At 61.9% G+C, this 56,208-nt stretch carries 55 protein-coding genes and 2 pseudogenes (1 of these 57 cut by a window edge); 32 read left to right on the forward strand and 25 right to left on the reverse strand.

Translation table 11 applies throughout. The annotated features are described in order from the left end of the window. The 3 genes and pseudogenes from QIW53_RS02975 to QIW53_RS02985 form a co-directional block, all read left to right on the forward strand. Positions 1 to 282 (forward strand): annotated as a pseudogene (locus tag QIW53_RS02975) (hypothetical protein); the annotation flags it as partial. A gap of 176 nt (positions 283 to 458) precedes the next feature. Further along, positions 459 to 2,027, forward strand: a complete 1,569-nt coding sequence (locus tag QIW53_RS02980; protein ID WP_371048204.1) for a sensor histidine kinase — start codon at positions 459 to 461, stop codon at positions 2,025 to 2,027. A gap of 75 nt (positions 2,028 to 2,102) precedes the next feature. Next, the gene (locus QIW53_RS02985) at positions 2,103 to 3,119 is read left to right on the forward strand and encodes a GlxA family transcriptional regulator (RefSeq protein ID WP_371048205.1); all 1,017 of its coding nucleotides are present in this window, start codon (positions 2,103 to 2,105) and stop codon (positions 3,117 to 3,119) included. Here the strand turns inward: QIW53_RS02985 and QIW53_RS02990 are convergent. Together QIW53_RS02990 and QIW53_RS02995 are read right to left on the reverse strand one after the other, a co-directional pair. Continuing rightward, a complete protein-coding gene (locus tag QIW53_RS02990) occupies positions 3,111 to 4,556 on the reverse strand; it encodes a mechanosensitive ion channel domain-containing protein (RefSeq protein ID WP_371048206.1) in 1,446 nt (481 codons plus the stop codon). The genes QIW53_RS02985 and QIW53_RS02990 overlap by 9 nt on opposite strands. A gap of 27 nt (positions 4,557 to 4,583) precedes the next feature. Further along, positions 4,584 to 5,546 (reverse strand): LysR family transcriptional regulator, encoded by a 963-nt coding sequence (locus QIW53_RS02995; protein WP_371048207.1) that lies wholly within the window; start codon positions 5,544 to 5,546, stop codon positions 4,584 to 4,586. 328 nt (positions 5,547 to 5,874) lie between these two features. Between QIW53_RS02995 and QIW53_RS03000 the strand changes: the two genes are divergently transcribed. The 7 genes from QIW53_RS03000 to QIW53_RS03030 all read left to right on the forward strand — a co-directional run bounded on the left by QIW53_RS03000 (position 5,875) and on the right by QIW53_RS03030 (position 11,889). Continuing rightward, complete coding sequence (locus tag QIW53_RS03000) at positions 5,875 to 7,422, forward strand: sensor histidine kinase (protein ID WP_371048208.1); 1,548 nt, start codon at positions 5,875 to 5,877, stop codon at positions 7,420 to 7,422. A 35-nt stretch (positions 7,423 to 7,457) separates the two neighbouring features. Beyond that, entirely contained in the window at positions 7,458 to 8,108 is a 651-nt protein-coding gene (locus tag QIW53_RS03005; protein WP_371048209.1) for a response regulator transcription factor, read from the forward strand. A 104-nt stretch (positions 8,109 to 8,212) separates the two neighbouring features. Further along, positions 8,213 to 8,587, forward strand: a complete 375-nt coding sequence (locus tag QIW53_RS03010) for a response regulator transcription factor (protein ID WP_371048210.1) — start codon at positions 8,213 to 8,215, stop codon at positions 8,585 to 8,587. A 239-nt stretch (positions 8,588 to 8,826) separates the two neighbouring features. Continuing rightward, on the forward strand, positions 8,827 to 10,032 hold the full coding sequence (locus tag QIW53_RS03015) for an NAD(P)/FAD-dependent oxidoreductase (protein ID WP_371048211.1): 1,206 nt from the start codon (positions 8,827 to 8,829) through the stop codon (positions 10,030 to 10,032). A gap of 90 nt (positions 10,033 to 10,122) precedes the next feature. Next, a complete protein-coding gene (locus QIW53_RS03020) occupies positions 10,123 to 10,383 on the forward strand; it encodes a transmembrane sensor/regulator PpyR (protein WP_371048212.1) in 261 nt (86 codons plus the stop codon). Between the two features lie 273 nt (positions 10,384 to 10,656). After that, entirely contained in the window at positions 10,657 to 11,328 is a 672-nt protein-coding gene (locus QIW53_RS03025) for a class I SAM-dependent methyltransferase (RefSeq protein WP_371048213.1), read from the forward strand. 150 nt (positions 11,329 to 11,478) lie between these two features. Then, on the forward strand, positions 11,479 to 11,889 hold the full coding sequence (locus tag QIW53_RS03030) for a helix-turn-helix transcriptional regulator (protein WP_371048214.1): 411 nt from the start codon (positions 11,479 to 11,481) through the stop codon (positions 11,887 to 11,889). A 10-nt stretch (positions 11,890 to 11,899) separates the two neighbouring features. Here QIW53_RS03030 and QIW53_RS03035 read toward each other — a convergent pair whose 3' ends face one another. The 5 genes from QIW53_RS03035 to QIW53_RS03055 all read right to left on the reverse strand — a co-directional run bounded on the left by QIW53_RS03035 (position 11,900) and on the right by QIW53_RS03055 (position 17,750). After that, positions 11,900 to 12,847, reverse strand: a complete 948-nt coding sequence (locus QIW53_RS03035; RefSeq protein ID WP_371048215.1) for a helix-turn-helix transcriptional regulator — start codon at positions 12,845 to 12,847, stop codon at positions 11,900 to 11,902. Positions 12,848 to 12,979: 132 nt separating this feature from the next. Beyond that, positions 12,980 to 13,528, reverse strand: a complete 549-nt coding sequence (locus QIW53_RS03040) for a cysteine hydrolase family protein (protein WP_371048437.1) — start codon at positions 13,526 to 13,528, stop codon at positions 12,980 to 12,982. Between the two features lie 87 nt (positions 13,529 to 13,615). Next, on the reverse strand, positions 13,616 to 15,079 hold the full coding sequence (locus QIW53_RS03045; protein WP_371048216.1) for a catalase: 1,464 nt from the start codon (positions 15,077 to 15,079) through the stop codon (positions 13,616 to 13,618). A 157-nt stretch (positions 15,080 to 15,236) separates the two neighbouring features. Beyond that, positions 15,237 to 16,592: a dicarboxylate/amino acid:cation symporter gene (locus tag QIW53_RS03050; protein WP_371048217.1), complete on the reverse strand. Its 1,356-nt coding sequence runs from the start codon at positions 16,590 to 16,592 to the stop codon at positions 15,237 to 15,239. Positions 16,593 to 16,694: 102 nt separating this feature from the next. Next, the gene (locus tag QIW53_RS03055) at positions 16,695 to 17,750 is read right to left on the reverse strand and encodes a tartrate dehydrogenase (protein ID WP_371048218.1); all 1,056 of its coding nucleotides are present in this window, start codon (positions 17,748 to 17,750) and stop codon (positions 16,695 to 16,697) included. Between the two features lie 136 nt (positions 17,751 to 17,886). Here QIW53_RS03055 and QIW53_RS03060 point away from each other — a divergent pair, with 136 nt between their 5' ends. Together QIW53_RS03060 and QIW53_RS03065 are read left to right on the forward strand one after the other, a co-directional pair. Then, the gene (locus QIW53_RS03060) at positions 17,887 to 18,810 is read left to right on the forward strand and encodes a LysR family transcriptional regulator (protein WP_371048219.1); all 924 of its coding nucleotides are present in this window, start codon (positions 17,887 to 17,889) and stop codon (positions 18,808 to 18,810) included. Positions 18,811 to 19,001: 191 nt separating this feature from the next. Next, positions 19,002 to 21,128 carry a TonB-dependent receptor family protein gene (locus QIW53_RS03065; protein ID WP_371048220.1) on the forward strand — a complete coding sequence of 709 codons (2,127 nt, stop codon included), beginning with the start codon at positions 19,002 to 19,004 and terminating at the stop codon, positions 21,126 to 21,128. A gap of 31 nt (positions 21,129 to 21,159) precedes the next feature. On the opposite strand, the gene QIW53_RS03070 is transcribed toward QIW53_RS03065, so the two are convergent. Continuing rightward, entirely contained in the window at positions 21,160 to 21,321 is a 162-nt protein-coding gene (locus QIW53_RS03070) for a DUF2986 domain-containing protein (protein WP_371048221.1), read from the reverse strand. Between the two features lie 216 nt (positions 21,322 to 21,537). Here QIW53_RS03070 and QIW53_RS03075 point away from each other — a divergent pair, with 216 nt between their 5' ends. Then, a complete protein-coding gene (locus QIW53_RS03075; protein ID WP_371048222.1) occupies positions 21,538 to 21,777 on the forward strand; it encodes a hypothetical protein in 240 nt (79 codons plus the stop codon). Positions 21,778 to 21,835: 58 nt separating this feature from the next. Here QIW53_RS03075 and QIW53_RS03080 read toward each other — a convergent pair whose 3' ends face one another. Next, the gene (locus tag QIW53_RS03080; RefSeq protein ID WP_371048223.1) at positions 21,836 to 22,762 is read right to left on the reverse strand and encodes a Gfo/Idh/MocA family protein; all 927 of its coding nucleotides are present in this window, start codon (positions 22,760 to 22,762) and stop codon (positions 21,836 to 21,838) included. A 215-nt stretch (positions 22,763 to 22,977) separates the two neighbouring features. Here QIW53_RS03080 and QIW53_RS03085 point away from each other — a divergent pair, with 215 nt between their 5' ends. Next, positions 22,978 to 24,081: an acyltransferase family protein gene (locus tag QIW53_RS03085; protein WP_371048224.1), complete on the forward strand. Its 1,104-nt coding sequence runs from the start codon at positions 22,978 to 22,980 to the stop codon at positions 24,079 to 24,081. A 34-nt stretch (positions 24,082 to 24,115) separates the two neighbouring features. Here QIW53_RS03085 and QIW53_RS03090 read toward each other — a convergent pair whose 3' ends face one another. Continuing rightward, on the reverse strand, positions 24,116 to 24,325 hold the full coding sequence (locus tag QIW53_RS03090; protein WP_371048225.1) for a DUF2945 domain-containing protein: 210 nt from the start codon (positions 24,323 to 24,325) through the stop codon (positions 24,116 to 24,118). Positions 24,326 to 24,544: 219 nt separating this feature from the next. Here QIW53_RS03090 and QIW53_RS03095 point away from each other — a divergent pair, with 219 nt between their 5' ends. After that, on the forward strand, positions 24,545 to 24,973 hold the full coding sequence (locus tag QIW53_RS03095; RefSeq protein ID WP_371048226.1) for a DUF2231 domain-containing protein: 429 nt from the start codon (positions 24,545 to 24,547) through the stop codon (positions 24,971 to 24,973). Further along, positions 24,970 to 26,262, forward strand: a complete 1,293-nt coding sequence (locus QIW53_RS03100) for a PQQ-dependent sugar dehydrogenase (protein ID WP_371048227.1) — start codon at positions 24,970 to 24,972, stop codon at positions 26,260 to 26,262. Before QIW53_RS03095 ends, QIW53_RS03100 begins: the two co-directional genes overlap by 4 nt. 43 nt (positions 26,263 to 26,305) lie before the next feature. Here the strand turns inward: QIW53_RS03100 and QIW53_RS03105 are convergent, their stop codons facing one another. The 10 genes from QIW53_RS03105 to QIW53_RS03150 form a co-directional block, all read right to left on the reverse strand. Further along, complete coding sequence (locus QIW53_RS03105) at positions 26,306 to 27,646, reverse strand: MFS transporter (protein ID WP_371048228.1); 1,341 nt, start codon at positions 27,644 to 27,646, stop codon at positions 26,306 to 26,308. A gap of 70 nt (positions 27,647 to 27,716) precedes the next feature. After that, entirely contained in the window at positions 27,717 to 29,039 is a 1,323-nt protein-coding gene (locus tag QIW53_RS03110; RefSeq protein ID WP_371048229.1) for an MFS transporter, read from the reverse strand. A gap of 84 nt (positions 29,040 to 29,123) precedes the next feature. Next, positions 29,124 to 30,002 (reverse strand): SMP-30/gluconolactonase/LRE family protein, encoded by an 879-nt coding sequence (locus tag QIW53_RS03115; RefSeq protein ID WP_371048230.1) that lies wholly within the window; start codon positions 30,000 to 30,002, stop codon positions 29,124 to 29,126. 93 nt (positions 30,003 to 30,095) lie between these two features. Further along, entirely contained in the window at positions 30,096 to 31,028 is a 933-nt protein-coding gene (locus tag QIW53_RS03120) for a 3-keto-5-aminohexanoate cleavage protein (protein ID WP_371048231.1), read from the reverse strand. 94 nt (positions 31,029 to 31,122) lie between these two features. Further along, entirely contained in the window at positions 31,123 to 31,911 is a 789-nt protein-coding gene (locus tag QIW53_RS03125) for an SDR family oxidoreductase (RefSeq protein ID WP_371048232.1), read from the reverse strand. After that, positions 31,908 to 32,630 (reverse strand): GntR family transcriptional regulator, encoded by a 723-nt coding sequence (locus tag QIW53_RS03130; protein WP_371048233.1) that lies wholly within the window; start codon positions 32,628 to 32,630, stop codon positions 31,908 to 31,910. Before QIW53_RS03130 ends, QIW53_RS03125 begins: the two co-directional genes overlap by 4 nt. A gap of 92 nt (positions 32,631 to 32,722) precedes the next feature. Next, entirely contained in the window at positions 32,723 to 33,358 is a 636-nt protein-coding gene (locus QIW53_RS03135) for a helix-turn-helix domain-containing protein (protein WP_371048234.1), read from the reverse strand. After that, positions 33,355 to 33,687, reverse strand: coding sequence for a type II toxin-antitoxin system HigB family toxin (locus tag QIW53_RS03140; protein ID WP_371048235.1), 333 nt, complete (start codon positions 33,685 to 33,687; stop codon positions 33,355 to 33,357). The genes QIW53_RS03135 and QIW53_RS03140 overlap by 4 nt, the downstream gene beginning before the upstream one ends. Before the next feature lie 187 nt (positions 33,688 to 33,874). After that, complete coding sequence (locus QIW53_RS03145; protein WP_371048236.1) at positions 33,875 to 35,077, reverse strand: GGDEF domain-containing protein; 1,203 nt, start codon at positions 35,075 to 35,077, stop codon at positions 33,875 to 33,877. A 137-nt stretch (positions 35,078 to 35,214) separates the two neighbouring features. Continuing rightward, on the reverse strand, positions 35,215 to 36,585 hold the full coding sequence (locus QIW53_RS03150) for an aminotransferase-like domain-containing protein (RefSeq protein WP_371048237.1): 1,371 nt from the start codon (positions 36,583 to 36,585) through the stop codon (positions 35,215 to 35,217). A gap of 133 nt (positions 36,586 to 36,718) precedes the next feature. Here QIW53_RS03150 and QIW53_RS03155 point away from each other — a divergent pair, with 133 nt between their 5' ends. From QIW53_RS03155 to QIW53_RS03185, 7 genes are all read left to right on the forward strand, one after another. Then, positions 36,719 to 38,005, forward strand: a complete 1,287-nt coding sequence (locus QIW53_RS03155; RefSeq protein ID WP_371048238.1) for a hydroxymethylglutaryl-CoA reductase, degradative — start codon at positions 36,719 to 36,721, stop codon at positions 38,003 to 38,005. Then, the gene (locus tag QIW53_RS03160; protein WP_371048239.1) at positions 38,005 to 38,922 is read left to right on the forward strand and encodes a hydroxymethylglutaryl-CoA lyase; all 918 of its coding nucleotides are present in this window, start codon (positions 38,005 to 38,007) and stop codon (positions 38,920 to 38,922) included. The genes QIW53_RS03155 and QIW53_RS03160 overlap by 1 nt, the downstream gene beginning before the upstream one ends. A 64-nt stretch (positions 38,923 to 38,986) precedes the next feature. Continuing rightward, entirely contained in the window at positions 38,987 to 39,463 is a 477-nt protein-coding gene (locus tag QIW53_RS03165) for a hypothetical protein (RefSeq protein ID WP_371048240.1), read from the forward strand. Beyond that, positions 39,460 to 40,848, forward strand: a complete 1,389-nt coding sequence (locus QIW53_RS03170) for a tripartite tricarboxylate transporter permease (RefSeq protein ID WP_371048241.1) — start codon at positions 39,460 to 39,462, stop codon at positions 40,846 to 40,848. The genes QIW53_RS03165 and QIW53_RS03170 overlap by 4 nt, the downstream gene beginning before the upstream one ends. A 44-nt stretch (positions 40,849 to 40,892) precedes the next feature. Further along, positions 40,893 to 41,915 carry an SMP-30/gluconolactonase/LRE family protein gene (locus QIW53_RS03175; protein ID WP_371048242.1) on the forward strand — a complete coding sequence of 341 codons (1,023 nt, stop codon included), beginning with the start codon at positions 40,893 to 40,895 and terminating at the stop codon, positions 41,913 to 41,915. A 372-nt stretch (positions 41,916 to 42,287) separates the two neighbouring features. Next, positions 42,288 to 43,121 (forward strand): oxidoreductase, encoded by an 834-nt coding sequence (locus QIW53_RS03180; RefSeq protein WP_371048243.1) that lies wholly within the window; start codon positions 42,288 to 42,290, stop codon positions 43,119 to 43,121. 8 nt (positions 43,122 to 43,129) lie between these two features. Beyond that, positions 43,130 to 44,068, forward strand: a complete 939-nt coding sequence (locus QIW53_RS03185; RefSeq protein WP_371048244.1) for an AraC family transcriptional regulator — start codon at positions 43,130 to 43,132, stop codon at positions 44,066 to 44,068. A gap of 73 nt (positions 44,069 to 44,141) precedes the next feature. Here QIW53_RS03185 and QIW53_RS03190 read toward each other — a convergent pair whose 3' ends face one another. Beyond that, positions 44,142 to 44,576: a GFA family protein gene (locus QIW53_RS03190; protein WP_371048245.1), complete on the reverse strand. Its 435-nt coding sequence runs from the start codon at positions 44,574 to 44,576 to the stop codon at positions 44,142 to 44,144. 105 nt (positions 44,577 to 44,681) lie between these two features. Here QIW53_RS03190 and QIW53_RS03195 point away from each other — a divergent pair, with 105 nt between their 5' ends. The 4 genes from QIW53_RS03195 (at position 44,682) to QIW53_RS03210 (ending at position 47,487) form a co-directional block, all read left to right on the forward strand. Continuing rightward, positions 44,682 to 45,560: a LysR family transcriptional regulator gene (locus QIW53_RS03195; protein WP_371048246.1), complete on the forward strand. Its 879-nt coding sequence runs from the start codon at positions 44,682 to 44,684 to the stop codon at positions 45,558 to 45,560. A gap of 232 nt (positions 45,561 to 45,792) precedes the next feature. Continuing rightward, positions 45,793 to 46,269 carry a hemerythrin domain-containing protein gene (locus QIW53_RS03200; RefSeq protein WP_371048247.1) on the forward strand — a complete coding sequence of 159 codons (477 nt, stop codon included), beginning with the start codon at positions 45,793 to 45,795 and terminating at the stop codon, positions 46,267 to 46,269. 291 nt (positions 46,270 to 46,560) lie between these two features. Further along, on the forward strand, positions 46,561 to 47,034 hold the full coding sequence (gene alaE, locus QIW53_RS03205) for an L-alanine exporter AlaE (protein WP_371048248.1): 474 nt from the start codon (positions 46,561 to 46,563) through the stop codon (positions 47,032 to 47,034). A gap of 117 nt (positions 47,035 to 47,151) precedes the next feature. Then, on the forward strand, positions 47,152 to 47,487 hold the full coding sequence (locus tag QIW53_RS03210; RefSeq protein WP_201190176.1) for a hypothetical protein: 336 nt from the start codon (positions 47,152 to 47,154) through the stop codon (positions 47,485 to 47,487). 199 nt (positions 47,488 to 47,686) lie between these two features. Here the strand turns inward: QIW53_RS03210 and QIW53_RS03215 are convergent, their stop codons facing one another. Next, positions 47,687 to 49,687, reverse strand: coding sequence for a peptidase U32 family protein (locus tag QIW53_RS03215; protein ID WP_371048249.1), 2,001 nt, complete (start codon positions 49,685 to 49,687; stop codon positions 47,687 to 47,689). A gap of 181 nt (positions 49,688 to 49,868) precedes the next feature. Here QIW53_RS03215 and QIW53_RS03220 point away from each other — a divergent pair, with 181 nt between their 5' ends. From QIW53_RS03220 to QIW53_RS03230, 3 genes are read left to right on the forward strand one after another with little or no spacing between them, the layout of a single operon-like run. Continuing rightward, complete coding sequence (locus tag QIW53_RS03220; RefSeq protein ID WP_371048250.1) at positions 49,869 to 50,609, forward strand: AzlC family ABC transporter permease; 741 nt, start codon at positions 49,869 to 49,871, stop codon at positions 50,607 to 50,609. Next, positions 50,606 to 50,932 (forward strand): AzlD domain-containing protein, encoded by a 327-nt coding sequence (locus tag QIW53_RS03225; protein WP_201190182.1) that lies wholly within the window; start codon positions 50,606 to 50,608, stop codon positions 50,930 to 50,932. The genes QIW53_RS03220 and QIW53_RS03225 overlap by 4 nt, the downstream gene beginning before the upstream one ends. Next, the gene (locus QIW53_RS03230; protein ID WP_371048251.1) at positions 50,929 to 51,132 is read left to right on the forward strand and encodes a hypothetical protein; all 204 of its coding nucleotides are present in this window, start codon (positions 50,929 to 50,931) and stop codon (positions 51,130 to 51,132) included. The genes QIW53_RS03225 and QIW53_RS03230 overlap by 4 nt, the downstream gene beginning before the upstream one ends. On the opposite strand, the gene QIW53_RS03235 is transcribed toward QIW53_RS03230, so the two are convergent. Further along, positions 51,129 to 51,902, reverse strand: a complete 774-nt coding sequence (locus QIW53_RS03235; RefSeq protein WP_371048252.1) for an SDR family oxidoreductase — start codon at positions 51,900 to 51,902, stop codon at positions 51,129 to 51,131. The genes QIW53_RS03230 and QIW53_RS03235 overlap by 4 nt on opposite strands. A gap of 211 nt (positions 51,903 to 52,113) precedes the next feature. Here QIW53_RS03235 and QIW53_RS03240 point away from each other — a divergent pair, with 211 nt between their 5' ends. Together QIW53_RS03240 and QIW53_RS03245 are read left to right on the forward strand one after the other, a co-directional pair. Further along, positions 52,114 to 53,040, forward strand: a complete 927-nt coding sequence (locus QIW53_RS03240; protein WP_371048253.1) for a LysR family transcriptional regulator — start codon at positions 52,114 to 52,116, stop codon at positions 53,038 to 53,040. 113 nt (positions 53,041 to 53,153) lie between these two features. Further along, entirely contained in the window at positions 53,154 to 54,719 is a 1,566-nt protein-coding gene (locus QIW53_RS03245) for a GMC family oxidoreductase (RefSeq protein ID WP_371048254.1), read from the forward strand. A gap of 16 nt (positions 54,720 to 54,735) precedes the next feature. On the opposite strand, the pseudogene QIW53_RS03250 reads toward QIW53_RS03245, so the two are convergent. Together QIW53_RS03250 and QIW53_RS03255 are read right to left on the reverse strand one after the other, a co-directional pair. After that, positions 54,736 to 55,035, reverse strand: a pseudogene (locus QIW53_RS03250) (XdhC family protein); the annotation flags it as partial. 72 nt (positions 55,036 to 55,107) lie between these two features. Next, on the reverse strand, positions 55,108 to 56,208 hold the 3' portion of the coding sequence (locus QIW53_RS03255) for a c-type cytochrome (protein ID WP_371048255.1). It continues 252 nt past the right edge of the window; 1,101 of the gene's 1,353 nt are visible here — the last part of the coding sequence; the start codon falls outside the window, past its right edge; it ends in the stop codon at positions 55,108 to 55,110.

Raw genomic sequence — 56,208 nt, forward strand, 5'->3', positions numbered from 1 at the left:
GATCGCCTGATCGAACGCCGTGTGGCCGAAGGCGGCTCCGATCGCCTGATCGAACGCCGTGTGGCCGAAGGCGGCTCTGATCGCCTGATCGAGCGCCGTGTGGCCGAAGGCGGCTCGGATCGCCTGATTGAACGTCGCGTGGCCGAAGGCGGCTCGGATCGCCTGATCGAGCGACGCGTGGCCGAAGGCGGCTCGGATCGCCTGATCGAACGCCGTGTGGCGGCGATCGATAACCCCTACGGCTCAGGCATGAGCATCCCTACCCACTTTTCCATGGACTGATACCGGTCATCAGGAACCGACCTGAATGTCAGGCACTTGCGCGGACAAACCACCCGTTTTGGCAACTCCTTCCAAAGTGGGTCTTGGCGCTCTTCGATTGAAGAGCGCATTTTTTATCAAGCTCCCGGCATCTTTTTTAACGTGACAACCCACTCCCACTCAGAGAGCCAAACCTGATGCTGACCCGACTGTGCAAACGTTTTCTGGCGTCAGACCGGCTGGCGTTCATCGCCTCTCTTTCAGCGGCTATGACCATCTCCGGCATCAACATCATGCTAGATTCGGATGTTGCGCACGCGGTGCTCTACATCACGCTCCTGTTCATGTCGGCGCATGTTTTTTCCATCCGGATCGTTCTCATCGTGGCGCTCTTTTGTTTTGCGCTGATCACCGGTGGTTTTATCGTTGAGTACTTCTACGAGTCGACGGGGAGCATTGCCGGCTACATCAGATGCGTCGTCTCCCTGGTCACCATCACCTTGTTGACGCTGCGCAGCAAATGGTCAACCGATGAACTGCGGCGCAACGAAGCCTTCATGAGCGGCGCCCAGCGCCTGAGCCGCACCGGCAGCATCGGCTTGCGCTTCGATCGCGGCCGCTGCAAGGAGATCCACTGGTCCGAGGAAGCCTTTCGCATTTTTGGTTATCCGCGAGACGTGGAACCGTCCCTGGCGCTGATGACGGCCCGGACTCACCCCGATGACCGCCGGCATTCAGAAAGACTGTTGGCCCGTCTGGCCGAAGGCGAACTGGAAATAGAGCTTGAGCGGCGTTTGCTGATGCCAGATGGGGCGGTGCGCCATTTGCAGGTGGTGATCAATGCCATCGACCCCGCCAGCAAACCTGACAGCCGGGAGTATGTCGTGGCGCTGATGGACATCACCGCCACACGCAAGGCCGAGGAAGCACTGCTGGATTCCCAGGCGCAACTGGCGCACGTCACGCGAATGACGTCGCTGGGAGAACTCGCCGCCTCCATCGCCCATGAGGTGAATCAACCCTTGGCGGCGATCGTGGCCAGTGGAGAGTCCTGCCTGCGCTGGATCGAGCGCAACGAGCCCAATCTGGAAGAAGCGAAGCTTTCCGTGCGGCGCATCATTCACAGCTCCCAGCGGGCCAATGAAATCATCACCGGAGTGCGGGCGCTCTCGAAAAAATGCGTACCGCAGCGTCAGGAACAAGTGTTCGACACCCTCGTGCGCGACACCCTGTTGCTGATTCAGTATGAGCTCAGCCATCAGCATGTACAGTTGCAACTGACACTCGAGGCGGGAAGCGCGCGCTTCATCGGCGACCGGGTACAACTGCAACAAGTCATCATCAACCTGATCATGAATGCATGCCAGGCGATGGGCGAGTCGGCAACCAGCGCGCGGTCGCTGGTGATCCGCACGTGGGTCGCAGGCAGCGACGTATCGATAGCGTTCGAGGACAACGGGCCAGGCATCGATGATTGCCAGCTGGCGTCCTTGTTCAATCCGTTCTACACCACCAAGGCCGAGGGCCTGGGCATGGGCTTGTCGATTTGCCGTTCGATCATTGAGTGTCATGAAGGAAAAATCTGGGCAACCAGTCAAAAAGGCCAAGGCGCGACTTTCATCTTCGTTTTGCCATTGGCAACACCCACGGCTTCCGTATCCAGTTCGCTCGCCGTGCAGCCAGCACCCTCCTCCCTTCCAGCCACCGACAAGACCGAGGCGGCTTGCAGCACTCGATTTGACACTCCGCTTGTCACTCATGGTTGACAAGTATTGCGCGCACGGTAGTTTCACCTGCGCCCACCCATCGCCAAGGCTGGCGTAATAGAGTCTGACGCCAACATGAATTCAATCGCTCACCGTGCTGACGTTCCCACTGGCCTGCAACAACCGCGTACGGTGGTTTTTCTGGCCTATCCACAGATGGGTCTGCTGGACCTGACCGGCGCGCAGACCGTGTTCTGGGCGGCCACCAAAGCCATGGCCGAACGCGGCTTGCCCGGGTACGAAGTGCACACGGCCAGCCTCGAAGGCGGATTGATCACCACGGCCGAAGGGTTGACCGTACACACCACGACCCTGGGCGCTTTCACTGATCGCCCACTGGATACACTGATCGTGCCGGGTGCGCCGAACATTGCCCAGGCGATGATCGACGAGGTCGCGCTGGTCGACTGGCTACGCGAAGCCTCGGCCAACGCCAGACGCACGGCGTCGGTCTGCAGCGGTACGTTCCTGATGGCCCAGGCGGGCTTGCTGAACGGCTTGCGTGCAGCCACCCATTGGGCGATGTGCGACATGCTCAAGAACGGATTCCCGACCGTCGATGTCGACATCGACGCCATTTTCATCCAGCAAGGCGCCGTCTGGACCTCGGCGGGGGTGAGCACCGGTATCGACATGTCGCTGGCGCTGGTCGAGGCCGATTGCGGTCGCGAGGTGGCCCTGACGGTGGCCCGGGAGCTGGTGGTTTACCTCAAGCGCCCTGGCGGCCAGGCGCAATTCAGTCAATTGCTGCAGTCGCAAATGGATGACGGCGGAACCTTCGACGATCTGCATCTGTGGATCAGCGCGAACCTGAGCGATGCCAACCTGACCGTCGAAGCGCTGGCCCGGCAGGCGCAGATGAGCCCGCGTAACTTCTCCCGGGTCTACAAACGCAAGATCGGACGCACGCCGGCCAAGGCCCTGGAACTGTTTCGCATGGAGGCGGCGCGGCGGATGCTCGAGGACTCCGAGCGAAACATCGACCAGGTCGCACAGTTATGCGGGTTTGGCGATGAGGAGCGCATGCGCTACACCTTCCACCGCCACCTGTCGGTCTCGCCGCGCGAATACCGCAGCCGGTTTTCACGCTGAGGGTTCACGCTTCTTTTGCAGCCAGGCGAGGAAACCACCACGCTTGGCGCTGACCGGTTTTTTCGCCACGACCGCTTCGCGAATCTCTTCGCGCTGGTGCACCAGGTTGTCCAGCGCGAGGTGCAGATCGCTCGACGGCTCCAGTTGCGCACCCAGCAGACCGCGCTCGATGCGAAACAGCCGGCCGCTGGTCAAACTGCGGAACTCGCCTCGCGAGTGCGCCTCGGCCAGAATGCCCTCTTCGCCCAGCACCTCCCCCGGCCCCATGCGCCCCGCTTCCACCAGGCGTTCCCCATCGTGGATCGACACCGACACCACGCCCGTACTGAGAATCATCAGGCAATCGGCGACTTCGCCGAAGGCCAGCAGCACTTCATTGGCCTGGTAGTCCACAGGGGTCATGTGCCCGGCCAGTCGGTCACGCTCTTCAATACCGAGCGAGCGGAACACCCGCACGTCTTCTAGCAGACGTCGCGGCCGACTCCAGGCCTGGATACCCGGCGCAAGGCCCCAACTGATACCCGAGGCTTCGAGGTGACGATGGGCCAGGTCGAACATCAGGTTGCGCACTTCGGTCTTGTGCGACAGCGACGCGATGTAGCCTTTGAGTTCGTACTCGTTGTATTCCAGGTGCGAGCTCTTCACCGACACCTTGGGCGTGAAGCCCGGGAGCAAGGCGCGGGTCCCTTGCAGGGCTTTCTCCAGCGCATCAATGGCCCGTCGGGGCCGCACGTTGCTGGGAATCGCCATCAGCACACTCACGCCGTGGGCATTGCCCGGTCGGCTCAGATTGAGGATCTTGGCTTTGGCCGCCAACGAGTTGGGGACCACCGCCATGCTGCCCAGGCTGGTCAGCAGATGCGTCGAACGCCAATCGATTTCCACCACCCGGCCCTCGACGCCATCGATGGCAATCCAGTCATCCACTTCATAAGGCTTGGTGGTGTTGAGCACGATGCCGGAGAACACATCGCTCAAGGTGCTCTGCAACGCCAGGCCGACGACGATCGCCATCGCCCCCGAGGTCGCCAGCAATCCCTTGACCGGCAGTTGCAAGACGTAAGCGGCAGCCCCGACGACGGCCATCAGGAAAATCGCCGCGCCCATCACGTCATGCAATAGCCGTGCGGTGTGCCCGCCGCGAGAGGTCAGGCCATGGCCCAGCACCACCGTCAGCGTTCTCGCCGCGAACAGCCACCAGGCGATCCCGACAATCGTCGCCATCAGGTTGAGAATCGCGTCCTCGGGCCACAACGGTGGCTGCAAGGGGCTGATGCCCGCAGCGGTCAACACCCAGCAGAACGCAGCGAAGACGGCGACCCGTGAACACATGCGCAGCACCGGCCGGTCAACGCCCAGCCAGCGCCAGAGAGACAGGTCCACCATCACCAGGACGGCCGCGATGATCAAGGGGTGAACGAGGAAAAACGTCAGCATGTTTGATTCCCGGCAGTCTGCTTCGGATCAGGCATAGGATGGAATACGTGTCTGGACAGGTATCTGGCGCACAGCCGGCATCTGCTGCTCGGCCAGCAGCGCGCTGCAGCGTGAACGCAGCCAGCGCTCGGCCGGGTCGTCATGGGTCGCCCCGCGCCAGACCATCGACAGTTCCTGGTGCGGCAGTTCCAACGGCGCCGGTTCGGCTCGCACCCCTTCGATCATCGCCATGGAGCGAGCGATGTAGTCCGGAACGATGGCAATCATGTCGCTGTCGGCCAGCAGCATCGGCAAGGCGCTGAACTGCGGCACCGTCAGCACCACCTTGCGCTGGCGGCCGATTTGACTGAGCGCGTGATCCGCCTCCTCACTGACATTGCCCATCGAGGACACGACGGCGTGCGGGCGACGGCAAAAGTCGTCCAGCCCCATTTCGCCGGGTTGCCCATCGGCGCGCAGCAGCATCGGGCGAATGGGCCGCAGTGCCTTGCGCCGCGCGTTGGCCGGCAAGTCCAGGGTGTGGCTGATGCCCAGGGTGATTTCCCCGGAGGTCAGCAGTTGTGGCATCTGCCAGTGGTCCGCACGCCGCACCACCAGCGTCAGGTTCGGCGCCTCCACCCGCAGGTGGCGCAACAACGAGGGCAGCAGTGCGTACTCGACATCGTCCGAGAGGCCGACATGAAAAGTAGCCTCGCTGGTGGCGGGATCGAACGCCTGGCAGCGACTCAAGGCCGCCGCGATACCGTCCAGCGCCGGCGCCAGGTTGGAGAAAATTTCCTCGGCACGTGAAGTAGGCTCCATGACCCGCCCGGAGCGAATGAACAGTGGATCATCGAACATCAGCCGCAGACGCCCGAGGGCACTGCTGATGGTCGGTTGACCGAGAAACAGCTTCTCGCCGACACGACTGACATTACGCTCGTGCATCATCGACTCGAAGACCACCAGCAGGTTGATGTCAGCTCGACGCAGATCATTTCTGTTCATCATGGAAACCGCCCGGCGATTAGGCCATTGAAGTAGGAAAGCAGGCGTGCCACCTCGCCCCTTCAGCAATCCGGAGCAACGATGCGCGGTGTATGAACAGGTTAAGCAGTTGGCCGGCAAACGTATGTCGTACCTGAGGTCAGCGGACTCATCCATGGGGTCTGCCGTTACATACCTGAGTATGGGAGGTTTACCGAATCGACCGGGGTAGAGGCCTTGCGAAAGCGCCTTGGCCGTTTTTCAGGGTTTTATGTCCTATCAGATGAGAACCATTGCTTTTAGGATAGGTCTCGATGCTCCGTCCCCCCGCTATCAGATGTGCAGGGCCACAATGAAAAACAACCGGTCTGCCGATGCGCGCAAAATACCTGCCTTTTTCTTCAACCTCTTCGCGGGAGCACCACGCGCCTCCAGGCCCAATGGCATTGACCCTTTCATCAACATCAGGCCAACGCCGTGGGTGAACGCGCTGGGCTGGATGGTCGGCCTGGTGGTGGCCACTGGTATCCTGGTGATCAACTCCCAGACCTCCACCGACATTGCGCCAACGATCCTCTACATCACCCTGCTGTTGATGGCCGCGAACCTGTTTTCGATCAACGTGGTGATCTCCATTGCGTTGATGTGCATGCTGCTGCTGACGGTGACCTACCTGTTCAACGGCGGCTACACCCATTGGGATTCGACCACCAGTTTTTTCCGCTGCCTGACGGCGCTGTCGGCCATCACGTTCCTGGCGCTGCGCAGCAAATATGCAGCGCAGCAACTGCACCACAATGAACTGTACCTGCTCGGTGCCCAGCGCTTGAGCCAAACCGGGAGCATTGGCTTCTGCGGTGCAGGAAACGCCATGTCCTGGTCGGAGCAATCATCGCGGATCTTCGAGTTCCCACCGGGCGTGTTGCCGACCGCCGACATGGTTCGGGCACGTACTCATCCTGACGATCTGGAGCTGGTCGATGAAGTGTTCGTCAAAGCGGCACGCCATGAGCCACTGATCGAAATCAAGCATCGACTGCTGTTCGCCGATGGCCGCATCAAGCACGTGCACATGATCGCCAGCCCATTGTTCGCGCGCCACGACCGCTGCGAATACATTGGCGCGCTGATGGACGTCACCGCCAGCAAGGAAGCCGAGACAGCCCTGGTCAGCGCACACGCGCAACTGGCGCATGTTTCGCGCGTCACATCACTGGGCGAGCTCGCGGCGTCTATTGCCCACGAAGTGAACCAGCCCCTGACCGCGATCACCAGCAGCGGCGAAGCCTGCCGCCGCTGGCTCGACCGACCGCAGCCAGACTTGCCCGAAGCCCTGCAATCGCTCGACCGGATCGTCGCCAGCGCGTGTCGAGCCAGCGATGTCATCGGCAGGATCAAGGCCCTGTCGCGCAAGTGCGACCCGCTGCTTCAGCACGAATCGGTCAACGACATCGTCAGCGAGACACTCGGCCTGGTGCAGCAGGAGCTTTCCCATCACCGGATCACATTGAAGGTGGAACTGCTGGCACGTTCAGACCAGGTCAATGTGGACCGCGTGCAACTGCAGCAAGTCATCATCAACCTGATCATCAATGCCTGCCATGCCATGGAAGGTGTCAGCGCGTGTGACCGGGTGCTGCATGTGCGCACCTGGATCGTCAACGGCACCGCCGTGGTGGAAGTCGCCGATCAGGGCTCGGGCATCGCCTCCGACGTCTTGCCCGCCTTGTTCACCCCGTTCTTCACCACCAAGGAGAGCGGACTGGGCATGGGGCTGTCGATCTGCCGCTCGATCATCACCTTCCATGACGGGCGGATATGGGCCACCAGCAGTCTCGGCCGGGGTGCGTCATTCAAGTTCGCGCTACCGGTGGTACGCACTGACGTCGCCGATGCATGACCCTCTTTAAGGAACCCGCACTGTATGGAACTGCGATGAACGAACAGCACCCGATGAACAAAGTCGTCAACAATGAGCCACTGGTCTTCATCGTCGATGACGACGCCCCATTGCGCGAGGCGCTCGGCAGCCTGCTGCGCTCGATCGGTTTGCAGGTGGAGCTGTTTGGCTCGGTCGCCGAATTCATGAGCTTCACCCGCCCCGACATCCCGAGCTGCCTGGTGCTCGACGTGCGGCTCCAAGGCACCAGCGGGCTGGATTTTCAACATGAACTGGTGGCCGCCAACATCAACCTGCCGATCGTGTTCATGACCGGTCATGGCGATATCGCCATGACGGTGCGGGCCATGAAGGCCGGCGCGGTGGACTTCCTGGCCAAGCCGTTTCGCGAACAGGATCTGATCGATGCAGTGTCCGCCGCTCACGTGCGCGACAAATTGCGCCGAGAATCCGAACGGGGCAATGATGAACTGCGCAGCCGCTATGCGACGCTGACGCCCCGTGAGCAAACCGTGATGTCGCTGGCCGCCTCAGGCTTGATGAACAAGCAGATTGCCGGGGAAATCGGCCTGAGTGAAATCACGGTCAAGATTCATCGCGGCCAGGCGATGCGCAAGATGTTCGCGCGCTCGTTCGCCGACCTGGTGCGCATGGCCCAGGCACTTGGGCTCGATCAGCCACAGTAAGGCCTGTATACGCACGTATAGTATGACCCGCGACTGGACAGCGTATCTTGCGGTAATGGCGGGCGCCCTCGATGGGCCACCCTGCATTTGCTCAGGTATGGAAAATGTCCCTCACCGCTGTTGTTTCCGTCGTCGACGATGACGAGTCCGTGCGCATTGCGCTCGACAGTCTGTTGCGTTCCAGCGGCTATACGGTGCGTGTCTATCCTGACGCTGAAGCCTTTCTCGATTCCAGCGGGCCGCTGGACACCCATTGCCTGATCTCCGATATCCAGATGCCCGGCCTGTCGGGCATTCAGCTGTATGACGAGTTGTCCGCCAGGGGCCTGCGGATCCCGGTGATCTTCATCACCGGGTACCAGGGCTCCCCACCCCAGGTCTGCGCCGCGTCTCCCAAACCGGTTGCCTACTTTCCAAAACCCTTCTCCTGCGCCGAGCTGATCGCCTGCATCGAAGGCGTGCTCGTTGGCCAGGCCTGAGCGGATCACCCGCTCCTTTTAATACCTTGGTATATCCGCCTCACACTTAGACATGTCGGCACTGACCCTTTGTAGAAGTGTTCTGCCGGCACCTGCCCGATAGCATTCCCTACAGCGAATCGAACCGGAACAGTCCTGCACTTGCCCAGGCAAGCCATGCACTTGCAACCCGCCAGGACACGGTCGCGCTTGAACAGACAACCCGTTAAACGATCGTTTTTTTCTTCAGGAGTCTTCCGATGAAACAGCAAATTCTAGTTATTGGTGCAGGGTTTGGTGGTGTCTGGAGCGCGTTGAGCGCCGCCCGTCTGTTGGACAAGCATGACCGTAACGACGTACAGATCACCCTGCTCGCGCCACAAGCCGAACTGCGCATCCGCCCGCGCTTCTACGAGCCGGAAGTGCACACCATGATGGCCCCGCTGGGCGATCTGTTCGACGCCGTGGGCGTGAAATTCGTCAAGGGCACCGCCGACAACATCGATACCGCCAACAAGCAGGTCAGCTACAGCGACGTGTTCGGCACCCAGGGCACGCTGAGCTATGACCGCCTGGTCCTGGCCGCCGGCAGCCGCCTGGTTCGCCCGGCGGCCCTGCAAGGCATCAACGAACACGCATTCGACGTCGATGAAATCGAATCGGCCGCCCGTCTCGAAGCCCACATCAAGGCCTTGAAGAACCAGCCAAGCAGCCCGGCTCGCAACACCGTCGTCGTCTGCGGCGGTGGTTTCACCGGGATCGAAACCGCGACCGAAATGCCGGCGCGCCTGCGTGCCGCGCTGGGCGACGACGCAGCGATCCGTGTGATTGTGGTCGATCGTGCGCCGACCCCGGGGGCGTCGCTGGGCGAAGGTATCGGCCCATCGCTGATCGAAGCCTCGGAACACCTGGGTGTCGAGTGGGTGCTCAATGCTTCGGTCGCGGCCGTAGACGCTGGCGGCGTGACACTGGCTGACGGCCAACGCATCGAATCCAACACCGTGATCTGGACCGTGGGTTTCCGCGCCAGCCCGCTCACCGAACAAGTGACCGGCACCCGTGATCCGCAGGGTCGTCTGCACGTTGATGGCAACCTCAAGGTGCTCGGCCATGCCGATGTCTACGCCGCTGGCGACACCGCGTACGCCGCCACCGATGACCTGGGCAACTACGCTGCCATGTCCTGCCAGCACGCCATTGCGCTGGGCCGTTATGCCGGCAACAACGTTGCGGCGGACCTGCTGGGCGTCGAACCGACCCCTTACAGCCAGCCCAAATACGTGACCTGCCTGGACCTGGGTGCCTGGGGCGCGGTCTTCACCGAAGGCTGGGACCGCCAGGTCAAGCTGGTCAGGAAAGAAGCCAAGGACCTCAAGACCCAGATCAACACCGTTTGGATCTACCCACCGGCGGCCGATCGCGCCACGGCCCTGGCGGCGGCCGATCCATCAATTCCGGTGGCCTGAGTCGTAAAGCGCGCCCACGGCAATGGGAGCTGTCAGGCCCCTTGCCGTGAGCACTCGATCTGCCGAGCGTCCAGCGCCAGGGGCTTCGACATGTTTGATTTTTTCGACAATCCGCAGCACGTGTTGAAGTTGTCCCATCTGCTGCTGGTTGGCGGGCTGTTCATGTTGATCGCCGGGATCATTCTGGCGTACGGACTGGACGCCTACCTGAACCTGCCGCAACTGGTCTGCGCCCACGCCTTGACCATCCTCGGCCCGACCGCGATCAAGCTGGGCTACGTGATGCGCCTGCTGTCCTTCAATCGGTTGCGCCTGCAAGGGCTCGGGCCCGTCAACGGCGCTGCTGCCTGATGTAAAGCGGTTCGGCGGTCACCTGGCCGAACCGGCACTTCCCAAAAGCCCGCCACGCATTTTTTGTGGCGGGCTTTTTTTATGTGCGCACGGCCTCCGCGCTCCCCTGCAGGAGCGAGCAAGCTCGCGATGGTCGTCAACGATGACGTGGGCTGCCTGAATGCCCGCGGTGCCCGGGCGTTTTTCGCGAGCAGGCTCGCTCCCACAGATGTTTGCGTTCCGCCATGGATTTCTGGCCTATCCTGTGCCCAATACCCGCCACCGGACATCATCATGAGCGATCCCGAATCCGCCCTGCTTGAAAGCTGGCAGCGCAACGCCCAAGCCTGGATCGAGGCGGTGCGCGGTGGCGCCATCGACAGCCGCGTACAGGTCACCGATCAGGCGATCCTGCTGGCGATAATGGGTCGACAGCCGACGCGTGCCCTCGACCTCGGCTGCGGTGAAGGCTGGTTGTTGCGGGCGCTGGCCGATCGCGGCATCGCGGCGCACGGGGTGGATGGCGACCCGACGCTGGTCGAGGCGGCTCGGGCGGCGGGCTCCTCGCCAGTGTATCTGGCCACCTACGAGCAGCTCGCGGAGGCGGCCGTCGATGTGGGCAGCGACTACGACCTGATCTGCGCCAACTTCGCCCTCCTGCACCAGGACATCATCCCGCTGCTGACGGCGATGAACGCCCTGCTCGTCCCGGGCGGGACACTGCTGATCCAGACGCTGCACCCCTGGGCCGTCGCCGGCGGCGATTACCAGGATGGCTGGCGCGAGGAGACCTTCAACGCTTTCCAGGGCCAATGGCAACCCATGCCGTGGTACATGCGCACCCTTTCAAGCTGGATCAATGCGCTGGACATGGCCGGCTTCCGGCTGGCCGGCCTGCAGGAGCCGCAGCACCCGCAAAGCGCCCTGCCGCAGTCGTTGCTGTTGGTTGCCGAACAGCACCGGTAAGCCGACAGGCCCCGCTCATCCATCCGGCAAACTCGAAGCGGCAATGACCGAACGGTGGCTGAAGTGGATGAATTTGCCTGTTTTACGTAGTGCGAGTACCGGGTTGGGGCGAATCTGAGTGACCTGAGCGCGTCCTGAAAGCAGATTGAAATGATCAAGCCCCCGGCCCCGCCATCGAGTCCGACCCTTGTACCCACCACGGAGGCGGGCCAGTGGCAGCGGGCGCAGCGCCGGGCCAATGTCACCCGCGTGCTGGAACTGCTGCAACGCGACGACGAACAACCGATCCGGCTATCCGAACTGTGCCGCCAGGCCGGCGTCAGCGAACGCACCTTGCGCTCGATCTTCAAGCAAGTGTTCGGTGTCGGGCCCCAGCGCTATCTGCACGTTCGCCGCCTGCACCGGGTACGGGCGGCGCTGTCGATTGCCAACCCGCACACCGAGACAGTCAACCGTATTGCCCAGCGCTTCGGCTTTTCCGACCCCGGCCGCATGGCGGCCGATTACCAGCGGCTGTTTGGCGAGTACCCCAGCGCTACCCTGATGCGCTCAATGGCCTGAACCGAGTCGCTCAGACGTGCCTCAACGCCTTGGCCGCTTTCAGCGATTGCGCCGGCAACACGCCGAAGTACTGACGATACAGGCTGGCGAACCGGCCAAAGTCCCATACGCCGTAGCGCGCACAAATACTGGTGATCGTGTCCTGCGCAGCGGCGTGGCGGATGGCGTTTCGCATGCCGTGCAGGCGGCGGATCATCAGGTAGCGGTGCGGGCTCATGCCCAGGTATTCGTTGAAGACGTTGCGCACCGTGCGTTCCGAGGTACAGGTCGCGCGGCAGATGTCTTCGATATAGACGGGCCGATTCTCCAACGTGTCCAGCAACTCGAGTGCACGCCTGAGGATTTCCTTGTGATCGCGATGGTGTCGCGGTGCAGCCTGCAACGGGTCGACCGGCAACAGCACACGAAACACCACGTCCATCACTTCCCGGCGCGCGGCCTCCTCCCCACTCTCGGTGTGCAGTTCAGCAGGTGCATTGGCTTCGATCTGAAACAGACGACGGGCCAGCCACAACAACGGGCCTGGGTTGCGTCGGACATTGCTGACCATGTTGCGATGCAACACGGAAAAGTCGAACTCATCTTCACGCACTGCGGCCCAGCGCAACACCCGCTCGCACGACATGGCCACCGTCAGCCAACTGGCCGGGCTCTTCGCGTTGATATGGAACATGGCATTGGGCACCATCCAGCCGATGCTTCGGCGATTGAAGGCATGGCCGTCCACTGCGGTGAACTCATGCCCGGTCAGGGGCAGGAAGATGTTGAAATAGCCCTGCAGGCCGACGCCGGTATACACCGTTCCGGCGCCTTCACGGCCGCTCATCAGCGCCACGCCGTTGAGGTCGACCACATTGAGTTGCCAGTCCCGTTGTTGCCGTGTGCGCAGCACGTAGCGGCCCTGCACCCCGTACAGCGCTTCCTCGAATTCATCGAACTCCGGGCAGACCAGTTGCATGGGCGCACCTCACTGACCTCGAACAGTTGCGGCAGCCTCCATGCCGGACGAGTCCAGCCAGACAGCATAGACCACGCCTTCGGCAGGTCGATGAACGCCCATGACCGTCCATCGCCCGCCCTGTCGCGAGGCTCAGCGTTCCAGGTACTCCGAGGTGGAGATGACGGGCGCGTAACCGAAACTCAGCGCCGCCATGAACGCGGCGTGCACCTGCGCGGCCGGCACCTTGACCCCGTTGAATTCCAGATCCAGGGTCGCGCAGGCATCGTGGAGCACAGTGGTGGTATAGCCAAAATCCACCGAAGCGCGTGTCATGCCGTCCACGCACATGTGGCTCATGTTGCCGACCACCACGACTTCGTTGATTTCATGCCGGTCGAGAATCGCCTTGAGTTCGGTTTCGCGAAACGAGTTGATGTAATGCTTGAGCACCACCGGCTCGTCGCTGCGGTTCTTCGCACTGTCGTGGATTTGCGCGCCTTCGCTGCCCGGACGGAAGAATGGCGCGTTATCGTCCTTGAACTCATGACGGATGTGCACCACCAGGTCGCCCTGCTCGCGAAACCGGTCGATGACCCGAGCGGCTTGCGCGGCAGCGGCCTCGACGTTGGAGAGCGTCCACCTGCCACCTGGAAAATAGTCATTTTGGATATCAACGACCACCAAAGCCTTCTTGTTCAAACCATTGCCCATGATCTTGCTCCCGCTGAGGTTGACGAATGAGGCGCCCGGCGGCCGGGTCCTTCCGGCCAGCCGCACGCCCCGGATTCAGTTGCTCGCCAGAGCCGACGTCTCCAGCGCCATGCCCAGCGCTCTGGCCACCCCGGCGCCGTAGGCCGGGTCCGCCTTGGCGCAGTTGGCGATGTGCCGCTGCTTGATCATCGTCGGTGCATCGCCCATCGCCCGCGCGGTGTTGTCGAACAGCACCTGCTGTTGCGCTGGCGTCATGAGGCGGAACAGGTTGCCGGGTTGTTCGTAGTGATCCTCGACGATGCTTTGATCCCAATGGCCGGCATCGCCTTCCAGGGGTAATAACGGCTCGTGCAGCTGTCGATGGTCCTGCCACTCGCCAAAGCTGTTGGGGTAATAGGACAGCGTCGACCCCAGGTTACCGTCGGTGCGCATGGCGCCGTCCCGGTGATAGCTGTGGAAACGACAACGCGGGGCGTTGACCGGGATGTGATTGAAATTCACCCCGAGGCGATAACGCTGGGCATCGCCATAGGAAAACAGGCGAGCCTGGAGCATCTTGTCCGGCGAAAAACCCACGCCCGGGACGACATTGGCAGGCGAAAACGCCGCCTGTTCGACTTCGGCAAAATGGTTAACGGGATTGCGGTTCAGTTGCAGGATGCCCACTTCCTGCAACGGGAAGTCGGCATGGGGCCAGACCTTCGTCAGGTCGAACGGATTATGCCGATGCGTGCGAGCCTGATCTTCAGTCATGGTCTGGATGCACAGCTTCCAGCTCGGAAACTCCTGGCGTTCGATGCATTCATACAGATCCCGCAAATGGCTTTCCCGATCACCGCCGACAACGTCTGCCGCTTCACCGTCGCTCAGGTTGGTGATTGCCTGCTGGCACACGAAATGAAACTTGGTCCAGACCCGTTCGTTGCGCTCGTTGATCAGGCTGAAGGTATGGCTGCCGAAACCGTGCATGTGCCGGTAACTGGCGGGAATGCCCCGGTCACTCATGACGATCGTCACCTGGTGCAACGCTTCGGGCAGCAGCGTCCAGAAATCCCAGTTGTTGGTCGCCGAACGCAGCCCGGTGCGCGGGTCGCGCTTGACCACATGGTTGAGGTCGGGAAACCGCAGAGGATCGCGGAAGAAAAACACCGGCGTGTTGTTGCCGACGATGTCCCAGTTGCCCTCATCGGTGTACAGCTTCACGGCGAAGCCACGGATATCACGCTCGGCATCGGCGGCACCGCGCTCTCCCGCCACGGTGGAAAAACGCACGAAGGCCGGGGTCTGTTTCCCGACCTCGGCAAACAGGCTGGCCTTGCAGTGGCGGCGGATGTTTGCGGTGACGGTAAAGGTGCCGTAAGCGCCGGCACCCTTGGCATGCATGCGCCGCTCGGGAATCACTTCCCGGTCGAAATGCGCCAGTTTTTCCAGCAACCAGATATCCTGCAGCAACGCCGGGCCACGGGGTCCGGCGGTCTGGCTGTTGAGATTGTCGACCACCGGGGCGCCGGTGGCATGGGTGAGATTCTTGTCGTTCATCAGGGCGACCTCTCGGGGCACTTGCGCAACCATTCATCCCGATCACCCCGCAGCGAAGGCTGGGTGACCGAGCGCATGATCGGTAAATGCCCCGTCGAGAACTACGTAAAAACGGCAAACTGTCCGGTCGCCCCGCTGAACAGTGCCGTCGGTGCCTCTAGGCCCGGGATGCCTTTTTCAGGCTGGGCAGCGCAGGCCCCTCTTCCATCGCCGAATGAACGAACATGGGCTCGACCTGAACCGCCGCGCTGTTCGGCTCTTCGATTTCACCTTTCAGCGCGCGGTTCAGTTTGACCTCGTCCAGCGCCCCGACCCATTTGGCAATGGCCAGGGTGCCGACGCCATTGCCGATGGTGTTGGTGATTGCCCGAGCTTCCGACATGAACCGGTCGACCCCCAGCAGCAAGACCATGCCCGCGACCGGAATGGTGCCCAGTGACGACAGGGTTGCCGCCAGGATAATGAACCCTGAGCCGGTGACACCTGCCGAGCCTTTGGAGGTAAACATCAGCACCGCCAGCACGATCAGTTGATCGGTCAGGGTCAAGGGCGTGTTGGTGGCCTGGGCAATGAAGATGGCGGCGATGGTGTAGTAGATCGCCTGCCCGTCCGGATTGAAGGTCAGGCCCGAAGGAATGATCATGCCGGCCACGGGTTTGGACACCCCGGCCTTTTCCATCTTGGAAATCATCTGCGGCAACACCGACTCCGAAGAGCTGGTGCCCAGCACGGTGAACAGCTCCTCCTTGATGAACTTCAGGAATTTCCACAGGCTGAATCCGCTGTAGCGGCAGATCGGCCCGAGCACGAAAATCACGAACACCGCGCAGGTCAGGTACACGCAGGCCATCAGTTTGCCGAGCGAGAACAGTGAACCGAAACCGTATTTGCCGATGGTGAAGGCGATGGCGCCGAATGCACCGATCGGAGCCAGGCGCATGACCATATTGACGATGCGAAACATGCCCTGCATCAGGCTATCGAGCGTATCGACCAACGCTTTGCCGCGCGGGCCGACATGCGCCAGGGCGATGCCGAGCAAGATGGAAAACAGCAGGATCTGCAGGACGTTGCCCTTGGCGAACGCATCGACGATGGTGTCCGGGATGATGTTCATGACGAAATCCATGAACGATGCGTGTTTCACCGCCGAGGTGTAGGTGGCCAGGCTGGAGGTGTCGAGGGTGGCGACGTCGATGTTCATGCCAGCGCCGGGCTTGAACACATCGACCACCAGCAGGCCGACCACCAGCGCCAGGGTCGACACCACTTCGAAATAGAGCAACGCGCGAAAGCCCACGCGGCCCAGTTCCTTCATGTTTTCCATGCGGGCAATGCCTGTGACCACGGTCAGGAAGATGACCGGTGCGAGGAGCATCTTGATCAGCTTGATGAAGGCATCGCCCAGGGGTTTGAGGGCCGCGCCGGTTTCGGGAACGAATACGCCGACGACAGCGCCAAGGATGACGGCGATCAGTACTTGTACGTAAAGCTTGCCAAATATTCTTTTCATGACAGGGCCCTGATTTTTTATTGTTGTCAGGAAATGCCCAGGGGCCAGGTCAGGCGACCTGCCCCGGGGCGTTGTGCCGCAGCTTGAATCGTTGGTAGCGGATCAGCGGTTGATCAACGCGATGACTGCCTCCGTGATCTGGCGCGTCGTGGCGTTACCGCCGAGATCAGGGGTATGCAAACCGCTTTCGGTCACCGCCTCGATCGCCGACATCAACTGCTTGGCGGCTGCTTTTTCGCCCAGGTGTTCCAGCATCATGGCCGCCGTCCAGAACGTTGCGATCGGGTTGGCGACGCCTTTGCCGGTGATGTCGAAGGCCGAACCGTGAATCGGCTCGAACATCGACGGGAACTGGCGTGACGGGTTGAGGTTGGCGGTCGGCGCGATCCCCAGGCTGCCGGACAGGGCCGCCGCCAGGTCGGAGAGGATGTCGGCGTGCAGGTTGGTGGCAACGATCACGTCGAGGGTGGAGGGCTTGAGCACCATGCGCGTCGTCACCGCGTCGACCAGTTCCTTGTCGATCCTGACGTCCGGAAAATCCTTGGCCACTTCGTAGAAAATCTCGTCCCACAGCACCATGCCGTGCCGCTGGGCGTTGGACTTGGTCACCATGGTCAGATGCTTGCGTGGACGGCTTTGCGCCAGTTCGAAGGCGAAGCGGTGGATGCGTTCAACCCCGGCACGGGTGAACACCGAGACTTCAGTGGCAACTTCTTCCGGCAGGCCACGGTGCACCCGACCGCCGTTGCCGGAGTACTCACCTTCGGAGTTCTCCCGCACGACCACCCAATCGATCTGATCGCCGTTGTGCAGCGGGCTTTTCACCCCCGGCAGCACCCGTGCCGGACGCACGTTGGCGTATTGATCGAAACCCTGGCAGATCGGCAAGCGCAGGCCCCAGAGGGAAATGTGATCCGGTACGTTGAGCGCGCCCACCGCCCCGAAGAAGATAGCGTCGAAGGTCTTCAGTTCCTCCAGGCCGCCCTCTGGGATGTAAAAGCCGTTCTTGAGGTAGTTGTCCGAATTCCAGTCAAAATGTTTGAAATCCATCTGGAAGCCGGATTTTTTCGACAAGGCCTGCAGCACCTCGACACCGGCGGCAATTACTTCGACACCGATGCCGTCACCTGGAACCGCTGCAATTGTGTATGCGCTCATGCTCAACTCCACTCTCTTGACGTTCTTGTTTTACCTGTCGAACGGGCTGTTCAAGCAGGGTGTGAGCGGAGTATATGTAGTGAAGAAATAGGTGTGAGTTACTCAAAATCACTACATAAATAACTTTGAGTTACGAATGAGCCAGACCCTGGATTTGTCATTTTTCTATCTGCTGGCCAACAAGGGCAGCCTCGCTGCGACCGCCCGTGAGCTTGGCATCACACCCCCGGCGGTGAGCAAACGCCTCAGCGCGCTGGAGGCACGGCTGGGTATCCGCCTGGTCAATCGCACCACGCGCTCGATGAGCCTGACCGCTGAAGGCGAACTGCTGTTCTCCCACGCTGCGCGCATCCTGACGCAGATCGATGAGGTCGAGCAGTTGATCAACAGCACTCGGGCCACCCCCAAGGGGCTGATCCGGGTCAACGCTTCCCTGGGCTTTGGTCGTCGGTACATCGGCCCCGCCCTCGGCGCGTTCTTCGCACAGTACCCGGAGATTGAAGTCCAGCTGGAAATCAGCGATCACCCGTTGGATCTGGCGACGCACGGATTCGACCTGGGCATCAGATTCGGCACGCTGCCGGATGCTGCCCTGCATGCCCGCAAGATCGCGTCCAACCGCCGGCTGTTGTGCGCCTCGCCGCTCTACCTTGAAAAACATGGAGTGCCGCAACGACTGGCGGATCTGCAACAACACAACTGCATCTTTCTGCGACAAAACGAAACGCCCTACGGCGTGTGGAGCTTCACCAACGGTGGCCGCACGCAAAACGTCAAGGTACGCGGTGCCCTGGGTTGCAATGACGGCGAGGTGGCACTGAACTGGGCACTGGAGGGCCACGGAATCCTGTTGCGCGCCGAATGGGACATCGCCCGCTACGTACGCAGTGGCCGACTGCGGCTGGTCCTGGAAGACCAGACACCGACGCGCGCCGATGTCTACGCGGTGTACCCGCAACAGTTGCACCTTTCCGCCCGGGTACGCCGCCTGATCGACTTTCTGGTCGACCGTTTCAAGCACATCGATCATCTGGATGAGACGGTTGGGTTGCACGATTGAAGCCCCGGCCTCGGACAACGACTCGACGCACGCTGCCAGACCGGTAACCGCCGCTTGCTGACGTTTCCGGGAGAAGAGCGGCAAACGGCAACCCTGGCCGGACAAAAAAACCAAAATTCCCATGTGTTTCCTTCGTCCCTCCCTACGTCGCAGTTCTTCACTGCCCGTTCCCAGAAGTTGGAGTTCCATCAATGCCCTCGCCCAAATCCTTGCCCGCCGCGTTGCTGGGCCTGGCGCTTTTTTCCCCGGCCATGGCACAAGCCGCCGGCATGGAACTGGGCGAGGTGTTGATCGGGGCTGAAGAACCGGGCAGTCAGGCGCAATCCATCGAAGACGCCAACGCCCGGCTGGCCGAGGTGCCCGGCGGCACCAACGTCGTGGACATGCGTCGCCCGCTGCAAGGCCGAGTCGCCAGCAACCAGGATGTGCTGGCGTATCAGCCAGGCGTCTATGCGCAATCGGCGGGGAATGAAGGGGTGAAGATTTCGATCCGCGGTTCAGGGATCAACCGCGCTCCGGGCGCCCACGCGTCGGGGCTGTACACGATGCTCGACGGCCTGCCGCTGACCGGCCCGGGCGGTACACCCTATGAATTGCTCGAACCCCTCTGGCTCGATCATGTTGAAGTGCTACGTGGCGCCAACGGTTTCGACCGTGGCGCCCTGGCACTGGGCGGCGCCATCGATTATGTCAGCCATACCGGCTACACCGCGCCGCGCCTGCAAGTGCGCTACGCCATGGGCAGCCACGGCTATCAGCAGCGGCAGATCAGCTCCGGGCAGGTGCTCGGCGATCTCGACTATTACCTGTCCCTGACCGATTCGCGGGCCGATGGTTATCAGGATCACACGGCCAGCGAAAGCCAGGGTGTCATCGCCAACGTCGGTTATCGCTTCAATCCGAACCTGGAGACGCGCTTCTATCTGCGCTACCGCCAGACCGACAACGAACTCGCAGGCCGGGTCACCCAGCATTCCATCGAACATGACCCACGGGCGGCGAACCCGGCCTACGTCGCGCGGGACGACCGTCGCAAGCAACCGGGCAGTACCTTCATCGGCAACAAGACCATATTTTATCTCGATGACGATTCCAGCATCGAGACGGGCCTGGCCTGGCACGACTACCCGATGGATTTGCGTGAAGGACCCAACCGCCTGAAGGTCGCCTACACCGATGTCAGCGGCACCTTCGACTACAAGCGTCGCGATACGCTCTGGGGGCTGGAAAGTCGCAGCACCCTGGGCCTGCGCGTGACCAAGCACCTGCCCAACGCCGGCGCCAGCGAGCTGGTGCGCATTCCCGGCGGCAACACCAACGGTTACGCGCCGGGCACGCACATGCGTAATTTCACCTACCAGGGTTCGGATACTGTCCTGCATGCGGGCAATGACCTGGAAATCGCCGATGATCTTTGGCTGACCACGGGCCTCGCTGCCATCTACACCCGTCGCGAAAGCGCGGTGACCTACCCCGACGGTGGCGGCAAGACCAGCCTGGGTGACTGGGACTATGCCCCGCGCCTGGGCTTGCGCTATCAGCTGACACCTGAGCTGCAACTGTTCGGCAACCTCAGCCGCTCGGTCGAAGGGCCGCATCCCTGGTCGCTGATCTACAGCGCCAACCAGCGCTTCCCACTCGGCAGCGGCCCGGCCACAGGCACCCAGCGCGACCCGATCGAACTGCAAAACCAGACCGCTACCACCCTCGAGCTTGGCGGGCGCGGCGACAGTGCCATCGGTCAGTGGAGCCTGGCCTGGTATTACGCTCAGGTGCGTCACGAGCTGCTCTCGGTGTTGCCGGACGCCAACGCCACCACGCCTTACGAGCTCAACGCCAGCCCCACGGTGCACCAGGGCGTGGAAGCCAGCCTGCAAAGCACGTTATGGTCCCGGGATGACGGCGGCAAGCTGAGCCTGTGCCAGAGCTACACCTTCAGCGATTTCCATTACCGGGACGATGAGCGCTTCGGCGACAACCGCCTGCCCGGTCTGCCGATGCATTACTACCAGGGCGAGCTGCGCTACGACTGGCCCCAAGGGTTCTTTGCAGCGCTCAACACCCAGTGGGTGTCCAGGGTCGCGGTCGACTACGCCAACAGTTATTACGCCGACCCTTACGCCATTTTCGGCGCAACCCTGGGTTACAACGCGCCCAAGGACGACTGGCAGACCTGGCTGGACATCCGCAACCTCACCGACAAACGCTACGCCGCCACCGTGACGCCGGGCTACGACGACAAAGGCCTGGACGCCGCGCGATCGACGCCGGGCGAAGGTCTGGCGGCGTATGTTGGCGTATCGTGGAGCTGGCGCTGAGGCCTTCCATTCGATCCAGGAGCGGGTGTGATCAGGCCTCGGGCGTCGTGCTTGCGGCGTCAGGGCTGTCCGCCTCCTGTTTCAGACGGTCAGCCTTGCTGATGTACCTGGGTTTGTTTTTCGGCGCCAACTTGGCATTGGCCTTCTTGGCGTGAGCTTCCAGCAGTTGCTTGATCTTTTTACGACGATTCATCTTGTCTACTCGGTTTGACCGCGTGGCAGGCCGGTGGGCTAACCGGCATTGTCCCGCGTTATTCGAACTTGCACAGCCCCTTTGCAAACACATCCCGGGCCTTCGCGTTGGTTAGAACTTGCGTTTCGTCATCCCCCGGATTATTTCTAGCGGTACTCGCGCGCCGTCGGCGCGAACGCACAGCCTATAAAACCAAGATTCTATGAGGAACGCTGCTTGAGAACCTTCGACCTGATCCGCGATGCCGTTCTACCCGAATACCGTGATCGGGTGGCCGAGTACCTGGTCCAATATGAAACCATCCTGGTGCACGAGCGCGCGCCCGATCCCGCCCTTGTCCAGGCCACTGCTCACCAGTTACGCGGTTACCTGCGCGGTTTAAACACCACGCGGGTACTGGGCATGGCGGATTGGGAGGAGCTGGATCGTCGAGTGATCAATACCTGGCTCGAATGACCAGCCCGACAGGCGCCGCAGCAGGCTGGAGCCTGCCGCAGCCTGTGCTGCGTGTCGATCAGTCGTAGAACGGTTCGACCAGGGAGCGACTGCCGACAAAAAAGCTGTCGGCCACCAGACGCAGTGGTTGCAGGTCCAGGTCGCTGCTCCTGTCGACGATCAGCTGCTGGAAGTGCCGATACACCGCCACGTACTCCCCCTCCTGCGACACACCCTGGCGCACACCATCGATACTCAACACGGCACCACCGTTATCGAGCCGCAGGACACCTTCGCTGCAGCGAATCTCGATGCTCCACAGTTCATCATGGCCGTGGTCGAAGTCGAACTCGGCACGCACATCGAGCTGGCGCGCATCAGACATCCTGATCGAAGCGGCGATCGGCGACTGGCAGTTACTCGGCACCCGCAGTTCGGCGGATTCGACAAACAACGGCAGTGCCAGCAGATGGGTGACAATCGACAAGGCATTGATGCCCGGATCGAACACACCCAGGCCACCGGGCTGCCAGATCCAGGCCTGACCCGGATGCCACTTGCGCACGTCTTCCTTCCAGTCGATCCGCACGCTTTGCAGGGTGCGACTGGCCAGCCAGTCGCGGGCGGCTTCGATGCCGGGCGCGTAACGCGAATGCCAGGCGAACAGGGCACTCACCCCTTCGCTGCCGGCCTGGTCAGCCAGCGCCATCGCTTCACCCAAGGTGGCGCAGGGCGGCTTTTCCACCAAGACATGTTTTCCGGCGGCGAGCGCCTGCTGCACCAGCGCGAACCGGCCTTGCGGCGGCGTGCAAAAGGCAATCGCATCGACGTGCGGGCCGTTTTCCAGCAACTCAGCGAGGGATTTGAAGTTTTCTACCCCGGCACAGGGCTGCCCCTGAGTTGCGACGGACACCAGCTCAAACGCCGGGTTGGCCTTGATCGCCGGCACGTGTTGATCCTGGGCGATCTTGCCGTAACCCACCAGGCCGAGACGGATCGGTAGCATTGAATGACTCCTTGTTGTTTGTCTTGTTTGAATCGGCGAACCGGCAAGATACGTCTGTATCGCGGGTCTGTCATCGGCGAGCTGCGCAGGTTTGAAACAAAAGCGCTGAAGGTCGGGTTCGTCCGCTTGACAGGTGCCGCCAGCTGCTAAGCTTTCGGCTCAGTGGTCGCCTTACCGAATGAACGATATCCGTGGCGCAAAAGGGAGTGACGGGAATGAGTGTGATCACCACTGACGACAAGCATCGTCTCGCCCTGGTTGATGCCCTGCGCAGCTTCGCGGCCTTTTGGGTGGTGCTGTTCCACTTGTCCGAAGGCAGCCACATCCCGACACTGCTCGCGACCCTTCCTCCCTGGTTGAAATATGCGGTGTTCGACGCCGGCCACCTGGGCGTCCCGATCTTTTTCGTGCTCAGCGGCATCGTCATGGCGACCACCACGTCGCGCTTGACGATGAACAATGTCAACGCGGCGAACTTCGTCGGGCGCCGGCTGGTTCGCCTGGCGCCGCCCTACTACGCCGCCATTGCACTGGGCGTGGCGGTGATTGCCACCAAGCGAATGTTTGGCCAGCCCGACATCCAGATCCCGGGGTTCACCGACATTCTGGCGCACATGGTTTTTCTTCAGGACTTCCTGGGGATCAGGAACATCATCACGGTGTTCTGGACGTTGTGCATCGAGGTGCAGTTCTACATCGCCTTCGCCCTGCTGCTGTGGCTGGCCGATCAGGCCGCCGGCAGTGAACTGTTCAAGACCCGCAATCACTTCATCTGGGCCAGCGCATTGCTGGCACTGCTCTGGCCCACCGAAATCATTCACTCCATTGGCTGGAAAGGCGGGTTCATCGCCTTCTGGTACAGCTTCATGGCAGGCGTGCTGTGTGCCCAGACCCTGTCGGGCACCGCGCAAAGCCGTTGGGTGGCCCTGGGGTATTGCGCACTGGTGCTGATGATCGGCGTGTTGGGCGACGACTCGTTCGCGGTGGCGGCCGGGCTGACCGGGCTGTCGTTTTGCCTGCTGCTCAACCGCTCCGTCACGCTGGGTTTCCTGACGAGCTACCCCGTGCAGAAATTGGCGCTGATCTCCTACAGTCTGTACCTGTTCCACTCACCGGTCACCGGCACGTTCATGCGTATTTACCGGCGCATCATGCCGGACGGACTGGCCTCGGACATCCTGGCGACCGTGCTCATCATCGTGGTTTGCATCGCCGCAGCCGCGATCGCCTACATCCTGTTCGAACGCCCCGCCATCGCCTGGAGCCGACGCATCAAGTTCAAACGTACGGACCCGGCCCTGCTCAACCCTACCTTGTAAGCGCTGCCATCCGACGCCGGTCGAATACACCCGATCAAACGCGATGAAGCGCTTCACCATGGTGCATCGCCAGGTGACCGGTTTTGTCGCTGCGAACTTCGTACTGTGGCGCGTCCTTGGACGCCGGTCGATGTCGCCCCATGAACTCGACATCCTTGACGTGCACCTTGGCCACCTTGCCGTGGATCTCCCCGGCCTCCGAGTTCCAACGCACTGCGTCTCCCACCTTGAATGAATGGCTCATCGGGCCTTCTCCGTGTCTGGTTGCTCTCCTGTTGAACCGTGGCTCGCGGAGAAATTCAATTGGGCACCGCAGACGCACCGGCGCAATCCCCGACGATTTCTTTGAACTTCGCTGCCACTCTGGCAATCACCTTAACTGCGCGCAGTCAGCGCGAGCCTGATGGATCAGTGTGGATGCGCTGTGAATCAGTAACGGGTCGATAAACGATGAGGATTTGCCGTGAACGACACCCCTTACCCTGCCGTGCGGATCACGCCGGGACCGCTGCATGCAATCCTGCTCGGCGGTACCGTTGCCCTGTTTCTCGGGGCCACGCTCAGTGATATCGCTTACTCCAATACCTATCAGATCCAGTGGGCCAATTTTGCCGCCTGGCTGATTGCGGGCGCCCTGGTCTGCTGTGGGCTGGCGTTGATCTTTGCGCTGGTGAATCTGGCGCAGGCGCACCAGAAGTCCGGCCGGCCGGTGGTCTACTTGCTGCTCCTGCTGGTGACCTGGGTGCTCGGCCTCGTCAACGCGTTCGAGCATGCCAAGGATGCCTTCGCCGTCATGCCCAGCGGCCTGGTCCTGTCGGTGATCGTCACCTTGCTCAGCGCCGCTTCGGCATGGACCGGCCTCAGCAACCTGCGCTCGGGAGGTGCACGATGAGACCTGTCTATCCAGTCGCCACCCTGACCCTGGCCATGCTGCTCAGCGCATGCGGCGGTGAAGCGGACAATCCACAGGCACGCGGCCCGGACCCGAAAATGCCGGAACCCCAGCGCAGCCTGTTGCCCAGCATGAAAATCGCCGAACCCGCCGCCTGGGGCGATCAGAAGCCAACCGTGCCCGACGGTTTCAGTATTACAGCCATTGCAACCGACCTGAAGATCCCGCGCCAGACGCTGGTACTGCCCAACGGCGACATCCTGGTGGCGGAAGGTCGCGGCGGCAATGCGGCAAAGCTCAAGCCCAAGGACGTGATTGCCAGCTACATCAAGGCTCAGGGCAACACCAAGGTCAAGGGCGGCAATCGCCTGACGCTGCTGCGTGACGCGGATGGTGACGGCAAGTACGAGCTGCAAACGGTGTTCGCCGAGAGCCTCAATGCACCGTATGGCCTGGCCTACAGCGATGGCAAAATCTATGTCGCCAACCAGGATGCCCTGGTGCGCTTCGACTATGCCGAAGGCCAGACCAAGGCCGACGGCGCGCCCACCACCGTCACCCAATTGCCATCGGCGATCAACCACCACTGGACCAAGTCGCTGGCTATCAGCGAAGACGGCAACTCGCTCTATGTCGGCATCGGCTCCAACAGCAACGTGACCGAGCGCGGCATGGAGGTCGAAGTGGATCGGGCCATGGTCTGGCAGATCGATGCCCAGACCGGCGCGCACAAGCCGTATGCAACGGGCCTGCGCAACCCGACGGCGCTGAAGATCCAGCCCGGAACCGGAACCCTGTGGGCCGTCGTCAATGAACGCGACGAATTGGGCCCTGATCTCGTCCCGGACTACCTGACCTCCGTGCGTGAAGGCGCGTTCTACGGCTGGCCATACAGTTACTGGGGCCAGAACGTCGATACGCGAGCGCAACCGCAAGATCCGAAAAAAGTCGCCTCGGCCATCAAGCCCGATTACAGCCTGGGCTCACACGTCGCGGCATTGGGCGTCGACTTCTCGACCGCGGCCATGGGCGAGAAATTTGCCGAAGGGGTGTTTGTCGGCGAACACGGCAGCTGGAACCGGGATAACCCCGTGGGCTACAAAGTGATATTCGTGCCCTTCAGCAATGGTCAGGCGGCTGGCGATCCGGTCGACTTTGCCACTGGCTTCCGAGGCTCCGATGGCAAGACCCGTGGCCGACCTGTGGGGGTCACAGTCGATCCACGGGGCGCCCTGATCATCGCGGACGATCTTTCCAATACGATTTGGCGAGTGACGCGTAATCAGTGAAACAGTGCCAGGCGGGGTGTAACCACCCCGTCTGCCACATCCATCATGCAGCCTGTCGACGGGCCTGCAACGACTGTTTCTCCAGTTTGTCCTCATGCCCCTGGCGCAAACGCAAGGCTGCAATGGCCGCCAGCACCAGGATCACGGCGACGACTTTCATGCCGTCCATGGCATTGCCGGTGCTTTGCTCGATCGCCCCCATGACCGAGGGGCCGACAAAACCACCCAGCAATCCGCACGAGTTGACGAACCCCAATCCCCCTGCAAGCGCTGCGCCTTTCAGGCGAGAAGCCGGGTAGAGAAAGATGATCGACTGCACGACGAAGAACATCACCGCCGAGATGCAAAAGCCCAGCAGGCTGACGACCGGCCCGGCGAGAGAAGCAATTCCCAGCCCGGCGGCCATTGTCAGCAAACCCGTCACCAGCATTTGCCGAGATCGCGCGGGTGTCGTGGCAAGCCGGGGCAATGCGATAGCGCCCACTGCCGCCGCCAACCAGGGCAAGGAGGTCAGCAGCCCGATCTGCAGGGTACTCAGCGCGCCGTATTTGCCGATGATGCCGGGCAGGAAAAAAATCACTGTGTAGATGGTGATCTGATGGCAGAAGTAGACGAGGATGGCCAACAGGATCTGAGGCGTCAGGCACTGTTTGAACGAGTGTCCGCCGTGGCCTGCACCCTCCTCGGACTCAGCCGCCAACCGCTGCTCGATCTGCTCGGCTTCCTTGACCGTCAACCAGGGGGCCTTGCTCGGACGGTCCGGCAGTTTTTTCCAGACCACCATCGCGAAGAATACGGCCGGCAGCCCCTCGAGGACAAACATCCACTGCCAGCCGCGCCAGCCCCAGACACCGTCCAGCTCCATGAGCGCAGCGCCCAGTGGCCCGCCAATGATATTGGCGAAACACACACCCAGCAAAAAGTAGCCGGTGGCACGGGCCCGTTGTTCCCGGCCAAACCAGTACGTCAGGTACAGCATCACCCCCGGAAACAGGCCGGCTTCGGCAATGCCCAGCAGCAGGCGCAACACATAGAACGACGTCTCGCCCTGGACAAACGCCATCGCCGCCGAGATCAGCCCCCAGGTCACCATGATTCGGGCAATCCAGAATCGCGCCCCGACCTTGTGCATGATCAGGTTGCTCGGCACTTCCGACAGCGCGTAAGTCAGAAAGAACAACCCGGCACCGAGCCCGTAGGCCGCAGCGGAAATACCCAGGTCCACATCGAGGTGGTGCTTGGCCAGGGCAATGTTGGTCCGGTCGAGAAAGCTCAGCACGTAGGCCGCGATCAACAAGGGCATCAACTTGACGAACAACAATTTGTTGATCGTCGCCGGATCCCGGGGAGCAGCAGGTGTTTCAATGGTTCTTGTTATTGTCATCACGCAAACCTCTTGGCAGTTGCGATTGTCGAGCGCTTCGGCGGCCAGCGCCGCCGGAGGCAAAAAATGTTTAGCGTTGCAGCTGGGCCACCACCGTTTCGGGCCGGTGGGAGAACATCTGCAGGAGCACCCCGCCCAATGCGCAGCCAGCCATCACGAAGAAGCACAGGGTGTAGCCGTCGAGTGCGGTCCACCCGCCACCCATGCTGATCAGCGTGCCCATCAGAACTGGAGCGATCCCACCGCCGATGAACATGGCGGTGGTGATGATGCCGTTGGCCGTCGACGTGGCCGCAGGCTGCGCAGAATCGGACGCGACCGCGTAGTAGATGGGCCACACCGCATTGGCCACCAGACCGAAGAGCAGCTGCACGACGATGATGATCAGCATGGTGTTGGCGAAGTAGAACGCGCCAACGCTCGCGGCCATCCACAGCCCGCAGATGATCAACGTCACGCGCCGGCCGATGATGTCCGACAGCGATGGCCAGATCAGTTGACCCAGAATCCCAGTGAGGGTGAACACCACACTCATCCCCGCCGATTCGGCGAGCGACAGGTTGAGGATGTTGTAGAGGTACGCCGGCAACACGATGTTGACCCCCATGTAGACCACCTGCGTCAGCAGGGTGTTGCCCGCGGTCAGGGCGATGTTGCGATTGCGCAATGTGGCCTTGAACGTGTCCCAGGCCTGGCCTTTGACATCAGTCGACGGCGTGCTGTCCGGCGGGGTCATGCCTTTGGCGGCGATGTCCACGTAGAGCTTGGTGATCCGTTCGGCGGTCGAGTACCGCGACCAGAAGATCATGAGTGGCAGGGCCATCACGAAAGCGAAGAAAAACACGTAACGCCAGTTTTCCTCGCCGAACGTGCTGATCACGAAGCTTGCGACGATCCCGCTGAGCATCGCGCCGATGGGATAACCCGTGTGGTGGGCACCGAGGGCAAAACCACGCCGTTCCACCGGCCACCATTCGGCGGTGTTGCTCACGCCCACCGGCTCTCCCCAGCCTGCGCCCAGATTCACGCCGACCCGCAGCGCGATAAAGCTGGCCAGGTGGCCGCTCAACGCCTTGAAGCCAGACAGAAAGGACAGCGCGGTGTAGCCCAGTACCAAAGGCACCTGGAAGCGCGCTCGCTTCCAGCCACCGCCGTGACGGTCACTCCAGATCGAACCCGGAATATCGAGTACGGCCAGGGCGAGCATCACCACCGTCGCCACCGTGCCCCATTGGTCAGCCGACAGATCGAAGTGCTTGGAGATCGTCGGTCCCAGGCGCAACACAATCTCGCGATCGTAGGCATTGAGGATCCAGATCAGCCAGCACACCAACAGCGAAACCCACGAAAAACGATGAATCTTGCCCAGCGATGCGTTCTTGTTATTTGGCATGGGAACATCTCCAGGCGTGCCGCTCACGCCCTGTCGAGAAAAGGTGGGTTGTCCTTGACGGTTCGCTCCGATTTCTTTTTCGGGTCAGCCGGCGAAGCGCTTTTCAGCGATGCCTTTCACGCCCAACCCGGTAATGGCAAACAATGCCCCGCGTTGCTGACCATCCTCGGGGAAACGCGGTAACGGTGGCTTGGCCATGGAAGTGACGAACAATGTGTCGAGGTTGGGTCCGCCGAAGGTCAGGCTGGTGACCTTCTTCACGGGCATGTCGATGATTCGATCCACCTGCCCATCGGGGGTGTAGCGCACCAGTTTTCCGGCATACACCAGGGCCTGCCACAGGCAGCCTTCGGCATCCACCGTACAGCCATCCGCTGCACCACCACCGCTGGTATCAACCGGCGCGAAACGACGTCGGTTGCTGACCGCACCCGTCCCCGTGTCGTAGTCATACGCCCAGATTTCACCGGACCAGGTATCGGCGAAATAGAACGTTTCGCCGTTCGGGCTCCAGCAGGGCCCGTTGGACACGATGATGCCCTCCTCCAGGGTATGCAGAGTCAGGTCGGGGTCCAGGCGATAGAGCCTGGCGCTGGCCTGTTCTTCCTGGGTATCCATTGAACCGACGACAAAGCGGCCCTGGCGATCGACCTTGCCGTCGTTGAGCCGATTGTGTAACTGGCCAGGCTCGGGGTCGACAATCAGTTGCAGCTCGCCACTAGGCAAGTCGAGGTTGTATAACCCGTTCTGCAACGCGACGATCGCTGCATCACCTCGCTTACGCAGGGCCATGGAGCCGATTTTCTGCCCGACATCCCAGGCGCGCAGCTCGCGCCCGTCCACGGTACAACGCAGCACGCGACCGTCGAAGCTGTCGATCCAGTACAGGCGCTGCTGCTCGACATCCCAGACGGGGCCCTCGCCCAGCGTTGTCTTCACGTCAACAACGATTTCGATACGCATGGTTCACCTCTCTCTTGTTTTTATGGAGGGGACGGTAATTCAGCCAGCAGCGGCCGACCCGAGGGCCGGTCCTGCCGTGGACAAAAGGCGTGATCAGAAATCGACCTGGTTCTTGCCCTTGAGGTCGAGCATTTCCCGCGCCTCGTCCGGTGTCGCCACACGGCCGCCCAAGGCCTCGATCACCGTGCGGATGCGCTTGACCTGATCGGCGTTGGAAGCTGCCAGCTTGCCTGGCCCGTCCCACAACGAATCCTCAAGGCCGACGCGCACATGACTGCCCATCGACAAGCCCATGGTGCCGAGCGGGATCTGATTGCGACCGGCGCCGAGAATCGACCACTGATAAGCGTCGCCGAACAGGCGATCGGCCGTGCGGCGCATGTGCGCGAGGTCTTCAGGGTGTCCGCCGATCCCGCCGCGCAGGCCGAACACCGACTGAATGAAGATCGGGGCCTTGAGCAGTCCGCGTTGCAGGAAGTGCGCGGCGGTGTACAGGTGGCCGATGTCGTAGCACTCGATTTCGAAACGGGTGCGGTTCTCGGCACAGGCATTGAGGATGTGCGCGATGTCGCGAAAGGTGTTGCGGAAGATCCGGTCATCACTTTCAGCGAGGTAAGGCCGCTCCCAGTCGTGTTTGAATTCCGTGAACCGATCAAGCATTTCGTACAGCCCGAAGTTCATCGACCCCATGTTCAGCGACGCCAGTTCCGGCTTGAGTTGCGCCACCGGCTGCAACCGCTCTTCCACCCCCATGGTCGGCGCACCACCGGTGGTGATGTTGATCACGACATCGCTCTTGGCCTTGATCTGCGGCAGAAACTGCCGGAACAGATCAACGTCCTGGCTGGGCCGCCCGTCGAATGGATCGCGAGCATGCAAGTGAACGATCGAAGCACCCGCCTCGGCGGCACCGATGGCAGCGTCGGCAATTTCCTGGGGTGTGATCGGCAGATGAGGCGACATCGAAGGCGTATGAATAGCGCCTGTCACGGCGCAGGTGATGATGACCGGACGTTTTTTGGACATGAGTGTTCTCCATTCTTGTTCTTGACGAGAAAGTTCGGGGGTCGCTGAACGCGGAAATGTCCGCTGGTTTTAATGCAGTGAGCGGTCGAGACGCTTAGAGGTACTCGACGTTGCCATCCACGCTGATGGCTTGACCGGTCACGTTGCGTGCGGCGGGCGAACAAAGGAACAGCGCCATGGCGGCAACGTCCTCGGCGGTGACCATGCGCTTGAGTGAAATCTTCTTCAGGTATTCTTCACGCATCTCTGCCTCGGGCACGTTCATCTGTTCGGCGCGGGCGCGAATCACACCGTCCATGCGCGGACCTTCGACGATGCCTGGCAGCAACGCGTTGACGCGAACATCGCTTTCGCCCAGTTCCGACGCCAGGGACTTCATCAGCCCGACGATCGCCCATTTGGTCGCCGCGTAGGGCGTGCGCCACGCGTAGCCCAGCCGCCCGGCCACTGACGCAATGTGAATCAGGTGTGCGTTGGGCGATGCCTTGAGCATTGGCACTGCATGGTGAGCAAAACGGTATTGCCCGGTGAGATTAATGTCGACGGTGCGCTGCCAGTCCTCATCGGTGATTGCATCGATGCCGGCAGTCGGCCCGGCGATCCCCGCGTTGTTGATCAGCACGTCCAACCCGCCGAACTGCTCGCGTTGAACCTTGAACACCGCCTCGATCTGCGCCGGATCGCCGACATCGGCACGGGTGGCGACACTGTCTGGATAACGGTCACGGAACGCCGCCAGGGCGGCTTCGCTGACGTCGCACACATGCACCTTGGCGCCGGCTTCCATATAGGCGGCGGCCAGCACCTCGCCGATCCCTGCGGCTCCTCCCGAGATCAGCACTCGCAAGCCGCTGTAGGGAATCAGTCGATTGAGAACGCTCATGCTTTTTTTACTCCTGAGACACGCGACCGCGCAGGGTCGCTCTTGACGATCAGGCGCGCCAGAGAATCGGCGGCCTGCATGATGTCATCGGTCACCGCCGCCCGGGCGCCCGCACCGTCCCGTTCGACCAGCGCCTGAACGATTCGGTTGTGCGCCTCCATCGAGCGTTGCAGGTGTGCCTTGTCCGGCGCTACCAAGGCAAAGCAGGGCCCCATGTGCAGCCAGAAATTTTCCACGGCGGCGACGGTCAACTCCGCATTGGCCACGGCGTAGATACGACGGTGAAAGGCAAAGTTGGTCCACAGGTAGCGGGCGACATCGACGCTGTCGGCGGCTTGCTGCATCTGGTCGCAAAGAAGGCTGATGGCTTCGAGGTCACTGTCCTTGAGCAGGCTGACGGCCTTTTCGGCCAACAAACCTTCAAGGGCTACCCGGGCGTCGCGAATCTCGCGCAGTCGCTCCGGGGTCATCATGCGTACACGAAGACGGGAGGTTTCGGTGACTTCGAAGGCGTTTTCTGCACTAAGGCGGCTCAGCGCTTCGCGCACCGGCATTGGACTGGAGCCCAGCGCCTCGGCAAGACCGCGGATGGTCAACTTCTGACCTGGCTGGAACCGCCCGCTCATCAGCGCTTCACGGATCTGCCGGTAGACCTGATCCTGCAAGGTGTCCCGGGAAACCTGGCGCAGTGTGGGCAGGAGCGTTGGATGGTCTGTCATGAGTAATGGCTCACATTGGACGTTCTTATGCGTCCAATATGTGATCACAAATCATATATGTCAAATTGTTTTCCAACGAATCGGACGAGGCCCTACCCCTTGGCCGGCGCTTTACCCGTTTTCCGGCGGCTCTTGGTGTCGAGCGCCTTGTATTCAACTGCACTCTCTTCCACCGAGCAGGCGGCCAGCGCGTTGCTACGACTACCGTAGGAAGCCGAGGTGCTGTTGACGGCCGGCCGAGCTGCTTTTTCGACTGCCGCCCTAGCCGGAGTTGGTGACACGAAAGCGGTCGGGTCCATCGCAAACCGCTCCGCCAGCGCATAGGCCATCTTGTGACTGATGGGGCGATCGCCGCCGAGCACCTTGGACACTGCGGTTTTGTCGCCGATTTCAGGGAGGTCCGAGCCGGTGAGGCCGAGCGTGGTCATCAGATCCTTGATCAACTGCACGGGTGTGCAGGTGGCTTCGAACGCCTCGTTCGATTCGCGAAACTGCTCGGAGGTGCGCTGGTAATCCAGCATTTCATCCTCCAGTTCAATGAGAATCTTCTCCTCGACCTTGCTCAACTCACGGCCGTCGGTGAGCTCATCCAGCAGCCAGGTAGCTCGCTCGTAATCGGCGGGCGTGGTGATGCCATGCACGAACTCACCGCGCAGCCGCTCGATCACCGCCTGCAATTCACCCAGCGTGGCGATCATCGTTTCAAAATCGTTTTGAGTGGTTTTCATCGTCTTACCCCTTTGTTTCTCGCATACCAGACGTTGGCGACGTCGTACTCGGCATGGGTGTAGATGTGTTTGACGTAGAACTTCTGCCGGCTGTAGTTGACCCCACCGATCAACCGCAAATTGTTGCCACCTACGTCAATCACGACCCAGTTCATCGCAGCCCTGGGTTTGAACAGGTCGATGCCATGCGTGCCGAACAGCTTTTGCAGGTCCGTGAACTGCCTTGGACGAGCCATTTTCAGCAAGCGAAAACAGCGCTCGAGACCGGGCCTGTCGTTCGGGTGCAGACACCCGGCGTCGTCGAATCGTGATGGCGTGAGTATGTCCATTGGCATCCTTGTCGTTGGTCTGATGTTACGCTGGTTGTGTTTTTTGACAACTGCAGTTCGTCGGAAGCGTTGGCGGTCGGGTCAGCAAGAAAACTCGATCCCCTCAGAGTCTATCCGGTGCTCGCCAGCTGTCCTGCGCTCATCCGTACCAACATGTATCCGATCAGGCTGGCCGCCATCGAACGGTTCAGCCACTCAGCGTCTCTGACACATCACGGGCATGCGCATCGATGCGTTCCGATGCCGCTGGGGCCACTCGCAACGTGTTGCGCCCCATGCCTTTGGCCTCGTACAGCGCAGCATCCGCCCTGGCCAGCAAGCTGGCAGTGGTGTCGCCTTCACCCGGCACGATGCAGCACACGCCGATGCTGATGCGCAACTCGATCAGCGACTCACCATACCGGGCCGGTGAGTCGGCCAGCGAAGCGCGCACGTCGTCGAGTACCGCGAAGGCGCCGTCCGGAGGAGTGCCAGGCAAGAGCAGCAAGAACTCCTCGCCACCATAACGCCCGATACTGTCCGACTGCCGCAGTCGCCGGGTCAGGTGGTTGACGCAATGGCAGATCACTTCATCGCCCGCCAGGTGGCCATGCACATCGTTGATCTGCTTGAAGTGGTCGATGTCCACCATCGCCACCGCCAGGAACGAACCGTCCCGGCGCGAGCGCTCCAGCTCCCTGGAGAACTGCTCGAGGATGGCTCGACGGTTGAGAATGCCGGTCAGCACGTCACGCAGAGCCAGGCGCTGGAGCAACGACTCGCTACGCTCCTTGGACAACAGCACCAGGCCGAGCGAGATCATCATTGCGGTGAACGTGCCGATGCTTACCGAAATGGTTTGCTTGAGGTTGCTGACGTCGTAGCGCATCTCGGCAGCGCCGCCACCGAGGATGGCGACCACGCGCATACCCAGGCCGATCAGGCTGATGCTCGAGCCGATGATCAACAACATGCGCGCACGGCCCTGGGCCGGGATGTGGCGGCACGTCCAATAGATGATCAAGGTGCATTGCACCATCAACACCAGGGTGGCCGCGAGCATGCGCGGCTCCAGGGTGTCGATCAGGCTGACCATCGACACGAGCATCAAGAGCGCCGGCACGAACACCCGCCACCACGGCACCGGCAAGTCGACAATCCGGAACAGGCTGGCCCCATAAAAAGCCAGAGCCACCGAGAGCAAGGTGTTGGCAGCGCCGTAGGTCAGCCATAACGGCGCATGTCCATAAAGGGTGTAACCGACATAGGCCAACGCATGCGCCAACAAACCCGAACCGATGGTGAGCAAACCGTCGCGCCGATTGAACTGGCCAACCAGGATCAGACAAAACGCCATGATCGTCGCCACCAGAGCGACACAGGCAAACAGCGTGGGGGTATGGGCAATCATGGCGTCTCACTGAGCGCGGTCGATGAACTCTGGCCGCAAGTCTAGTAGACGCAGGAAAACTTCGGGTAACTTGTCTCAGCCACTCCGGGGCCTTGCACAGGAACAATGAGCAAGCCCGGTCTGCGCAAAGCTGAAACTCAACGCTTCAACACCGCCTTCAACAAAGGGTCATTCAGATAAGCGACGTTCAGCCGCGTCCACGGACTGATGCGCGACTGCTCGGGAGAGAAGATGTGCCCTGGGGCAATCATGAATCCCTTGGGCAGCAACTGGCGGGTCAATTCCCTGGCATCATCGATGTGGGTGAACTTCGCCCACAGATAAAGGCTCTGCTCCGGTCGGAAAAACACCTCTGCGCCGAGGTCGTCGAGCATCTGCAAGCCTTCGGCGGTCGCCGTTCGCAGCCGCTCCTGCAAGCGCACCAGATGGCGCAGGAAATGCCCCTCGCCGAGTATCACATCGACCGTTCGCTCGCAGAACTCCGAGCTGCTGGTGTGCAGCAACATCTTCACATCGCCCAATTCGTCGATCACATCCTTGCTTCCGGCGATGAACCCCACCCTGAGCGCTGCCGAGACCGACTTGGAAAAACTGCCAACGTAGAGTGAGCGCTTCAACTGGTCCAGCGCGGACACCTTGATGGCCGATGCCGATTTGAAGTCGCCCAGTGCATCGTCATCCACCAGAATGAAGTGATGCTCCTCGGCCAACTGGACCAGGCGATGTGCCTTGGCCGGAGAAATGTCGGAACCTGTGGGGTTATGCCCTACCGACTGGATGAAGAACAGTTTGGGCTTGTGTTCGCGCAGCAAGCGCTCCAGCACCTCGATGTCGGGGCCGTCCGGCAATCTCGGGACGGCGAGCATCCGCGCACCCTGCAACTGCAACTTGCCGAAGAGCGGGTAATAGCCCGGGTCTTCCACCAGCACGCAATCACCGGAGCCGATGAAGCGGCGGATGATCAAGTCGAGCGCGTGATTGGCCCCGTGGGTGGTGACGATCTGGCGTGGACTGGCGGTGATCGAATAGCTCGCCAGTTTCTGTGCCAGGTGTTGGCGCAGGCCGGCATTGCCCAGGCGATTGCCGTAGCGAAACAGCGTTGTGACACCGGTACGCATGATCTGGCGGGTGAATTTGTCCAGGCGCATGTCCATCAGCCAGTCCACGGGGGGAAACCCTTCGCCCAGGGGCGAGTGCCCCGGCTCGCGAACGAACTGCTGACGCATCAACCAGATCGTGTCCATCGCCCGCGCATAGGGGGGTGGCTCTTCCGGCTCGGGCTGGCTGCAGGCTCCTCGCTTGACGAAGAAACCCTGGCCATGCCGCGCCTCGACCAGCCCCTGGGACGCCAGCGCTTCGTACGCATTGATCACGGTATTTTTCGAATGCCCCAGCAAGCGCATGCATTCGCGCAACGAAGGCAAGCGGTCGCCTTCGCGGTAGGTACCGTTATCGATCTGCTCGACCAGTGTGGCCGTCAGTTGCTGGGCCAGCGTCAGGCGCACCATGGCTCATCGTCCCGAGTGATTTGAAGACAAGGGTACAGCTTGGGTACTGTCTGTCCAAACTGTACCTTCTTTGCAGGCACAGAGCGCATTAGGGTGACGCTATTCGAAAACAATAAACGTCACAGGATCACCCATGAATATCGATTCGCGCCTCCCGAACTTCCGCAGCCTGTCCCCTGCCCAACGCCTTGAACACTTGCAGCAGTTGCTCCAGCTCCCCGGCGAGGACGTCAACCTGCTGAAAGATGCCGGCGCCCTGCCGCTGGACATTGCCGATGGCATGATCGAGAACGTCATCGGCACATTCGAACTGCCCTATGCCGTGGCGAGCAATTTCCAGATCAATGGCCGCGACGTGATCGTGCCGCTGGTGGTCGAGGAACCTTCAGTGGTCGCCGCCGCCTCCTTCATGGCAAAACTGGCCCGCGATGCCGGCGGTTTCATGACCTCCAGCAGCCTGCCACTGATGCGTGCCCAGGTGCAGATCGTCGACATTGCCGACCCCTACAACGCCCGCCTGAGCCTGATGCGCCGCAAGGAGGAAATCATCGAGCTGGCCAACCGCAAGGACCAGCTGCTCAACAAACTGGGAGGTGGCTGCCGGGACATCGAAGTCTACACCTTCGCCCAAAGCCCACGGGGACCGATGCTGGTCGCCCACCTGATTGTCGACGTCCGCGATGCCATGGGCGCCAACACGGTCAATACCATGGCCGAAGCCGTGGCGCCGCTGATGGAGGAAATCAGCGGTGGCAAGGTTCGCCTGCGAATCCTCTCAAACCTCGCGGACCTGCGCCTGGCGCGCGCCCAGGTGCGCATTGCACCGGAATTGTTGACCACCTCCGAGTACCAGGGCGAAGACGTGATCGAGGGCATCCTCGATGCCTACAATTTTGCCGTGGTCGACCCCTACCGCGCCGCGACCCACAACAAGGGCATCATGAACGGCATCGATCCGTTGATCGTCGCCACCGGCAACGACTGGCGCGCAGTGGAAGCCGGAGCGCATGCATACGCCTGTCGCAATGGGCATTACGGCTCCCTGACCACCTGGGAAAAGGACGCTCAAGGCCACCTGGTCGGCACCCTGGAAATGCCCATGCCGGTCGGCTTGGTAGGCGGTGCCACGAAAACCCACCCGCTTGCCCAATTGTCGTTGCGCATACTGGGGGTGAAGACCGCGCAGGAGCTCGCCGAAATCGCCGTGGCCGTCGGCCTGGCGCAGAACCTCGGTGCGTTGCGCGCCTTGTCCACTGAAGGCATCCAGCGCGGACACATGGCGCTGCACGCCCGCAACATCGCGCTGTCGGCGGGTGCGCGGGGCGACGAAGTGAACTGGCTGGTCAAGCGGATGGTTGAAGCCCGGGACGTGCGTTCCGATCATGCCGCTCAGCTGCTGAAGCAAAAGCGGGCGTTGTGATGACCCGGCCTGAGGACAGCGTCCGGCTGGTGGAGGTCGGCGCCCGGGATGGTTTGCAGAACGAACAACGCACCCTGCCGCCAGCGATCCGCGCACAACTACTGACCCGACTGGCAGACGCTGGCCTGCAGACGCTGGAGGCCGGTGCGTTTGTTTCACCTCGCTGGGTGCCGCAGATGGCTGGCACCGACGAGGTGTTCAAGGCTCTGCCTGCCCGCCCCGATGTCACCTGGACGGCGCTGGTGCCCAACGCTCAAGGCCTGCAGGCGGCCCTCGATGCCGGGTGCCGCGAAGTCGCGGTGTTCGCCGCCGCCTCCGAAGCCTTTTCGCAGAAGAACATCAACTGCTCGATCGCCCAGAGCCTCAGCCGTTTTCAGGAGGTCATGGTACGGGCCCGTGAGGCCGGCGTGAGGGTGCGCGGCTATGTGTCCTGTGTCCTGGGCTGCCCGTTCACCGGCCAGGTCAACGTCCGCGATGTGGCCGCCGTCAGTGCTGCACTGTATGGCATGGGTTGCTATGAAATCAGCCTCGGCGACACCCTTGGCACAGGCACGCCCTCGGCCACCCGGGCCTTGATCGAGGCCTGCGCCGAGGGAGTCCCGCTCAGCGCACTGGCGGGTCACTTCCACGACACCTACGGCATGGCCATCGCCAACATCTGTGCGGCGATGGACGCCGGGGTACGCGTGTTCGACAGCTCAGTGTCCGGATTGGGCGGATGCCCGTATTCTCCGGGCGCAACGGGCAACGTTGCCACCGAAGATGTGGTCTACCTGCTCGACGGCATGGGTGTCCGGCATGGGGTGAACCTTGATGCACTGATCGACATCGGCACCTGGATCGACGCGCAACTGGGCCGGGATACGGCGTCCAGCGTCGCCCGCGCAGTGCTCGCCAAACGTCGTTCGGGAGGCTGAACGAGCGTCTTGTCTCTTCACGTTCATAACAATAAAAGCCCGTAAGGGCGGTGGGAGAACTCTGTTGAAACCCGAACTGTACGAAGTCTGGGGTGACACCGTAGACGGTCGTCACCTGATCTGCTCCATCGCGATTGGCGCAACGGTCAGCCTGAGTGCCTTTTTCGCGGCCCAGGAACTGCTGTCCCATTGGGTTGCCTCGCCACAGATGGCCCGTGCCTACGCCATGCTGGTGGGCATCGTTGGCTGCCTGGCAGGCGGCGCCATCAGTGCTGCGTTGTTCAAACCCAAGCGCCATGTGGTCGAACAACAGGCCGATCCCGCCTGGCGTTCAGAAGTGCTGAAGGAACTGCAGAGCGAATTCGGTGATCTCGGTCGGCTGTCGGACCTGCCACCGGAAACACTGGCCGAACTGCGCGAAATGGACCTCTACGACCTGTTCGCAGAACACGAAAAAACCCTCGCGGCACCTGCCAGGGCCAGCGACATGGCAAGCGCAGCCGAGCGGCCCGCCGTGGCGATCAATGGGGGCAAGTCATGATGACCGTCCTGTTGGATCAAATCCTGATCGCCCTGGGCATGGGAATCCTGGGCGCCGTGATCTTCGCCGGGATCGGCCTGATCTCCGGCAGCGACGAAACCACCACCCTTGCCCCGCTGACGTTGTTGGTGGTGTTGCTGGGGGTGCCCGCGCCCGGTGTCCTGACGTTTTTCCTCGCCGGAGCCGTCGCCAAGCACATGACCCACGCGGTGCCGACCGCACTGCTGGGCATCCCCGGCGACACCATGGCAACGCCGTTGATGCGCGAGGCCAACTTCCTGCGCAACCTCGGTGTGCCGCACATTGCCCTGCGCAAGATGATTTCCGGTGCGGTGATCGCCGCGCTGATCGCGGTGCCCATGGCCGTCCTGTTTGCCGTGATGCTCGCGCCGTTTGGCGACATGATCAAACACGCGGCGCCCTGGGTGTTCCTCGCGGCCGCCATCGCCATCGCCTGGTTCTCCAAGGGGCGTCTGGCAGCCGTCTTGGCCCTGGTGCCGTTCGTGATGGTCATCGTCGGCCTGCAGAGCATCACCGGTCAGTACGGGGTCAAGCTCAGCGTCAGCTACTTCCTCGGCATTGCCATCGGCCCGTTGATCGCAGCGCTGTTTTCGATGCTGGCGCCGGCCGAGCGGGCAAAGATGCAACGCCAGGAGGTTCGCAGCTTTTCCCTGTCACCCGACATAAAGAGCTGGGGAGGCTTCTTTCCCAACCCGCTCAAGGTCCTGGATCGCAAGCAAAGCCTGTGGACGGCAGCCACCGCAGCTGTTTCCAGCGCCACCTTTGTCTTCAGCCCGGTCGCCATGACCGTGATCATGGGCGAAGTGGTCGGTGCTCGCGTCAAGCACGTCTACCATCGTTTGACGACGGTGATCACCGCCCGCAACGGTGTGACCGAATCGACCTACATCGCCGAAGCCCTGATCCCGCTGATTGCCTTCGGCCTGCCATTGAGCCCGGTGGCCGCGGGCCCGGCAGCGCCGCTGTTCAACGCGCCGCCGCGCTTCACCGTCGACTCCGCCACCGGGCAAGTCCACAACCTGCATTCGCTGCTCAGCACTTGGGAGTTTTTCGGCTACGGCATGCTGGCGGTGGTGGTCGCGATCCTGGTGGCCTACCCCTTCACCATGAACTACGCACACCGGGCGGCTTCGTACGTGACGCGCAAGATCAGCCATGAAGCCGTGATCGCCACGTTTGTCGGCTTGATCCTGGTGATCGGCATCTGGGAAGGCGGCATGTTGGGCCTGCTGGTGATCATCACCGTCGGCCTGTTGGGTGGTTTCCTGTCACGTTTTCTGGGCTTCAACATCGGTGTGCAGTTCATGGGGTATTACACCGCCGTACTCATGGTGCCGGCATTGATTGCGCTGATGGGCGCTTGATTCTCCGCAAACATAACAACAACAACAACAGGCAGGTGATCACTGTGCAGAACAACATCCTCGTTTCCATGCTCTTCGTGCTGAGTGCCGCAACCACCCTTGCCCAGGCACAAGCCCCCATTCCTACACTCGCCTACGCCCGGGAAGGCCGGCAGTTGCAAGCCATTCCCGGTCCGGAACAGAACCTGCCCACCATCACCGCGCAACAGTGGTTCAAGGTGTCGGACAAGGGACTGCAACTGGAGGGACCTTCGTTTGATCGCGACGGCAACCTGCTGTTCGTCGAGGTATTCGGTGGTCAGGTGCTGAAACTCGACACCCAGAAAAAGCTCAGCGTCGTCGTCGAAAAAAACCCGCTGGGCTCCGCTGGCCTGGCCATCCACAAGGACGGACGCCTGTTTGTCGCGGGCCTGGGTCATTTCAAGGACACGGGCAACCTGACGGCCTACAACGCCGACGGCTCAGACCCGCAGGCGATCATCGCCGGCGCCAGGAATTTCCTGGTGGATGATCTGGTTTTCGACAACGCGGGCGGTTTCTACTTCACCGATTTCAAAGGCACCTCAACCGAGCCCACTGGCGGTGTTTACTACGTGGCGCCCGGCAGCACGGCCATCGTCCCGATCCTGCCCAAGCTGGCCATCGCCAACGGCATTGCCCTTTCCCCCGACGGCAAGACCCTGTGGGTCACCGAGTTCGCAACGGGCCTGCTGCACCGCATCGAACTGAAGGATGCGCAGACGATCGCGCCGTTTGGCGAGGCCGTGGTCTATCGCTTCAATGGCCCCTCCCCCGACTCGATGCGCGTCGACGAAGACGGCAATCTCTATGTGGCCATGTACAGCCAGGGACGGGTGCTGGTGCTCAATCCCAACGGCCAGCCGATCGGACAGATCCTGATTCCCGGACGGGAGAACGGCCATTTCCTGCGGTCGACCAGCATGGCGCTCAAGCCGGGAACCAACGAGGTGTATCTGGTGGCCAGCGACGGGGATCTGGGCGAAGGCAGCGCGATCTTCCGCGCACAGGGCTTTGCCAAGGCGCTGAAGCTTTACTCACACCAATAGTGCGGCGCCTGCGCACGCCCAAATCCCGCCCTGCAGAGCTGAGAAGGAGCGGATCGCGTCGACCTTGCCGACTCGATCCGTGCGTCTTATGCCAGCCCCAGGAAGGACAGGACCACCGCGATGACTACGACCAGACCGACGATGTAGATAATGCTGTTCATGTTCTTGCCTCTCTGTGTGAAGGGAATTGCACTGCGAAGGTGTGCGTTGGGGGCACTGGACCTTGGCTCGTATTGCAAGTGACAACAGCCGGGCGAAATAACTCCTTCGAATTCACCTGATAGGAATAGGCAAGGCTCAAAGACGAACCGGCATGGGGCAGCGGTTGGCCGATCACTACCATGGCCTCACACCTACCGACAGGAACTCGCCATGCCCCGTATCCAGACCCTTTTCATTACCGGCGTCAGCAGCGGCTTCGGCAACGCGCTGGCCCGTGAAGCGCTTGCGGCCGGTCACCGCGTCATCGGCACCGTACGCCGTGAAGCCGACTTGCAGGCCTTCCAGGCGCTGTCCCCGGATCACGCCCACGGCGTGATCCTGGATGTCACCGACTTCGAACGGATCGACAGCGTTATCGCCGATGTCGAAGCGACCCACGGCCCGGTCGACGTGCTGATCAACAATGCCGGCTACGGCCACGAAGGCATTCTCGAGGAGTCGCCACTGCAAGACATGCGTCGCCAGTTCGACGTCAACGTGTTCGGCGCGGTCGCGGTGATCAAGGCGTTCCTGCCCTTCTTCCGCAAGCGTCGCCAGGGCCGTATCCTCAATATCACGTCCATGGGTGGCACCATCACGATGCCGGGAATCGCCTACTACTGCGGCAGCAAGTTTGCGCTAGAGGGCATCTCCGATACGCTGAGCAAGGAACTGCAACCCTTCAACATCTTTGTCACTGCCGTGGCACCGGGTTCGTTTCGCACCGACTGGGCCGGTCGTTCGATGCAGCGCACGCCGAGAAGCCTTGCGGACTACGACGCCAGTTTCGATCCGGTGCGCAAGGCGCGCGAGGAGAAAAGCGGCAAGCAACCCGGCAATCCACACAAGGCGGCGCAAGCGATGCTGCGGATCATCGCCAGCCCCAACCCACCGGCGCACTTGCTGCTGGGCAGTGACGCACTGGGCTTGGTGCGTGACAAACTGCAACGCGCCGCCATCGAGATCGATCAATGGGAAGCACTGACTCGCTCCACCGACAATTGAGCGCCCACATGGACCCGGCCGACGCGAACAGCACACGCATGGTGCACCTGCTGGAAAGACTCGCGCCGGTCGAGGGCTACAACCTCAGTGCCCTGGAAGACGTGCGCTTTCTGCGCTCCAACCAGCCACTGACCCGAACGCCGGTGCTGTATGACCCCGGGATCGTCATCCTCTGCCAAGGGCGCAAGCGCGGTTACCTGGGCGACGACGTCTACGTGTACGACGCGCAGCACTATCTGGTGGTGTCCGTCCCCCTGCCCTTCACCATGGAAACCGACGCCAGCGAGGACGAGCCGATGCTCGCGATCTACATGCGCCTGGATTTCCAGATGGCCAGCGAGTTGATGCTGCAAGTGGATGAGGTGCATGGCCCCAGCGATGCCCCGCCCAAAGGCATGTTCGCCTCGCCCATGGACCACTCGCTGCGCACTTCGACGCTGCGCTTTCTCGAGGCCATGAGCGTACCGGGCGAAGCGCAGATCCTGGGGCCGGCGCTGGTGCGGGAAATCTATTACCGCATCCTCATCGGTGAGCAAGGCGGCTCCATGCGCGCCGCGCTCAATCGCCAGGGGCACTTCGGCAAGGTGACGCGGGCGATCCGCAAGATCCACAGCGGCTACCAGCAGCACCTGGATGTCGAGCAACTGGCCCGGGAAGCGAGCATGAGCGTGCCCAACTTCCATCTGCACTTTCGCAGCGTGACGGACACTTCACCCATGCAATACCTGAAATCGACACGCTTGCATCAGGCGCGCTTGTTGATGCTGCGTCAGTCCATGACCGCCTCTGCCGCCGCCTTCAACGTCGGCTACGAAAGTGCCTCGCAATTCAGTCGCGAGTTCAAGCGCTTCTTTGGCCGAACACCACAGGCCGAGATTGAATGGATGAGAGCCACCTATGCGCTGCCCGCACCGGCAACGCCTTCGATGTATGTGTCTTCGCACTAGTGGCGTGCGTGGCAGGTGGGTCGGATCTGCCGTGAGTCACCGACGGTGCCCCCGAGCTTCAACGACTCTTTGCTCACCCCAACAGCGCCCTGCCGAAATCTTCCGGCGTGGGGCTTTCCTGCCATTGGGGAACGTCCTCCGGCAACACCAGCCAGGCCTGCTTGCGCCGGACCCAGATATGCGCCCGGGGTGTCCACTGATCGGCCCCGTCCAGTACGCCTGCGCGCACCACCCGCATGCCCGGTGCCGCTGTGGTTTCATTGAACAGCCGGGTAAAACACGTGCCGCAGGCGTACTGGGTGGAGGCCTGCCCGGCGTGTTCATGCACGTGGGTGCTGGCTGTGCCCGTTATCTGCACGGCCGATGCCGCGCACAGCATGTGCAGGCCGAACGCACTGCCGCTCCAGCGTTGGCAGTTCAGGCAGTGACAGGCATATAACGGCGGAAGGCTTTGAGCGATGATCTCAAGCTTGAGTTGCCCGCATCGACACTGACCGGTGAAGCGCATGGTGTGACTCCTTATAATGACGTCCCAGGAAAACAGGGGCGCATGATCCCCGTTCAATCGCCCAGGTAAAAGCGTAAAAATGGAGCAACTGTTGGTCACAAATGTATGAGCGGTCTCGAATGGGAAAACCAGCGGGTGTTTCTCGCCGTGCTGCGTTCAGGCAGCCTGAGCGGGGCCGCGAAGCTGCTTGGCATCGCACAGGCCACGGCCCGACGACGACTGGAGGCGCTGGAGCGCTCGCTGGACGTGAGTCTTTTCACAAGGACCCCGGCCGGCCTGACACCCACCGATCCGGCACGTCGACTGATCCAGCATGTCGAGGCGATGGCCATCGCCGCGCAAGCGTTCAACCGCATGGCCAGCGCCGAAACGGATGAGGAACACGGAACCGTCAGGATCACCTGCGGCGACTTGCTGGGCGTCGAGGTATTGCCCGGCCTGCTGCGCGACTTCCACCATCGCCATCCGGGGTTGAAGCTCGAACTGAGCATCAACGACCCGCTGGAAGACATCGCCCGGCAACAGTCGGACATCGCCGTGCGTTTGGTCCGCCCCACCGAAGCCGATATCGTCACCAGGCGCGTCGGCGCCCTGCGTGTCGGTCTTTACGCCAGCGCCGAGTGCCTGGCGCGGCATGGCCGGCCGGACAGCCTGGAAGCCGTGCGCCGTGGCCCGCTGATCGGCCCCGACCGGCGCTCGGCGGACTTGCGCCGACTCGTGGAGGCAGGTTTGTGCGAAGCCCACCAGCCTTTTGCGATTGCCACCGACAACCACCTCGCTCAACTCGCCGCACTCAAGGCCGGGCTGGGATTTGGTCTGTGTCCATCGAGCATTGCACGTGCCCATGGCCTGATCGGGATCCTGCCGGACAGCTTTGGCTTCGAGATTGATGTCTGGCTGGCGATGCATAACGACCTGCGCAGGATCAGGCGTATCGCCAAGACCTTCGAAGTACTGAGCCAGGCGCTGCACGAATACCTGTAATGGCTCGACCGACGCAGGTCGAAGACCTCACAGGCCGTGAACTGCACTACTCACCGTGCCCTTTTCAGGCAGGCTGCACGAAGGCGATATGCCTTCAATCACGTAACCTTTTGATCCGGCAAGATAATTTTTCTGCCCCTGGTTGGCACGAGCTATGCGGAGGCTTAAGGGATAGCACAGAGCCGTGAGACAACGGCCTGTATTCACCCCCGTGACAGCAGAGGCCACACCCATGAACGCCATCGACCTACTGAAAGCCGACCACGAAAAAGTAAAAGGGATTCTGACCCAACTGAGCGAATCGACGGATCGGGCGCTGAAAAAACGTTCCGACCTGTTGGGCAAGCTGGAAATGGAAATCTCGATCCACACCCGCCTGGAAGAAGAGATTCTCTACCCGGCCTTCAAGGAAGCCGGTGGTAAAGAACAGGACGTCATGTACTTCGAAGCCAAGGAGGAACACCGTACCGTGGACTCCCTGGTGTTGCCTGACCTGAAGCTGACCGACCCCGGAACGCCGGAGTTTGCCGGTCGCGTGAAGGTGGTCAAGGAACTGCTGGAACACCACATCGAAGAGGAGGAAACGGAGATGTTTCCTCAAGCGAAGAAGCTGCTGGGCAAGGCCAAGCTCGACGAACTGGGGCAGCAGATGGAAAAGATGAAAGCGGATCACATGAAAAAGATCGCAGCCGGCAAACTGGCGGCGTGATGTTTTGATGTATCGGGCCCGGCAAATGCCGGGCTTTTTTTTGACCGCCAACCTGGGCAGGTCAGTTACAACGGTGGGAGCTTTGTCGAGTCTGCGTTCAACCAGTCACAGCTCCTGCAAAGTGCGGGGTCTCGCTTAACACTCAATCGGCCGCTCGATGAGGCATTTGAGCAAACCGTTTGGACAAAAGGACACCGGGCGTGGTCAGAGCCATTGATCGTCCCGCTGAATCGTTGGGTCCTGCCGATCGATGCCACCCTGTCGGGATGAAACAGACTGGAGGCCCGCGTTTTGTCGAGTTCAACTCGAGCATCAAGTGACCGGTGGCGATCATTCGCGGCCGATACGCTGGCATTGATTGTGTTCTTTACCGCCACAGGCATTCTCAACGAACGGTTCATTGCGGGGATGACCTGGGAACAGGTACTGGATGCACGGCTTCTGGGCGCCGGACTGATGGTTGTGTCGGGTCGCCCCTATGGTCTTTGGCGAGACTGGATCATGCGCTTCTCCAAGCCCCGTCGAGGCTCGCGGATCGCCTGGGACGCTTTGGCGCTGGTGAGCTTCCAGGTGCCCATCTATGCCGCCATCCTGGCGATATCCGGTGCTGATAGCGAAGCATTGCTGCGCGGATCGTTGGGCGTGACTGTCATCATGCTGGCGCTGGGACGGCCCTACGGGGCGTTCCTGAACCTCGTCAGGCGTCGCTTCGGTCTGCCGGACGGCGGAGACAAGCCCATGTCGCTGAACGTGCAGAACCACTGATACGAGTTCATCATTGACTGCGTCAATAACAACCATTAATTCAATGAAGTTTTCATATTTCTAGAGCGGCGTAACATCAGCTCCATACCCACTCAGCACAACACGGAGCACACCACCATGAAACGCCAAACCATCCTCGGCATCGCCTTCTCGATCTTCGCACTGAACGCTTTTGCCGCGACCGAAACCGACCCGCTGTTCAGTGATGCAGTAGCCGCAACTGAGACCGACCGTCTGTTCAGCGACGCCGTTGCAGCGACCGAAACCGACCGTCTGTTCAGCGATGCCGTTGCCGCCACTGAAACTGACCGCCTTTTCAGCGATGCCGTAGCTGCCACTGAAACCGACCCTCTGTTCAGCGACGCCGTCGCTGCCACTGAGACCGACTCGCTGTTCAGTGATGCCGTTGCCGAAGGTGGTTCAGACCGTCTGATCGAACGCCGTGTTGCCTGAATGCAGGGTTTCACCGCAGGACTCGACAAGAAGCCCGGCCTGACCCGCCGGGCTTTTTTACGTCTGCACCCGGTGCAGGAGCGGGCTTGCTCGCGAAAAATCTCCGGACAGCTCTCGCGAGCAAGCTCGCGCCCAGACAAAAATGCCCGGCTGATCGACCGGGCATTTTCGTGTTTGCTGCAGGCGTTATCCGCCGACGTCAGTGCGGCGCGCGAGGGATGGTTTTCAGCAGGTCTTCCGGGCTGATGTGACCGACGATGGGCTCCGCCACGCTGCCTGGCAATGGCAGGCCAAGGATGTGCCCCTTCATCTTGCCGATGACGTGCATTTCGCAAGGCTTGCAGTCGAACTTCAGGGTCAACACCTCGTTGCCATGTACCAGCTGCATCGGCGCGACCTTGGTGCGAACCCCGGTGACGCCCTTGGCTTGCTTGGGACAAAGGTTGAAGGAGAAGCGCAGGCAGTGCTTGGTGATCATCACCGGCACTTCCCCGGTTTCCTCGTGGGCCTCGAATGCGGCGTCGATCAGCTTGACCCCATGACGATGGTAGAAATCCCGGGCCTTCTGGTTGTAGACGTTGGCCAGGAACGACAGGTGCGATTCCGGATACACCGGCGGCGGACTGGTCTCGGCCTTGCGACTGCCGCGCGGGTGGGCGGCCACACGCGCCGCAGTCAAGGCTTCGATCACTTCTCGGCGCAGGGCCTTGAGTTGCGAGTTGGGGATGAAGAACGCCTGCGGCGCATCGAGCCTGATGTCCGTGGCGTGATACTCGGTGGTGCCGAGCTGACCGAGCAGGTCACGCAGTTGCTCCAGCGCCTGCTCCGGCTTGTTGGCCAGGCCGAACGGGCCGTCCAGCGTCACACTGGCGCTGATGCCCTCCTCGCTCGTGGCGGTCAGTTGCAGGCGTCGTTCATCCAGTTGCGCCAGCCAGCTCACGCCGATGCGCCGCTCGGCGGAGGTCTTGAGCAAGGCCTGCTGCCAGTTGTGGTCGAGGTTGCGACTCAGTGGATGGTTGGGCCGCAGCTTGTGCATCCCGTCCGGCATCTCGTTGGGTTCGACGCGATAGCGATAGCGCTTCTCGCCCTCCTCCTCGAACTCGCCCCTGGGCTCGGCGATGTTGGCGCGGAAACCCACCACCTCGCGCTTGACCAGCACATTGAGGCCGTCGCCGTTGGACAGAGGCTCAGTGGTCACCACCTGCATGTCGCGCTTGCCGACCTTCTCCACCATGCCCACCGGCAAACCGGTGAAGGTCGGTGAGTCGAAGGCGCCGATGTCGATCTTGCGCTCGCTGACGAAGTAATCGGTGCTGCCACGGTGGAAGGTCTTTTCCGGGTCGGGCACGAAGAAGTGCGCGGTCCGGCCGCTGGAGGCACGGGCCAGGTCCGGGCGATCTTCGAGCACGGCGTCCAGGCGCTGACGGTAATAGGCGGTGATGTTTTTCACATAGCCCATGTCCTTGTAGCGCCCCTCGATCTTGAACGAGCGCACGCCGGCTTCGACCAGGGCGCGGATGTTGGCGCTCTGGTTATTGTCTTTCATCGACAGCAGGTGTTTTTCGTAGGCGATCACACCACCCTTTTCGTCTTTAAGGGTGTACGGCAGACGACAGGCCTGGGAACAGTCGCCACGGTTGGCACTGCGGCCCGTCTGCGCGTGGGAGATGTTGCACTGGCCGGAGAACGCCACACACAACGCGCCGTGGATGAAAAACTCGATGGCGGCATCGGTTTCATCGGCAATCGCGCGGATCTCTTTGAGGTTCAGTTCACGGGCCAGCACCAGCTGCGAGAAACCGGCCTGATCGAGGAACTTCGCCCGCTCCAGGGTGCGGATGTCCGTCTGGGTGCTGGCGTGCAGCTCGATGGGCGGAATATCCAGCTCCATCACCCCCAGGTCCTGGACGATCAGCGCATCCACCCCGGCATCGTACAGTTGATGAATCAACTGGCGCGCCGGCTCCAGCTCGTTGTCGTGCAGGATCGTGTTGATGGTGGTGAACACCCGGGCATGGTAGCGACGGGCGAATTCCACCAACCCGGCGATTTCACTCACCTCGTTGCAGGCGTTGTGGCGGGCGCCGAAGCTCGGGCCGCCGATATAGATCGCGTCAGCGCCATGCAGAATGGCTTCGCGGGCGATGCTCACGTCACGGGCGGGGCTGAGCAGTTCCAAGTGGTGCTTGGGCAAGGACATATGTTTTTATCTGGTTTGGCACGGTTGAGCTGCGCATTGTACCGGCCAAATGCCTGATCGGCACCGGGGTGCGACCGAATGCAGTCAAACGGGCACTTGCTTCGGTGAGATCCCGTGCCGGCGGGAACCTGATAACGCAGCCGGATTGACGTCACCAGCACAGGAACGACAAGGAAACGACATGCAGTATCGAACGGGTACGGACGCTTTTCTGCACGGCATTCGAACGCTCATGCCATTGACCCCCGGGGTGATTCCTTTCGGGCTGGTGACCGGCGTGATGGCCATCGAAATGGGCATGTCGCCCGGTACGGCGATGGGCATGACGATGCTGTTTTACTCGGGGTCTGCGCAGATGGTTGCACTGCAGCTGCTGCACAACGGTGTCTTGCCGGTGGCCATCGTGGTCACTGCCTTGATCATCAACTTGCGCTTCATCATGTACAGCGCGTCACTGGCCCCTCACCTGCATCACTTGCCTCGTCGCTGGACATGGCCCCTGTCCTACCTGCTCTCCGATCAGTCGTTCGCGCTTTACAGCCTGAGGTTTTCAGCGGGGCAACCCGATCGCTTCGGGCATTACTTCTATGCCGGCACCGCCATTGGCATGTGGCTGGCCTGGCAGCTCTCGGTTCTGGCCGGGGTCTTTCTGGGCGCCAGCATCCCGGAGTCGTGGTCCCTGAGCTTTGCCATCCCCCTGTCTTTCCTGGCGCTTCTCGTCCCCAACCTGCGCAGTGCCGCGAGCCTGGGAGCCGCAGCGGCTGGCGGGTTGATCGCGGTGTTGGCAATCGATATGCCCTACAACCTCGGGTTGGTCATGGCTTCGACAGGTGGCGTTCTTGCCGGACTATTGATCGAGAAGTTTCGTCGAAGCACTGTGAACACGATGGACGCTGACAATGCCGAACGGGAGACACCATGAGCGACCTGGCGTTGTGGGGACTGTTTGTGGCAGTCGGCGTGGGTACATTCGTGATGCGCCTTTCGTTCGTCGAACTCTATGGTCGATGGCGAATTCCCGAAGTGCTCGATCGAGCCCTGCGCTACGTACCGGCAAGTGTGCTGGCGGCGTTGGTGCTTCCAGCGGTGGTGTACCCCAACGGGCACAGTGAATTGGTGCTCGGCAACCCGCAGATCCCCGCCGCTGTGGTCGCTGCCTGGGTCGCCTGGAAGACCCGGAATACAATCCTGACACTGGCGGTGGGGATGGGCGCGCTTTGGGCGTTCAAGTTCATGGGATCATGAAGCGCTGGCCTTCAGCCGGCGACATTTCGCTGCGTTGCACGCTCAAGGGCGTTTTGCTCGGCTGGTACAAGCAAGAGAAAGAGGTGATTGCCGGCCGCGCGCAAGCACTGATCGACTTGATCGACGAGTTGCTGGACCTTCTGCACACGGAACGTCAGCGAACGGCAACCACCGCTTCCCTGCAAATACCCCCCAACTAAGTCGTCGGAATCGTCCCGCCATCGATGACAAACTCGCTCCCGGTGATGGACGCCGCCCGAGGCGAAGCCAGGAACGCGATGAGGTCAGCCACCTCCGATGGTTTTGCAGGTCGCCCGAGCGGGATGCCGCCCAGTGAATTCATGATGATTCGCTTGCCGCCCTCGTAATCGGTACCGGCCTCCTGTGCCAGCCTTTCGGCCAATGCAACCGAGGCTTCGGTTTCGATCCATCCCGGAGACACGCGAACCACACGCACGCCCTGGGGCGAGACTTCCTTCGACAGACTTTTGCTGTACGTCGAGAGCGCCGCCTTGGCCGCGGCATAGGCCGTGGTGGCTTCGGGCAACGGTAACCGGCCCTGAATCGACGTCACATGGACGATCACACCCGCCCCACGTTCCAACATGTCCGGGAGCAACGCACGGTCCAGGCGCACCGCCGGCAACAGGTTCAGGTCGAGCTCGCGCTGCCAGTGCTCGTCGCCCAGTGCAGCGAATCCGCCACCGGGCGACGAGGAGCCACCCAGCACATGGATGATGATGTCCACGCTGCCCAGGCTGTGCCTGATCGCGCTCACCAGCGCATCGCAACCTTCGCCGGTCGAGAGATCGGCCGGGATGAACAGGGCATCCGACAGGTCGCTGCCCGGGTTTCGGGCCGAGGTCAGCACCCTCGCCCCTTCGGCGAGGAGCTGTTTGACCACAGCCTGTCCGACGCCTTGGGTGCCGCCGGTCACCAGGACCCGTTTGCCGCTCAACTCAAGGTTCATGGCGCAATCTCCAGGGAGCGGGCACGGGCATTCTCAAACACCAACGCGTAGTCGAACTGAATGGGGTTGCCGGGTATATGGCCGGTAAAACTCATGACGGGGTCTCCTGTCTCGCGTCCGGTAGTTGGACACAAGGATCTTGCCGCCACCCTGATAGTTTGCTCAACTGGGACAAACATTAATGCCCCATCCCGCAAACCAGGACAATCCAATGCCCGAGCCTCGCGTTAGCCTCAATGAGCTGGATGCCGTCATGGCCGTGGCGCGCAGGGCTTCGTTTCGTCAGGCGTCAATCGACCTCGGCATGTCCACCACCGCGTTGAGCAACACCATTGCCCGACTGGAGGCGAACCTCGCCACGCGGTTGTTCAATCGCACCACGCGCAGCGTGTCCCTGACCGAAGCCGGCAAGATGTTCCTGGAACAGGTCGGCCCGGCCCTGCAGGATGTCCGCGCGGCACTCGACGCCGTGCAATCCCACAGCGCCGGGCCGTCGGGGGTGTTGCGCATCAACGCGTTCGCCAGTGCCGCCCGCTCGGCGCTGTTACCGCTGGTGCTGCAATACCTGCGGCGCTATCCGCAGGTGCACATTGATCTGGTGACCGAAGGCCGTCTGGTCGACATCGTCGCTGACGGTTTCGATCTTGGCGTACGCTCCGCGAACCTCGTGCCCAGTGACATGATCGTGATCCCCCTGGGGCAGCCGCAACGCTACGCGGTGGTCGGCACGCCGGGGTATTTCGCCAGGTATGGCCGGCCCGGCACGCCGGCGGATCTGCTCCATCATCCGTGCATTCGTATTCGTCTGCCCAACGGCGCGATTTACCCCTGGCAGTTCGAGCGGGAGGGACAAGTGCTGCGCCTCGATGTGCAGGGCCCGCTCACCCTCGACGAGTCCGGTGTGGCCAAGGCTGCCGTCAAGGCCGGCGTGGGCCTTGGTTTTTTCATGGAGCAGGACGTGCTCGGTGAAGTCGCCGCCGGCGAGTTCGAGCGGGTGCTTGAAGACTGGACGCCGCCCCGGGACACCCTGTGCCTGTATTACCCCAACCGCCGCAATCCCAGCGCTGCGCTCAAGGCGTTCACCGCGCTGGCTCGCGCCAACCTGAAGGGCCTGGAGGACCCCGGGTCGGACAATTGACCGATACCTGGCGCACAGGGCCACCCGCAGAATCGGGCTTCCATCCAGGGAGCTGATCCAATGAAAACAATTACATCAAACACCATCACCCGCGCCTTCGCCGGGTGCGACGCATGAATCGCCCCACCCCTGACAGCCATTACGATTTTATCGTGTGCGGCGCCGGCACGGCCGGCTGCGTGGTCGCGGCACGCCTGGCCGAGCACAAAGACGTTCGGGTGCTGCTGCTCGAAGCCGGTCATGGCAGCACCGGCCCCGCGATCACAGAGCCTTCGCAATGGCCGCTGAACCTGGGCTCGGAGCGCGACTGGGCATTCGAAGGGCAGCCCAATCCCCATCTGAACGGTCGTCGCCTGTCCTTGAGCATGGGCAAGGGGCTTGGAGGTGGATCGAGCATCAACGTGATGGTGTGGGCACGCGGGCACCGATCGGACTGGGATTACTTTGCCGCCGAATCCGGCGATTCGGCATGGGGCTACGACTCCGCATTGCGCTACTACGCGCGGATCGAGAACTGGCAAGGCCTGCCGGACGCCCAGCGCCGGGGTGTCGGCGGCCCTGTGCATGTCGCGCAGCCAACCGCGCCGCAACCGCTCGCCTGGGCCACCCTGGAAGCCGCCAGCCGCCTGGGCATTCCCCGGTTCGACAGCCCCAATGGCGAAATGATGGAAGGTCCCGGCGGCGTCGCCATCACCGACCTGCGCATCAACCGCGGACAGCGAGAATCGATGTACGACTCCTACATCAAGCCCCACTTGCACGCTCCCAACCTGACCGTCCTCACCGGGGCATGGGTGTCCCGCCTCCTGCTGCAGGGAACACGGGCAACGGGTGTCGAAGTGCTGATCGACCATCGGCGCCGCTGTTTCTACGCGGAAAATGAAGTGGTGCTGTCGATGGGCGCGGTGAACACGCCAAAGGTCCTCATGCAATCGGGAATCGGACCGGAAGAGGAGCTTCGCCCCCACGGGATCGACCTGATCAATCCCCTGCCCGGCGTCGGCCAGAACTACCAGGACCACGTGGCTTTCGGCTGTACCTGGGAGTATCGGCAGCCCCAGGCCGTCGGCGGCGGTGGTTGCGAAGCCACCCTCTACTGGAAAAGCGATGCTCGCCTGGACGCCCCCGACCTGCTGCAGTGCCAGCTCGAATTTCCGGTCCCTTCCCCGCCCGAGGTCGGCGTTCAGCCGCCGCAACACGGCTGGACGATGTTCGCCGGTCTCGCCCGACCCGGCAGTCGGGGCCGATTGCGCCTGTCGGGCCCCGGCCCGCTGGACAACCCGCTCATCGAGCCGAATTCGCTGAGCACTTCGCAGGACATGGCTGCCGCGTTCGCGTCCATCGAATTGTGCCGGGAACTGGGCAACAGCGACGCCTTCGAAGCACTGATCAAACGGGAGGTCGTTCCCGGCCAGCGTGACCGTCGGGCCATGGAACGATTCATCCGTGATTCGGCGGTGACCTACTGGCACCAGTGCTGCACGGCGAAAATGGGCCGGGATGCGCTGTCGGTGGTTGACCACCAGCTCAAGGTGTATGGCATCGAGAAGCTGCGGATCGCCGATGCTTCGATCATGCCGCGAATCACCGTCGGCAACACCATGGCGCCGTGCGTGGTGATCGGCGAGCGCGCGGCCGATCTGATCCTCGCGGCCCATGGACTGGCACCGGCTGGCTGACTGTCGCTGTGTGCACTCAGGTCGCCGCCAGACACTCGCGGGTCTTGGCGGCCGCCACGCTCAGTCCCCCCGACAGACCCACGCCATTCTTGGCCGCCAGAATCTGCGCCATCACACTCACGGCGATTTCCGCCGGGGTCTTGCTGCCGATGTAGAGGCCGATGGGACCTTGCAGGCGTTCGAGCGAGGCCTCGGTCTCGCCGAAATGCTCGATCAAGCGTTCGCGACGCAGTTGGCTGTTGCGTCGCGAGCCGATGGCGCCGATATAGAACGCCGGCCCGTGCAAGGCTTCGAGCAAGGCCAGTTCGTCGACACGCGATCCCCGGCGGCGAGCCAATCGCGCGCCGTACGCAGGACCAGCACGTCGATGCTTTCCATCAACCCCTCCTCAACGCATTTGCAGAATGATCGGGCTGCTGCTGGCCGGATCGGTGTGTTCGCGCAGCTTGCCGACAGCCTGGGCAGTCACTGCCTCAGCCCGGTTGCCCCAGCTGTTGCGCATGAACGTCAGGACTTCGGCAATCTGCTGATCCGACAGCTGCTCACGGAAGGCAGGCATGCGGTAGGCATCCGGCACACCGGCAGCGACGACGCGTTGCGAGCCGTTGAGGGTGATGTTGATCGCCGAAGCGTTCTCCCTGGCCAATGCCGAGGTGGCGCCGGCCAGCGGCGGCATCCACTCGGGCTGCCCCTTGCCATCCAGGCCATGGCAGGACGCGCAGCGGGTCACATAGGTATGCGCACCCGGGCCTTCCTGCAGGGCGGCGGCGGCCACCGGCTGATACTGCCAGGGAGCGCCGTCACGCTGGAGGTCGCCGGGCAATGACTTGAGATAGCGCGCAATCGCGGCCAGATCGTCATCGCTCATGAACTGCGTGGAGTTGTTGAACGCCTCGGTCATCGAGCCGAAGACCACGGCATGCCGGTTGCGGCCGGTCTTGAGGAACCGGACGATGTCCGGCTCGCTCCAGCGCCCCAGGCCGGTGTTGTGATCGTTGCGCAAACTCGGTGCGTACCAGCCATCGAGCAAGGCGCCGGCGAGGAACGGCGTGGCGGACTCGTCCAGCCCTTTCTCGTTGAACGCCAACCCCCTCGGGGTGTGACAACTGCCGCAGTGGCCCGCGCCCTGGACGATGTAGGCACCACGGTTCCACAACGCATCCTGCGCCTGTTTTTCCACGTAGGGCCCGGTGTCGGTGAACACCCCGTTCCACAACGCGATCGGCCAGCGCAGGTTCAGCGGCCAGGGGATATCGCTGGGGATATTGACCTGTTTGACCGGAGCCACGCCTTTCATGAAAAAGGCATACAAGCCCCGGACATCGTCGTCGCTGAGTTTGGCGTAAGACGGATACGGCATGGCCGGGTATAGCCGCCGCCCACCTGGCGCCACCCCGTGGCGCACCGCGCGGTCGAAGTCCGCCAGGCTGTAACGGCCTATGCCGGTCTCGGGGTCCGGGGTGACGTTGGTGGCGTGGATCGCTCCCAA

It is taken from the genome of Pseudomonas fluorescens, from assembly GCF_041354075.1.
GTDB lineage: Bacteria > Pseudomonadota > Gammaproteobacteria > Pseudomonadales > Pseudomonadaceae > Aquipseudomonas > Aquipseudomonas fluorescens_CE.

Bases quoted from the DNA above. Each gene is read 5' to 3' on its own strand.
- QIW53_RS03200 (WP_371048247.1), top strand. From the start codon at position 45,793: ATGAACGCCATCGACCTACTGAAAGCCGACCACGAAAAAGTAAAAGGG.
- QIW53_RS03185 (WP_371048244.1), top strand. From the start codon at position 43,130: ATGGACCCGGCCGACGCGAACAGCACACGCATGGTGCACCTGCTGGAA.
- QIW53_RS03220 (WP_371048250.1), top strand. From the start codon at position 49,869: ATGCAGTATCGAACGGGTACGGACGCTTTTCTGCACGGCATTCGAACG.
- QIW53_RS03140 (WP_371048235.1), bottom strand. From the start codon at position 33,687: ATGGACATACTCACGCCATCACGATTCGACGACGCCGGGTGTCTGCAC.
- QIW53_RS03020 (WP_371048212.1), top strand. From the start codon at position 10,123: ATGTTTGATTTTTTCGACAATCCGCAGCACGTGTTGAAGTTGTCCCAT.
- QIW53_RS03010 (WP_371048210.1), top strand. From the start codon at position 8,213: ATGTCCCTCACCGCTGTTGTTTCCGTCGTCGACGATGACGAGTCCGTG.
- QIW53_RS03130 (WP_371048233.1), bottom strand. From the start codon at position 32,630: ATGACAGACCATCCAACGCTCCTGCCCACACTGCGCCAGGTTTCCCGG.
- QIW53_RS03135 (WP_371048234.1), bottom strand. From the start codon at position 33,358: ATGAAAACCACTCAAAACGATTTTGAAACGATGATCGCCACGCTGGGT.
- QIW53_RS03035 (WP_371048215.1), bottom strand. From the start codon at position 12,847: ATGCAACTGGTCTGCCCGGAGTTCGATGAATTCGAGGAAGCGCTGTAC.
- QIW53_RS02995 (WP_371048207.1), bottom strand. From the start codon at position 5,546: ATGATGAACAGAAATGATCTGCGTCGAGCTGACATCAACCTGCTGGTG.
- QIW53_RS03240 (WP_371048253.1), top strand. From the start codon at position 52,114: ATGCCCGAGCCTCGCGTTAGCCTCAATGAGCTGGATGCCGTCATGGCC.
- QIW53_RS03170 (WP_371048241.1), top strand. From the start codon at position 39,460: ATGATGACCGTCCTGTTGGATCAAATCCTGATCGCCCTGGGCATGGGA.
- QIW53_RS03100 (WP_371048227.1), top strand. From the start codon at position 24,970: ATGAGACCTGTCTATCCAGTCGCCACCCTGACCCTGGCCATGCTGCTC.
- QIW53_RS03230 (WP_371048251.1), top strand. From the start codon at position 50,929: ATGAAGCGCTGGCCTTCAGCCGGCGACATTTCGCTGCGTTGCACGCTC.
- QIW53_RS03120 (WP_371048231.1), bottom strand. From the start codon at position 31,028: ATGTCCAAAAAACGTCCGGTCATCATCACCTGCGCCGTGACAGGCGCT.
- QIW53_RS03245 (WP_371048254.1), top strand. From the start codon at position 53,154: ATGAATCGCCCCACCCCTGACAGCCATTACGATTTTATCGTGTGCGGC.
- QIW53_RS03085 (WP_371048224.1), top strand. From the start codon at position 22,978: ATGAGTGTGATCACCACTGACGACAAGCATCGTCTCGCCCTGGTTGAT.
- QIW53_RS03030 (WP_371048214.1), top strand. From the start codon at position 11,479: ATGATCAAGCCCCCGGCCCCGCCATCGAGTCCGACCCTTGTACCCACC.
- QIW53_RS03070 (WP_371048221.1), bottom strand. From the start codon at position 21,321: ATGAATCGTCGTAAAAAGATCAAGCAACTGCTGGAAGCTCACGCCAAG.
- QIW53_RS03155 (WP_371048238.1), top strand. From the start codon at position 36,719: ATGAATATCGATTCGCGCCTCCCGAACTTCCGCAGCCTGTCCCCTGCC.
- QIW53_RS03195 (WP_371048246.1), top strand. From the start codon at position 44,682: ATGAGCGGTCTCGAATGGGAAAACCAGCGGGTGTTTCTCGCCGTGCTG.
- QIW53_RS03055 (WP_371048218.1), bottom strand. From the start codon at position 17,750: ATGAGCGCATACACAATTGCAGCGGTTCCAGGTGACGGCATCGGTGTC.
- QIW53_RS03050 (WP_371048217.1), bottom strand. From the start codon at position 16,592: ATGAAAAGAATATTTGGCAAGCTTTACGTACAAGTACTGATCGCCGTC.
- QIW53_RS03210 (WP_201190176.1), top strand. From the start codon at position 47,152: ATGAAACGCCAAACCATCCTCGGCATCGCCTTCTCGATCTTCGCACTG.
- QIW53_RS02990 (WP_371048206.1), bottom strand. From the start codon at position 4,556: ATGCTGACGTTTTTCCTCGTTCACCCCTTGATCATCGCGGCCGTCCTG.
- QIW53_RS02980 (WP_371048204.1), top strand. From the start codon at position 459: ATGCTGACCCGACTGTGCAAACGTTTTCTGGCGTCAGACCGGCTGGCG.
- QIW53_RS03005 (WP_371048209.1), top strand. From the start codon at position 7,458: ATGAACGAACAGCACCCGATGAACAAAGTCGTCAACAATGAGCCACTG.
- QIW53_RS03110 (WP_371048229.1), bottom strand. From the start codon at position 29,039: ATGCCAAATAACAAGAACGCATCGCTGGGCAAGATTCATCGTTTTTCG.
- QIW53_RS03045 (WP_371048216.1), bottom strand. From the start codon at position 15,079: ATGAACGACAAGAATCTCACCCATGCCACCGGCGCCCCGGTGGTCGAC.
- QIW53_RS03225 (WP_201190182.1), top strand. From the start codon at position 50,606: ATGAGCGACCTGGCGTTGTGGGGACTGTTTGTGGCAGTCGGCGTGGGT.
- QIW53_RS02985 (WP_371048205.1), top strand. From the start codon at position 2,103: ATGAATTCAATCGCTCACCGTGCTGACGTTCCCACTGGCCTGCAACAA.
- QIW53_RS03090 (WP_371048225.1), bottom strand. From the start codon at position 24,325: ATGAGCCATTCATTCAAGGTGGGAGACGCAGTGCGTTGGAACTCGGAG.
- QIW53_RS03190 (WP_371048245.1), bottom strand. From the start codon at position 44,576: ATGCGCTTCACCGGTCAGTGTCGATGCGGGCAACTCAAGCTTGAGATC.
- QIW53_RS03125 (WP_371048232.1), bottom strand. From the start codon at position 31,911: ATGAGCGTTCTCAATCGACTGATTCCCTACAGCGGCTTGCGAGTGCTG.
- QIW53_RS03105 (WP_371048228.1), bottom strand. From the start codon at position 27,646: ATGACAATAACAAGAACCATTGAAACACCTGCTGCTCCCCGGGATCCG.
- QIW53_RS03060 (WP_371048219.1), top strand. From the start codon at position 17,887: ATGAGCCAGACCCTGGATTTGTCATTTTTCTATCTGCTGGCCAACAAG.
- QIW53_RS03145 (WP_371048236.1), bottom strand. From the start codon at position 35,077: ATGATTGCCCATACCCCCACGCTGTTTGCCTGTGTCGCTCTGGTGGCG.
- QIW53_RS03235 (WP_371048252.1), bottom strand. From the start codon at position 51,902: ATGAACCTTGAGTTGAGCGGCAAACGGGTCCTGGTGACCGGCGGCACC.
- QIW53_RS03160 (WP_371048239.1), top strand. From the start codon at position 38,005: ATGACCCGGCCTGAGGACAGCGTCCGGCTGGTGGAGGTCGGCGCCCGG.
- QIW53_RS03215 (WP_371048249.1), bottom strand. From the start codon at position 49,687: ATGTCCTTGCCCAAGCACCACTTGGAACTGCTCAGCCCCGCCCGTGAC.
- QIW53_RS03180 (WP_371048243.1), top strand. From the start codon at position 42,288: ATGCCCCGTATCCAGACCCTTTTCATTACCGGCGTCAGCAGCGGCTTC.
- QIW53_RS03065 (WP_371048220.1), top strand. From the start codon at position 19,002: ATGCCCTCGCCCAAATCCTTGCCCGCCGCGTTGCTGGGCCTGGCGCTT.
- QIW53_RS03015 (WP_371048211.1), top strand. From the start codon at position 8,827: ATGAAACAGCAAATTCTAGTTATTGGTGCAGGGTTTGGTGGTGTCTGG.
- QIW53_RS03150 (WP_371048237.1), bottom strand. From the start codon at position 36,585: ATGGTGCGCCTGACGCTGGCCCAGCAACTGACGGCCACACTGGTCGAG.
- QIW53_RS03000 (WP_371048208.1), top strand. From the start codon at position 5,875: ATGAAAAACAACCGGTCTGCCGATGCGCGCAAAATACCTGCCTTTTTC.
- QIW53_RS03025 (WP_371048213.1), top strand. From the start codon at position 10,657: ATGAGCGATCCCGAATCCGCCCTGCTTGAAAGCTGGCAGCGCAACGCC.
- QIW53_RS03080 (WP_371048223.1), bottom strand. From the start codon at position 22,762: ATGCTACCGATCCGTCTCGGCCTGGTGGGTTACGGCAAGATCGCCCAG.
- QIW53_RS03115 (WP_371048230.1), bottom strand. From the start codon at position 30,002: ATGCGTATCGAAATCGTTGTTGACGTGAAGACAACGCTGGGCGAGGGC.